At 71.0% G+C, this 50,518-nt stretch carries 46 protein-coding genes and 1 pseudogene (2 of these 47 running past the window's edge); 33 read left to right on the top strand and 14 right to left on the bottom strand.

The window, feature by feature from the left end:
- Positions 1-315: 315 nt before the first annotated feature.
- From FLX08_RS05570 to FLX08_RS05560, 3 genes are read right to left on the bottom strand one after another with little or no spacing between them, the layout of a single operon-like run.
- Positions 316-1,524 carry a ketosynthase chain-length factor gene (locus FLX08_RS05570; RefSeq protein WP_142617085.1) on the bottom strand — a complete coding sequence of 403 codons (1,209 nt, stop codon included), beginning with the start codon at positions 1,522-1,524 and terminating at the stop codon, positions 316-318.
- Between the two features lie 4 nt (positions 1,525-1,528).
- Positions 1,529-2,788, bottom strand: coding sequence for a beta-ketoacyl-[acyl-carrier-protein] synthase family protein (locus FLX08_RS05565; RefSeq protein WP_142617084.1), 1,260 nt, complete (start codon positions 2,786-2,788; stop codon positions 1,529-1,531).
- Positions 2,785-3,222 (bottom strand): cupin domain-containing protein, encoded by a 438-nt coding sequence (locus FLX08_RS05560; RefSeq protein ID WP_142617083.1) that lies wholly within the window; start codon positions 3,220-3,222, stop codon positions 2,785-2,787. The genes FLX08_RS05565 and FLX08_RS05560 overlap by 4 nt, the downstream gene beginning before the upstream one ends.
- 167 nt (positions 3,223-3,389) lie before the next feature.
- Between FLX08_RS05560 and FLX08_RS05555 the strand changes: the two genes are divergently transcribed.
- Together FLX08_RS05555 and FLX08_RS05550 are read left to right on the top strand one after the other, a co-directional pair.
- Positions 3,390-4,550, top strand: a complete 1,161-nt coding sequence (locus FLX08_RS05555) for a sensor histidine kinase (protein WP_142617082.1) — start codon at positions 3,390-3,392, stop codon at positions 4,548-4,550.
- On the top strand, positions 4,547-5,212 hold the full coding sequence (locus FLX08_RS05550) for a response regulator (RefSeq protein ID WP_142617081.1): 666 nt from the start codon (positions 4,547-4,549) through the stop codon (positions 5,210-5,212). The genes FLX08_RS05555 and FLX08_RS05550 overlap by 4 nt, the downstream gene beginning before the upstream one ends.
- A gap of 2 nt (positions 5,213-5,214) precedes the next feature.
- Here FLX08_RS05550 and FLX08_RS05545 read toward each other — a convergent pair whose 3' ends face one another.
- Positions 5,215-6,426, bottom strand: coding sequence for a cytochrome P450 (locus FLX08_RS05545; RefSeq protein ID WP_142617080.1), 1,212 nt, complete (start codon positions 6,424-6,426; stop codon positions 5,215-5,217).
- Positions 6,427-6,592: 166 nt separating this feature from the next.
- Here FLX08_RS05545 and FLX08_RS05540 point away from each other — a divergent pair, with 166 nt between their 5' ends.
- The 8 genes from FLX08_RS05540 (at position 6,593) to FLX08_RS05510 (ending at position 14,888) form a co-directional block, all read left to right on the top strand.
- Positions 6,593-8,086, top strand: coding sequence for a peptide MFS transporter (locus FLX08_RS05540; RefSeq protein WP_167530282.1), 1,494 nt, complete (start codon positions 6,593-6,595; stop codon positions 8,084-8,086).
- Positions 8,083-9,111, top strand: a complete 1,029-nt coding sequence (locus FLX08_RS05535) for a methyltransferase (RefSeq protein ID WP_208761274.1) — start codon at positions 8,083-8,085, stop codon at positions 9,109-9,111. Before FLX08_RS05540 ends, FLX08_RS05535 begins: the two co-directional genes overlap by 4 nt.
- A complete protein-coding gene (locus FLX08_RS05530; protein ID WP_142617078.1) occupies positions 9,108-10,694 on the top strand; it encodes an FAD-dependent monooxygenase in 1,587 nt (528 codons plus the stop codon). The genes FLX08_RS05535 and FLX08_RS05530 overlap by 4 nt, the downstream gene beginning before the upstream one ends.
- Positions 10,691-10,822, top strand: a complete 132-nt coding sequence (locus FLX08_RS42885; RefSeq protein ID WP_280117086.1) for a hypothetical protein — start codon at positions 10,691-10,693, stop codon at positions 10,820-10,822. Before FLX08_RS05530 ends, FLX08_RS42885 begins: the two co-directional genes overlap by 4 nt.
- Positions 10,804-12,285: an MFS transporter gene (locus FLX08_RS05525; protein ID WP_142617077.1), complete on the top strand. Its 1,482-nt coding sequence runs from the start codon at positions 10,804-10,806 to the stop codon at positions 12,283-12,285. The genes FLX08_RS42885 and FLX08_RS05525 overlap by 19 nt, the downstream gene beginning before the upstream one ends.
- Positions 12,242-12,499 (top strand): acyl carrier protein, encoded by a 258-nt coding sequence (locus FLX08_RS05520; RefSeq protein WP_142617076.1) that lies wholly within the window; start codon positions 12,242-12,244, stop codon positions 12,497-12,499. Before FLX08_RS05525 ends, FLX08_RS05520 begins: the two co-directional genes overlap by 44 nt.
- Positions 12,500-12,641: 142 nt before the next feature.
- Complete coding sequence (locus FLX08_RS05515) at positions 12,642-13,901, top strand: cytochrome ubiquinol oxidase subunit I (protein ID WP_244312432.1); 1,260 nt, start codon at positions 12,642-12,644, stop codon at positions 13,899-13,901.
- 24 nt (positions 13,902-13,925) lie between these two features.
- Positions 13,926-14,888 carry a cytochrome d ubiquinol oxidase subunit II gene (locus FLX08_RS05510; RefSeq protein ID WP_142617075.1) on the top strand — a complete coding sequence of 321 codons (963 nt, stop codon included), beginning with the start codon at positions 13,926-13,928 and terminating at the stop codon, positions 14,886-14,888.
- Positions 14,889-14,897: 9 nt separating this feature from the next.
- Here FLX08_RS05510 and mppR read toward each other — a convergent pair whose 3' ends face one another.
- A complete protein-coding gene (mppR, locus tag FLX08_RS05505; RefSeq protein ID WP_142617074.1) occupies positions 14,898-15,698 on the bottom strand; it encodes an enduracididine biosynthesis enzyme MppR in 801 nt (266 codons plus the stop codon).
- 91 nt (positions 15,699-15,789) lie between these two features.
- On the opposite strand from mppR, the gene FLX08_RS05500 reads away from it, so the two are divergent.
- Positions 15,790-17,079, top strand: coding sequence for a sensor histidine kinase (locus tag FLX08_RS05500; protein WP_208761273.1), 1,290 nt, complete (start codon positions 15,790-15,792; stop codon positions 17,077-17,079).
- Positions 17,067-17,723 carry a response regulator transcription factor gene (locus FLX08_RS05495; RefSeq protein ID WP_208761272.1) on the top strand — a complete coding sequence of 219 codons (657 nt, stop codon included), beginning with the start codon at positions 17,067-17,069 and terminating at the stop codon, positions 17,721-17,723. Before FLX08_RS05500 ends, FLX08_RS05495 begins: the two co-directional genes overlap by 13 nt.
- On the opposite strand, the gene FLX08_RS05490 is transcribed toward FLX08_RS05495, so the two are convergent.
- Positions 17,699-19,594, bottom strand: coding sequence for an ABC transporter permease (locus FLX08_RS05490; RefSeq protein WP_142617073.1), 1,896 nt, complete (start codon positions 19,592-19,594; stop codon positions 17,699-17,701). The two genes, FLX08_RS05495 and FLX08_RS05490, sit on opposite strands and share 25 nt — an antisense overlap.
- Positions 19,591-20,352, bottom strand: coding sequence for an ABC transporter ATP-binding protein (locus FLX08_RS05485; RefSeq protein WP_142617072.1), 762 nt, complete (start codon positions 20,350-20,352; stop codon positions 19,591-19,593). Before FLX08_RS05485 ends, FLX08_RS05490 begins: the two co-directional genes overlap by 4 nt.
- 240 nt (positions 20,353-20,592) lie before the next feature.
- Here FLX08_RS05485 and asnB point away from each other — a divergent pair, with 240 nt between their 5' ends.
- The 12 genes and pseudogenes from asnB to FLX08_RS05425 all read left to right on the top strand — a co-directional run bounded on the left by asnB (position 20,593) and on the right by FLX08_RS05425 (position 30,885).
- Positions 20,593-22,431 (top strand): asparagine synthase (glutamine-hydrolyzing), encoded by a 1,839-nt coding sequence (asnB, locus tag FLX08_RS05480; RefSeq protein WP_208761271.1) that lies wholly within the window; start codon positions 20,593-20,595, stop codon positions 22,429-22,431.
- Between the two features lie 24 nt (positions 22,432-22,455).
- Entirely contained in the window at positions 22,456-23,577 is a 1,122-nt protein-coding gene (gene mppP, locus FLX08_RS05475) for an enduracididine biosynthesis enzyme MppP (protein ID WP_142617071.1), read from the top strand.
- A gap of 54 nt (positions 23,578-23,631) precedes the next feature.
- Positions 23,632-24,732: an aminotransferase-like domain-containing protein gene (locus FLX08_RS05470; RefSeq protein ID WP_167530281.1), complete on the top strand. Its 1,101-nt coding sequence runs from the start codon at positions 23,632-23,634 to the stop codon at positions 24,730-24,732.
- A gap of 13 nt (positions 24,733-24,745) precedes the next feature.
- On the top strand, positions 24,746-25,066 hold the full coding sequence (locus FLX08_RS05465; protein WP_142617069.1) for a TcmI family type II polyketide cyclase: 321 nt from the start codon (positions 24,746-24,748) through the stop codon (positions 25,064-25,066).
- A 2-nt stretch (positions 25,067-25,068) separates the two neighbouring features.
- Positions 25,069-25,527: an SRPBCC family protein gene (locus FLX08_RS05460; protein ID WP_142617068.1), complete on the top strand. Its 459-nt coding sequence runs from the start codon at positions 25,069-25,071 to the stop codon at positions 25,525-25,527.
- A 3-nt stretch (positions 25,528-25,530) separates the two neighbouring features.
- Positions 25,531-25,995 (top strand): anthrone oxygenase family protein, encoded by a 465-nt coding sequence (locus FLX08_RS05455; protein WP_142617067.1) that lies wholly within the window; start codon positions 25,531-25,533, stop codon positions 25,993-25,995.
- Positions 25,992-26,318 carry an antibiotic biosynthesis monooxygenase family protein gene (locus FLX08_RS05450; RefSeq protein WP_142617066.1) on the top strand — a complete coding sequence of 109 codons (327 nt, stop codon included), beginning with the start codon at positions 25,992-25,994 and terminating at the stop codon, positions 26,316-26,318. The genes FLX08_RS05455 and FLX08_RS05450 overlap by 4 nt, the downstream gene beginning before the upstream one ends.
- On the top strand, positions 26,315-26,620 hold the full coding sequence (locus FLX08_RS05445; RefSeq protein WP_142617065.1) for an antibiotic biosynthesis monooxygenase family protein: 306 nt from the start codon (positions 26,315-26,317) through the stop codon (positions 26,618-26,620). The genes FLX08_RS05450 and FLX08_RS05445 overlap by 4 nt, the downstream gene beginning before the upstream one ends.
- A 13-nt stretch (positions 26,621-26,633) precedes the next feature.
- Positions 26,634-28,301, top strand: a pseudogene (locus FLX08_RS05440) (acetyl-CoA carboxylase carboxyltransferase subunit alpha); the annotation flags it as partial.
- A complete protein-coding gene (gene accB, locus FLX08_RS05435; protein WP_244312431.1) occupies positions 28,298-28,843 on the top strand; it encodes an acetyl-CoA carboxylase biotin carboxyl carrier protein in 546 nt (181 codons plus the stop codon). The pseudogene FLX08_RS05440 and the gene accB, both read left to right, overlap by 4 nt.
- On the top strand, positions 28,843-30,201 hold the full coding sequence (locus FLX08_RS05430) for an acetyl-CoA carboxylase biotin carboxylase subunit (RefSeq protein ID WP_142617063.1): 1,359 nt from the start codon (positions 28,843-28,845) through the stop codon (positions 30,199-30,201). Before accB ends, FLX08_RS05430 begins: the two co-directional genes overlap by 1 nt.
- A gap of 33 nt (positions 30,202-30,234) precedes the next feature.
- Entirely contained in the window at positions 30,235-30,885 is a 651-nt protein-coding gene (locus FLX08_RS05425; RefSeq protein WP_244312430.1) for a class I SAM-dependent methyltransferase, read from the top strand.
- A gap of 12 nt (positions 30,886-30,897) precedes the next feature.
- Here FLX08_RS05425 and FLX08_RS05420 read toward each other — a convergent pair whose 3' ends face one another.
- Entirely contained in the window at positions 30,898-31,779 is an 882-nt protein-coding gene (locus FLX08_RS05420) for a methyltransferase domain-containing protein (protein WP_142617061.1), read from the bottom strand.
- 145 nt (positions 31,780-31,924) lie between these two features.
- On the opposite strand from FLX08_RS05420, the gene FLX08_RS05415 reads away from it, so the two are divergent.
- From FLX08_RS05415 to FLX08_RS05380, 8 genes are read left to right on the top strand one after another with little or no spacing between them, the layout of a single operon-like run.
- The gene (locus tag FLX08_RS05415) at positions 31,925-33,337 is read left to right on the top strand and encodes an acyl-CoA dehydrogenase family protein (protein ID WP_167530280.1); all 1,413 of its coding nucleotides are present in this window, start codon (positions 31,925-31,927) and stop codon (positions 33,335-33,337) included.
- A complete protein-coding gene (locus FLX08_RS05410) occupies positions 33,334-33,774 on the top strand; it encodes a hypothetical protein (protein WP_142617059.1) in 441 nt (146 codons plus the stop codon). The genes FLX08_RS05415 and FLX08_RS05410 overlap by 4 nt, the downstream gene beginning before the upstream one ends.
- Complete coding sequence (gene ubiG / locus FLX08_RS05405; RefSeq protein ID WP_142617058.1) at positions 33,774-34,559, top strand: bifunctional 2-polyprenyl-6-hydroxyphenol methylase/3-demethylubiquinol 3-O-methyltransferase UbiG; 786 nt, start codon at positions 33,774-33,776, stop codon at positions 34,557-34,559. The genes FLX08_RS05410 and ubiG overlap by 1 nt, the downstream gene beginning before the upstream one ends.
- 3 nt (positions 34,560-34,562) lie before the next feature.
- Positions 34,563-35,042: an SRPBCC family protein gene (locus FLX08_RS05400; RefSeq protein ID WP_142617057.1), complete on the top strand. Its 480-nt coding sequence runs from the start codon at positions 34,563-34,565 to the stop codon at positions 35,040-35,042.
- Positions 35,039-36,091: a type III polyketide synthase gene (locus FLX08_RS05395; RefSeq protein WP_142617056.1), complete on the top strand. Its 1,053-nt coding sequence runs from the start codon at positions 35,039-35,041 to the stop codon at positions 36,089-36,091. Before FLX08_RS05400 ends, FLX08_RS05395 begins: the two co-directional genes overlap by 4 nt.
- A gap of 22 nt (positions 36,092-36,113) precedes the next feature.
- A complete protein-coding gene (locus FLX08_RS05390) occupies positions 36,114-37,568 on the top strand; it encodes an aminotransferase class III-fold pyridoxal phosphate-dependent enzyme (protein WP_142617055.1) in 1,455 nt (484 codons plus the stop codon).
- A gap of 27 nt (positions 37,569-37,595) precedes the next feature.
- Positions 37,596-39,062, top strand: a complete 1,467-nt coding sequence (locus FLX08_RS05385) for an aminotransferase class III-fold pyridoxal phosphate-dependent enzyme (RefSeq protein ID WP_142617054.1) — start codon at positions 37,596-37,598, stop codon at positions 39,060-39,062.
- A complete protein-coding gene (locus FLX08_RS05380) occupies positions 39,059-40,786 on the top strand; it encodes an AMP-binding protein (RefSeq protein ID WP_142617053.1) in 1,728 nt (575 codons plus the stop codon). Before FLX08_RS05385 ends, FLX08_RS05380 begins: the two co-directional genes overlap by 4 nt.
- Here FLX08_RS05380 and FLX08_RS05375 read toward each other — a convergent pair.
- The 5 genes from FLX08_RS05375 to FLX08_RS05355 form a co-directional block, all read right to left on the bottom strand.
- Positions 40,740-42,968, bottom strand: a complete 2,229-nt coding sequence (locus FLX08_RS05375; RefSeq protein ID WP_142617052.1) for an MMPL family transporter — start codon at positions 42,966-42,968, stop codon at positions 40,740-40,742. The genes FLX08_RS05380 and FLX08_RS05375 overlap by 47 nt on opposite strands.
- Before the next feature lie 122 nt (positions 42,969-43,090).
- The gene (gene atzF / locus FLX08_RS05370) at positions 43,091-44,764 is read right to left on the bottom strand and encodes an allophanate hydrolase (protein WP_142617051.1); all 1,674 of its coding nucleotides are present in this window, start codon (positions 44,762-44,764) and stop codon (positions 43,091-43,093) included.
- Positions 44,757-48,287, bottom strand: coding sequence for a 5-oxoprolinase/urea amidolyase family protein (locus tag FLX08_RS05365; RefSeq protein ID WP_142617050.1), 3,531 nt, complete (start codon positions 48,285-48,287; stop codon positions 44,757-44,759). The genes atzF and FLX08_RS05365 overlap by 8 nt, the downstream gene beginning before the upstream one ends.
- Complete coding sequence (locus tag FLX08_RS05360; protein WP_142617049.1) at positions 48,284-48,895, bottom strand: urea amidolyase associated protein UAAP2; 612 nt, start codon at positions 48,893-48,895, stop codon at positions 48,284-48,286. Before FLX08_RS05360 ends, FLX08_RS05365 begins: the two co-directional genes overlap by 4 nt.
- Entirely contained in the window at positions 48,892-49,707 is an 816-nt protein-coding gene (locus FLX08_RS05355) for an urea amidolyase associated protein UAAP1 (protein ID WP_142617048.1), read from the bottom strand. Before FLX08_RS05355 ends, FLX08_RS05360 begins: the two co-directional genes overlap by 4 nt.
- 161 nt (positions 49,708-49,868) lie before the next feature.
- Here FLX08_RS05355 and FLX08_RS42880 point away from each other — a divergent pair, with 161 nt between their 5' ends.
- A protein-coding gene (locus tag FLX08_RS42880) for a TetR/AcrR family transcriptional regulator (RefSeq protein ID WP_142617047.1) crosses the window boundary here: on the top strand, positions 49,869-50,518 show its 5' portion. The gene runs 31 nt beyond the window's last position; the window shows 650 of its 681 coding nt (coding positions 1-650); the start codon lies at positions 49,869-49,871; the stop codon falls past the right edge of the window.
- Positions 50,481-50,518: the end of an amino acid permease gene (locus FLX08_RS05345; RefSeq protein ID WP_142617046.1), read on the bottom strand. Its footprint extends 1,510 nt past the window's final position; only the last 38 of its 1,548 coding nucleotides appear in the window; the start codon falls outside the window, past its right edge; it ends in the stop codon at positions 50,481-50,483. The genes FLX08_RS42880 and FLX08_RS05345 overlap by 69 nt on opposite strands.

Raw genomic sequence — 50,518 nt, 5'->3', positions numbered from 1 at the left:
CCTCGATCAGCGTCTCGACTGGCACGACGCGGTTGGCTCTAAGCAGGAGAACAGCCAGGACCCGGAGAACTTTTGGTGGTGTCGGTGTGCAATGGCGACCATCCTGGAGCACTTCGAGCGTGCCGAGCACCTTGAACTTGAGCATACCTCACCTATCTCAGGAAGGGTGTTCGAAGCGGGCTTTATAGTTTGTCCACCTTTCAACAAGAGGGGATTACCTAATTGTAAGGGGGACATAAGAGGGCACGGAAGTGATATATGTTGTTTGGACAAAAATACATCTTAATGCAACCTATGTCCCGTTTTGCGTATGTGTTACCGCCCCAGGACGAGTGCGGAGTTGAACCCCCCGTGGCCCCGGGCGACCACCAGCGCAGTGCGCAGGCGCAATTCCCGTGGTTCGTCGCCGACCAGATCGAGACCGAGAGTTCGATCGAGTTCGACCACTCCCGCCGTCGGCGGGATCACCCCGTCACGCAGCGCCAGCAGAGCCGTGACCAGGTCGAGCGCGGCTCCTCCCGCGTACAGCCGCCCGGTCAACGTCTTTGGCGCCGTCACCGGGACGGCACGCGGTCCGAAGACCGCGCACAGGGCCTCGGCCTCCATGCGGTCCGCGGCCGGCACGCCCATGGCGTCGGCGAATACGACGTCTATCTCGCCTGGGCGCAACCCCGCGTCGGCCAGCGCGAGTTCGATCGCCCGCCGCAATCCCGGCGGCCTGCCCCGGCCCGGCGCAGGGTCGAAGGTCGCCGCATACCCGAGGACCTCTCCGTACCGATCGGCAGTACGCGCGCCGTCCTTCCCGTGCTCCATCACGAACATGGCTCCGCCCTCGCCGGGCACGTAGCCGCACGCGGACACGTCGAAAGGGATGTAGGCGCGCGCGGGGTCGGACACCGTGCTGAGTGCTCTGCTGGACAGCTGCGCGACCAGTCCGTAGGGGCACAGCGAGGCGTCCGTGCCGCCAACCAGGGCGAGCCTCGCCCCCGCCCGCAGCGTCCGCCTGGCCTGCCCGACCGCGTCCAGCCCGCCGGCCTGCTCCGTGGCGAGCGCGGCGCAGGGTCCGCGCATGCCGTGCCGGATGGAGATCTGCCCGGTCGTGGCCGCGTAGAACCAGGCGATGGACTGGTAGGCGCCGACGTGCTCGGGGCCCAGGCTCCACAACCCGGTCATCTCCCGCTGGCCGAACTCGGTGCCGCCCGACGAACTGGCTGTCACGACCGCCATCTCGTATTCGGGCAGCTCAGCCGGCACTGTCCCGGCGTCGGCCAGTGCGCTTTCCGCGGCGACAAGCCCCATGTGGGTCCAGTGATCCGTCTGCGTGGTCAGCCGACTGGACAGATGCTCCGTGGCGGCGAAGCCCTTCACCTCCCCCGCGATCCGCACCGGGTAGGCGGCCGGGTCGAACCTGGTGATGGGGCCGAGGCCGCTGCGGCCCTCCAGCGTCGCCGCCCAGTGTTCGTCGGCGGTGGTGCCGGTCGGCGCGACGACGCCGATCCCGGTCACGACAAGCGACTCCCGCATTCCTTCAGCTCCCCGCACGCGTCAAGATCATGGCGGTCTGGAAGCCGCCGAAGCCGCTACCGACGCTCAACACGGCGTCCATCGCATGGTCCCGTGCGGTCAGAGGCACGTAGTCGAGGTCACATTCGGGGTCGGGCGTGTGCAGGTTCGCCGTAGGCGGGACGACCCCGTGCTCCAGTGCCAGGGCGGAGGCCGCGACCTCGATCGCGCCGATGGCCCCCAAAGAGTGCCCGATCATCGATTTTATCGAGCTGACCGGGACCTCATAGGCCCGCGCACCGAGGCTGCGCTTGAAGGCCGCCGTCTCGTGTCGGTCGTTCTGCTTGGTGCCGGAGCCGTGCGCGTTGATGTAGTCCACGTCGCCGGGCTCGAGCCGCGCCTGGTCCAGCGCGGCCCTGATGGCCTCGGCCATCTCCCGGCCGTCCGGCTTCAGGCCGGTCATGTGGTAGGCGTTGCCCCGCGCGGCGTAACCCGCGATCTCGGCGTAGATGTGCGCGCCGCGCGCCCTGGCGGCGTCCAGGCCCTCCAGGACCAGCACGGCCGCGCCCTCGCCCAGCACGAAGCCGTCACGGTCGCGGTCGAACGGCCGTGAGGCGTGCTCGGGGTCGGCGACGTTGGGGCTGGTCGCCTTGATCGCGTCGAAGCACGCCACCGTGATCGGGGAGATCGGTGCGTCGGTCGCGCCGGCGACGGCCACGTCGACGGTTCCCTCGGCCACAAGCTGGGCACCGTATCCGACGGCGTCCAGGCCCGAGGTGCAGCCGTTGGACACGAGCTGAACCGGGCCCTCCGCCCCGCTCTCCCAGGCGACCTCGCAGGCGAGCGTGCTCGGAACCATGAATCCGTACAGATGCGGCATGCCGTACTCGTGGTCGACGAGCCACTGACGGCCGCTGTCGCTGAGCACTACATACTCCCGTTCCAGGGCCACGGTGCAGCCGACGGCGCTGCCCAGACTCACGCCGATGCGGGCCGGGTCCACCGCGTCGGTCTCCAGGCCGCTGTCCGCGAGCGCCTCCCTGGCCGAGACGACTGCGAACTGCGCGGCCCGGTCCATCCGCCGGACCTGCCGGGCGGTCAGTCCGGCGAGAGCCGGGTCGAAATCGACTTCGGCGGCGATGGGCGAGCGGTAGGCGCTCGCGTCGAAGGCCTGGATGAGCCGGGTGGCCGTGCGGCCCGCGGTGAGCTGCTCCCAGAAGTCCTTGGTTCCGATCCCGCCCGGGGTGACCACGCCTATCCCTGTGATGACGACCCGCCTGTTCACCGGCTGTTCCCGCCTACCTGCGGGCTCGGCGCTCCGGCCTGCGGCGGCTCCTCTGTGTCCACATGCCCGAGCTCCGGCCGGGGCGCCAGCGGTGCAAGGTGGAAGACGACCAGAGCCTCTTCGTCACTGGTGTTGACCAGCCTGTGCCTGGCCCCGATCGGTACGGCCAGCGCGTCGTCCGGTTCCAGGTCGACGACGTCCGTCTCCACCCGCATGGTCAGCCGGCCCCGCACCACGTAGAGGAACTCCTCGGAGTACGGGTGGTAGTGCTCCGAGACGTGCTCACCGGGTGCGAGGGTGAGGACACCCATGAATCCACTGGTCGTTCCCACCGTCTTCGGACTGAGCAGGACACGGATGTCTCCGCCCCTGCGCCGGTTCGGGCTGACCCCGGCTGCCGCGACCTTGGTGACGCGGACCTGCTCCACAGCCATCGGACTCCCCTCGTTGAACCTGGCTGATGTGCGCAGAACCAGGTTGGACATGCCGATTCGCACGAGACTGGTCGGCTCGTTGAGACGATGTCAGCTCCGGATCGAGAAGCTGTCCACGCCTCTTGGTCTCCTCCTCAAGAGACGCTGAGGTTCGTAGACTGACTGTCATGCCGCGCGCACTGTCCAAAGCAGCCGGTGACGATCTCGTGCTCGCGGCAGCGGTCGCCGCGGTGACCGTGGGGGCGACGGCCGCCATCGCGTGGTCCTCCCCCGCGGGGCGGCTACCCGACTGGGCCGCGTACCTGATCCTGATCGCCATGGCGGTGCCGTTGCCGGCCCGGCGCCGGGCGCCGGTGACCACGATGGTCGCCGTGCTGGCCGGTTCGCTGTGCTACCAGGCGTTCGACCTGCCGGGTGGGGCCTTCACGATTCCGCCGGCTGTCGCGCTGTTCACCGCGGTCAGCGCGGGACGCCGGATGGCGGCGGTGACCGCCATGGTGATTTGGGCCCTGGCCACGTACCTGCTCGGCACGCTCTGGGGACGCACCCCGGACGTGCAGGGGCTGGTGTGGCTCACGACCTGGCTCGGGCTCATCCTGGTCGGAGGAGAGGTCTCCCGCGACCGTCGCGAACGCCTGCTGGCTGAGCGGGAGCGCGCGGCGCAGGCCGAGCGGACCCGGGAGGAGGCGGCCTGGCGCAGGATCACGGAGGAACGACTGCGCATCGCGAGGGAACTGCACGACGTCCTCGCGCACAGCATCTCCGTCATCAACCTGCAGGCGGGAGTCTCCGAGCATTTGATCGAGCGCGACCCGGAGCAGGCCAGGGTCGCGCTCGGGGCCATCCGCAGGGCGAGCAAGGACGCCCTGGTCGAACTGCGCGGCATGCTCGGCGTGCTGCGGGGTGTGGACGACGAGGGGCGGCCGCTCCCGCCGGCCCCCGGCCTGAACCGCCTGAACGAGCTGGTCGATCGGGCGCGTGAAGCGCGGCTGGAGGTCTCGATGAGCCTGCCGGAGGAACAGCGTGAGCTGCCCGGCGGGGTCGATCTGACCGTCTACCGCATCGTCCAGGAATCGCTCACGAACGTGATACGCCACGCCCGCGCGCGGCGGGCCTGTGTGACGATCGACTTCGACGACCGCGACATCGTGGTGGAGGTCGTGGACGACGGCGCAGGCGTGCCCGCCGGTACGCCGATCAGCGAGGGCAACGGGATGGTGGGGATGAGGGAGCGGGTGTTGATCGCCGGCGGGGAGTTCTGCGCCGGACCGGCGGAGGGCAGGGGGTTCCGGGTGCGGGCGAGGATCCCGGCGGGGAGTGCGGCGTGATCAGGGTGTTGCTGGCGGACGATCAGCCGCTCATCAGGGCGGGCGTGCGTGCGTTGCTCGATTCCGAGCCGGACATCGAGGTCGTGGGTGAGGCCGTGGACGGCGACCAGGCCGTGGCCATGGCCGTCGAGCTGCGGCCCGATGTCGTGTTCATGGACGTCAGAATGCCGGAACTCGACGGCATCGAGGCCACCCGCAGGATCGCCGCCGATCCCCGGCTCGACGCCGTCCACGTGGTCATCCTGACGATGTTCGAGCTGGACGAGTACGTTTTCCGCGGGCTGCGCGCCGGAGCCTCCGGCTTCCTGGTCAAGGACACCGAACCGGCCCAGCTCCTCCAGGCCGTACGGGTGGTCGCGGCGGGCGACTCTTTGCTCAGCCCGAGTGTGACGCGGCGTCTGATCAGGGAGTACGCCGGCAGGACAGTGGACGGTCCGCCCCCTCCCGAGCTGAGCGTGCTGACCGAACGCGAGCGGGAGGTGGTCTCGCTGGTGGCGGCGGGACTGTCGAACGGGGAGATCGCCGAGCGGATGACGGTGAGCCCGGCGACGGCCAAGACCCACGTGAGCCGGGCCATGGTCAAGCTCTCGGCCCGCGACCGGGCCCAGCTCGTGGTCTTCGCGTTCGAGTCGGGCCTGGTGCGTCCGCGCCCCCGGTCCTGACCTCACCAGGTGACCGGCAACTCCGGAAGCCCGCGTATGAGGTGACCGCCCTGCGGGCGCAACTCGGTCAGGGGCACGGACAACCGCAGCCCCGGCAGGCGCCGCAGCGTCACGTCGAGCGCCACCTCAAGCTCGATCCGGGCCAGGCGCGCGCCGAGGCAGTAGTGGATGCCCAAGCCGAAGGTGAGATGTGGGCCGCCCTCGCGGCTCACGTCGAACCGGTGCGGATCGTCGAACACGTCGGGGTCGCGGTTCGCGGCCGAGATGGCCGGGAGCACCCCCTCGCCTGCCTTGATCGTGACCTCGCCCAGCCGCACGTCCTCGGTGGCCACACGGATGAGACCGCCGCCGGTCGTCAGCGCGTTGTAGCGCAGGAGTTCGTCCACGGCGGATGACAGCAGGCCGGGGCGTGCGCGTAGCAGCGAGAGCTGATCCGGGTGACGCAGCAGGCAGAGGAACGACAGGGCGATCTCGCTCGCCGTGCTCAAGAAGCCGCCCGTGAGCACGGTGGCGCCCATCATCACCAATTCCTCCTCGCTGAGGAGGCCGGCGGCGTCGCGGGCCTCGATGAGCTCGCTGAACAGGTCGTCGGACGGCTTGTCCCGCTTGACCGCGATGAGTTCCGCGAGGTAGCGCTTGAGGTCGGCCCGAGCCTGGGCGACCTGACTCGGTTCGAAGGTCGTCAGGCTCAGCAGCACGTCGACCCACCCGGCGATCCGCTCACGGTCCCCGGCCGGCACGCCGAGGAGTTCGCATATGACGGTGATCGGCAGCCGCCTCGCGAAGCCCGACACCAGATCCGCCGGCGGGCCCGTCTCGACCATCCGGTCGACGAGCAGATCCACCTCGCGCTCGATCACGGGTCGTAGCGCGGCCATGCGCCGGCTGCCGAAAGCCGGGGACACCAGCCGGCGCAGCCGGGTGTGCTCGGGCGGGTCCATGCTGAACACCGAGTTCGGATCGGGAGGGATCGGTTGCAGCCGCGGTGCGCCGGGACGCGTCGTCAACGCCCGGCTGAACCGGGCGTCGCTCAGCACCGTCCGATTGTCCGCATGGCGGGTTACCAGCCACGCCACGTCCCCGGTGGGGAGCGTAACCTGCGTCACCGGGCGGCCGGCCCGCAGCCGGTCGAATTCGGGCGCCGGCTCCCCCGGGCACGGGGAGGCGAACGGAAACCGCAGCCCCTTCGCCTGTTCGGTCTCTTGAGCGGTCATTGCTGACACTCCTGCGTGTAGGCGGAGCCTCAGCGTCGCCATCACCGATCGCGTCGCCGTCGAGATGTGCTCGAGAACGGACGAGGCGCACCAGCGGAACACGAATCAGACGCGAGATCCGGCTGCCAGCATCACCGCCGACGGCCGACCTCGGGAGTTGGATGAGATGTCACCACCGCTGGAGCTCTGGCCATGGCGCCAGCCACGCTGGTTCAGCACGCTGTTCCTGACCGACCTGTGGGAGCGGTTCAGCTTCTTCGGAATGATGGCGATCCTCTTCTTGTACGCCACCGCGCCCGCGCACACCGGCGGGCTCGGCATGCAGGCGGGCAGCGCGGGAGCTCTCGTCGGGCTCTACGTCTCGGCGACGTTCGTCGCCTCGGTACCCGGCGGCTGGCTCGGCGATCGCGTCTTCGGCGCGCAGCGGGCCGTGGTGTACGGAGGCGTACTCATCGCCGCCGGCCACCTCTGTCTGGCGCTGCCGCTTGTCGCCGCCTTCTATCCGGGCATCGCGCTCATCGCCGCGGGAACGGGGCTGCTCAAGCCGAACCTGACGGCGCTCCTCGGGTCCTTCTATCCCCCACGGGCGTCGGCGCAGCGAGAGGCGGGATTCTCACTCTTCTTCGTCAGCATCCAGATGGGCGCTCTGGCGGCACCGATCGTTACCGGTTTCCTCGGGGAACGGGTCGGATGGCACCTGGGCTTCGGCGCCGCCGCCGCGGGCATGGCCGTCGGTCTGACCACCTTCCTGCGCAACCTGCGGCACTTCGGCGACATCGGCCGATACCCACCGCAGCCCGCGGACCGGCGCACACTGCGGCGCGTCTGCGGATGGACCGCGCTGGGCGCCGGCCTGGTGGCGGTTCTCATCGTGCTCGACGTGCTGACGGGGCGCGCCGGGATAGAGCATTTCGTCGCGGGGCTCGGGCTGCTGGTCCTCCTGGCGCCGATTCCGTACGTGCGGTCCATCCTGCGAGGTCCTGCGGTGAGCCGGGACGACGCCCGGCGACTGCGCTCCTACGGCTGGATCTTCCTCGCGACGGCCGTGTTCTTCCTGCTGGCCAGTCAGGCCAACTCGGTCTTCAACCAGTTCGCGGCAGAGTCGACCGACCGCGGCCTGTTCGGCTTCATCCTTCCCGCGAGCTGGTTCCAGACGTTGCACCCGCTGTTCGTGCTCCTCGCCGCCCCGGCCGTGGCCCGCTTCTGGACGGGCGCCGGCCGCAGGCTCGATGTGCCGGTCAAGCTCGCGCTCGGACTGTCACTGGGGGCCGTCGGCCTCCTGCTGATGACGCTCGCGGCGAGCCTGGCCGCGGCGGGCCCGGTCTCGCCGCTCTGGCTCACCGCGGTCTACCTGGTGCTGGCCTGTGCCGAGCTCGTCGTGGGCGCCGCCGGGCTGGGCGCCACCGCGCAGGTGGCGCCGGCCGGAACGGCCGGCCAGTTCATGGGGCTCTGGTGGCTGGCGGGAGCGGTCGGCGCCGTCGTCGCGGGCCAGTTCGCCCGCGCCGCGATGTCCGGCGGGTCGAGCCCCGCTCCCCTCTACTTTCTCGGACTCGCGATCCTCGCGGCCACCGTCGCGGCGATCCTCGCGGTCGGCCACAGGCGGATCAACAACCGGCTCGGGCTGGACATTCCGGCCCTCTCCCTTATGGAGGTTTCGTGACCACCCACGTGCACTCACCGGCGAGCGACGCGGTCAGCGCCGAGCCCCTGTGGCGGCTCGGAACCGCCTACTTCAGCCGCAAGACCATCCTCACCGCGGCGGAACTGGGCGTCTTCACCAGCCTTTCCGCAGCTCCCGGCACCGCGGCGGAGCTCGGTGAACGCCTGGGCCTGCACCCGCGCGGTACCGCGGACTTCCTTGACGCCCTCGTGGCGCTGGGGATGCTGGAGCGCGAGGGCGACGCCTACCGCAACACGCCGATAGCGGAGCACTACCTCAATGCCGACCGGCCGTCGTATGTCGGGGCCTTCCTCAGCAAGGCCGACGCACGGTGGGACCGGCTTGTCGACGCGCTCCGCACGGGCGACCCGCAGAACCGCTGGGGCTCCGGTCCGGAGATGTTCACCGAGCAGTACCGCACGACGGCGGCCTGGCGGAACTTCACCGCCGGGATGGACTACCTCAACGGGATGATCGGCCCGGCGCTGGCCGAGGCGTTCGACTGGTCGACGGTGGACTCCGTGGTCGACATCGGCGGCGCACGGGGCAACCTGGCCGCCGCGATCCTGCGCCGCCACCCCCATCTGCGGGTCGGCGTGCAGGACCTGCCCGGGGTGGAGCCGGTGTTCCACGAACACATGACCCAGCTCCAGCTCACCGGCAAGGTGACCTTCCATCCGGGCAACTTCTTCGAAGACCCCATGCCGTCCGCACAGGCGCTGGTCATGAGCCACGTCCTGCACGACTGGGGAGTCGACGAGCGGCGCCTGCTCGTCGGCGCGGCGCACCGGGCCCTGCCTCCGGGCGGCGTGCTGCTGATCTGCGACCCTATGATCGACGACGATCGCCGGGGGCCGGCCGGCGCCCTCCTCACGAGCCTCAACATGCTCATGGTGACGCCGCACGGGTCGGAGTACACGGTCGGGGAGTGCAGATCCTGGCTCACGGAGGCCGAATTCACCGACATCGGCTCGTCCTCGATCGGCGCCCACAACACGCTGGTCGTCGCCCGCCGTCCGCGATGAGCGCCCGGAGAGAGTCGACCGCCGTTCTCGTCGTCGGAGGGGGCGTCGCGGGGCTGTCGGCGGCCGCCTTCCTTGCCTGGCACGGCGTGCCGTGCCAGGTCCTGGAGCGGCGGTCCCGGCTGTCCGCTCACCCACGCGCCAGGGGGTTCAACCCCCGGGCCGTGGAACTGCTGCGGCAGATCGGCCTGGAGCCCGCCGTACGGAAGGCAGGCGAGGGTTTCGCCGACCACACCATGCGGGCCCGGGTCGAGAGCCTGGCCGGGCGGGAAGTGTTCCGCGCGGACCTTCCCACGGCCGGCGATCTTGAGGGGATCAGCCCGTCATCCTGGGCGCTGTGCAGCCAGGATCGCCTGGAGCCGCTGATACGGTCGCGTGCGGAGGACCTCGGCGCGGTCGTGAGATTCGGCTGCGAGATGGAGTCCTTCTCGCAGGACGACGACGGTGTGACGGTGACCCTGCGCGACGGCGGCCGGATGCGAGCGCGGTACCTGGTCGCCGCCGACGGTGCCCGCAGCCCCATGCGCAAGCGGCTCGGCATCGAGCTCAAGGGAACACGAGCGCTGGCGCACCAGCTCAGCATCGTGTTCGAAGCCGATCTGCGCGGACCGCTGGGCGACCGGCGGTTCGCCATCTGCCAGGTGCGCAACGAGCAGGTGGACGGGCTGCTTGTGCACGATGACACGCTCCGGCAGGGCATCCTCTACATCCAGCATCCCGAGCCGCTGCCCGAGTATCCCGAGGACCGCTGCGTGACGCTGGTACGGGCCGCCGTGGGCGTGCCCGGCCTGCCGGTACGCATCCTCGACAGGCAGTCGTGGGAGTTGTCGGCGCTGACCGCGACGCGGTACCGGGAGGGACAGGTGTTCCTGGCCGGCGACGCGGCCCACGTGATGCCTCCGGTGGGCGGCTTCGGTGCGAGCACCGGCATCCAGGACGCGCACAACCTGGCCTGGAAGCTCGCCCATGTACTGCGAGGCGTGGCGGGCGACGCGCTGCTCGACAGCTACGAGGCGGAGCGCGGTCCGGTGGCCGAGCTGACGGTGGACCAGTGCCTGCGACGGGTGAGGACCCACGTGGGATTCGGCCGCCCGGGGGGCGGGGACGGGCTGATCGACGATCTTTCCCTGACCTTCGGCTACCGGTATCCGGCGGGAGCGCTGGTGGAGCCCGACCCACGGGCGCCGCACGTCGTCGATCCGAAAACCAATGGCGCTGAGATCGGCGTCCGCGCACCGCATCTGGAGCTTCATCCGGGCGGCCGCTCGACCCTTGACCTGTTCGGCCGGGGCTTCACCCTCATGGCCGGGCCGGCAGGCCGGAGCTGGGTTGTGGCGGCCGGCCGGGTGGCCGCCGACCTCGGCGTGGACATCGCCGCACACCTGATGACCGACGACCTCGTCGCCGCCGGTGCGGCCGAGTGGTGTCGGCGTCACGGCGTCGGCGCGGGCGGGGCCGTCCTGATCCGCCCTGACGGGATCGTCGGATGGCGGCGCGGGGAGGCGGTCGAGCACCCACAGGACGATGTGAGGGCGGCGCTGCGCTGCCTGCTGAGCGCCGGCGGCCTGGAGGGACGGGCGCCATGAGACACCGGCTGGTCGAGTCGCTCCTGCGGTTCCTCCACCTTCTCGGCTCGGTGCAGGTCTTCTGGTGCGTTCCGTGGGAGCAGGAACCCGGCGGCGGAGAGGATGACCCGTGGCGAGTCCCCAGCTAGCCGCGCCGGCCACCGGCCCGCGCTCGCTGGCCCCGCTGACCGCGGCGTTGCTGGCCCAGGTGCTCGCCGTGGTCGACCTGAACATCACGGCGACGGCGCTGCCGGCGATCGTGACGGAGTTCGGCCGGCTGGACCTGTTCGCCTGGGTCACCACGGGAGCCGTGCTGGCGTCCACGGTGGCGACGCCCCTCTACGGCAGGTTCGGCGACATCTTCGGGCGCAAGGCGGTTCTCGTGACGGCCCTGGCCCTGCTGTCCGCGGGCTCGGTGCTCTGCGGTCTCGCCGGGTCGATGACGCAGTTGGTGGTCTTCCGCGTCGTCCAGGGCGTGGGGGCAGGCGGTCTCATGGTCTCCGCGGTCGCCGTTTACGCGGAACTGCTCGACTCGCGCCGGCGGGTGCGCTACCAGGTGTTCTTCGCCACGGCCGTGAACGTGTCCAGCGCGGTCAGCCCGTTCCTCGGCGGTCTCGTCACCGACGCGCTGGGCTGGCGCTGGACGTTCTTCCTGTCCGTGCCTTTCGGGCTCGCCGCGCTCGTCCTCATCGCCACGACCCGGCGGTTGGCCCGGTCCGAGGGCGAGACGGCGGTGGACTACCCCGGCGCGGCGCTGCTCGCGGCCGCGTGCGTGTGCCTGGTGCTGCTGTCGAGCTGGGCGGGCACCGTTCACTCATGGACCTCGCCGGTCGTCGCCGGGCTGGGCGTGGGCGCCGTCGTCCTGTTCGTGCTGTGGGTGCGGGTGGAGCGGCGAGCCCGGCGGCCGATCGTGCCGCTCCGCCTGTTCGGCAACCGCGTCCTCGTCGCCGCGTACGTGCAGGGGTTCATGACCGGCCTCGCCATGTTCGCCGCCATCACATTCCTGCCTCTGCTGATGGTCGCCTCAGGCATGAACGCGACCGGCGCCGGGGCGTCCCTGTTTCCGATCACGGCGGGCACGCTCGTCGTGTCGCTTGCGGGAAGCCCGCTCATGGCCCGGTGGGGGCACCCCCAGATGTTCGGCGTTGCGGGAGCGGGCCTTCTCCTGGCCGGGTTGGCGGGCCTCGCCGTACAAGCGGACGCCGGCGTCTCGCCGGCCGGGATCGCGGCCACGGTCTGTCTCGGGATCGGCCTGGGCCTGCTGTTCCAGGTCTACTCGGTCGCGGTCATGAACCACGCGCCCCGGCCCGATCTGGGCTCGGCGCTCGCCGTGCAGTCGCTCAGCCGCCAGCTGGGCGGTCTGCTCGGGCTCGCGACGCTCAGCGGCGTCTACCGGCTCGAACTCGCCCGTACCGATGATCAAGGCTCCGCAACGGCGATCGTGTTCACGATCGCGGCTCTGTGTGCGGTGGCCGGACTCGCGGCGGCGCTCGCCCTGCGCATCCCCGGCACTCCGCCCCGCCCCGGCGATGCCGAAGGCGGCAACCCGATGAGGAGAGGAATCAGCGATGAGTCAGTTCACCATCCAGGACCTGCGCCGGATCATGCGTGAAGCGGCGGGCGAGGACGCGAGCGTGGATCTCGACGGGGAGATCCACGACACCTCCTTCGAAGACCTACGCTACGACTCGCTGGCGGTCTTGGAGATCACCGTACGAGTGGAACGGGAGCTCGGGATCAAACTCGGCGACGGCGAGACCGACAAGACGCAGACTCCGCGCGAGTTCCTCGCCATGGTCGACGCCCGGCTCACTCAGGCCGCATGACTACGCCCCGGGCGGTAGGCGCGATCGCGGGCTGCTCCCCCTGTGGCAGCCGGATCAGCCTCCCGTGATCCGACGACAGACGTTCGCCGCCGTGACAGGCTGATCACCGATCCGGCCTGTCCGGCGGCGAACACTCGGAGCGATGATGGACACTCTTCTCCTCGCACGGTTGCAGTTCGCCACCACGACGTCCTTCCATTTCCTCTTCGTGACCCTGTCGCTGGGACTCGTCGTGCTCGTCGCGGCCATGCAGACCGTCTACACGATCACAGGAAAGAGCGTGTACGCCCGGATGACGAAGTTCTGGGGAACGCTCTACGTAATCAACTACGCCCTGGGAATCGTCACGGGCCTGGTGATGGAGTTCCAGTTCGGCATGAACTGGAGTGGGCTCACGCAGGCTGCCGGCAACGTCTTCGGGGCGCCGCTGGCGTTGGAGACACTGGTCGCCTTCTTCGTGGAGGCGACCTTCCTGGGCATGTGGATCTTCGGCTGGAACCGGCTGCCCAAATGGGTGCACCTGGCCCTGATCTGGCTGGTTGCGGTCGCCGCCTACGTCTCGGCGCTGTGGATCCTGGCCGCGAACGCGTTCCTGCAGCACCCGGTCGGTTACGCGGCCCGCGACGGCGTCGTGGTCCTGACCGACCTGAAAGCGTTGCTGGCCAACATCAGCCTCACCGACGCCTTCCTTCACGTCGCTTCGGCGGCGGCGTTGGCCGGCGGTATGTTCCTGGCGGGCATCAGCTCCTGGCACCTGATCAAGCGCACCTCGGAGACCGAGGTGTTCCGCCGCTCGCTGCGGTGGGGCGTGGTCGCCGCCCCGGCGGGCGGATACTCGATCATCCACTTCGGCTTCCTCCAGGAGGTCGCCATCGAGCAGTACCAGCCGATGAAGCTCGCCGTCATGTACCAGGACCCGCATCGGCTGGAGCTGGCGCGGCAGGCGATGCTCCAGCGATTCGGGCAGGGCGACTTCGCGCCGCCCTCCTGGATCGCCGTGCCGTACCAGGTCATGATGAACGGCGCCTTCGTCCTCACACTCACCACATCGGTCTGTCTGCTGCTGCTGTTCCGGAACTGGATCGCGCGGCTCCGCGTGCCCCTGTACGTACTGCTGGCGATGGCGCCGCTGCCGCTGGTGCTGGTCGTCATGGGATGGATCGTGCGCGAGGTGGGCCGGCAGCCGTGGGCCGTCTACGGCCTGCTGACCACGGAACAGGCCGCGTCACCCATCCCGCCCGTTCTCGTGCTCGCGTCATACATCGGCTTCACTCTGGTGCTCGGGGCGCTGGTGGTCCTCGACTACTGGCTGATCGTCAAATTCGCCCGGCGGGGGCCCCGGCACACGCCCTTGGGGACCACGGTGGCCGAGCCCGCCAGGGACCGTCTGATGGCCTTCTGACCCAGGCCCATACCGGAGGATCTCATGGATGTCGTATGGGTGGTCCTGCTGGGGCTGCTGCTCGGTGGCTACTTCGTGGTGGACGGCTTCGACATCGGCACCGGCGTCCTGCTGCGCCGGCTCGGCCGTGGCGAGGGCGAGCGCCGCATGCTCATCACCGCGATCGGTCCGTTCTTCCTGGGCAACGAGGTGTGGCTGGTGGCCGTCGGGGGTGTGCTCAGCGGCGCGTTCCCACTCGTCGAGGATCGAGTTCTGGGCGGCCTGTACCCGCTCGTCGCGGCCGGCCTGCTGATCTGGGTGCTGCGGGACGCGGCCGTCTGGTTCCGCAGCCGGCAGCCGTCCCTGCGCTGGCGGGCCGGCTGGGATCGGCTGCTGGTCGCGGCCAGCACGGCCTTCGCCGCCTTCTGGGGGATGGTCGTGGGGGCCGCTCTCGCCGGGCTCCCCGAGCCCGGCACGACGGCCGGCGCCTGGCAGCTGACCGGGCCGTACGCGCTGCTGTGGGCGGCCGTCCTGGTCACACTGTTCGCCGCGCACGGCGCGATCTTCCTCGTGGCGCGGCTGCGGGACGACATGGCCACGAGGGCGCGGGAGAGGGCCGCCCGCCTGCTGCGGCCCGCCGCGGCGCTGCTCGTGCTCGCCGTCGGCGCCGGTGCCGTCTTCGTCCTGCCGAGGGAGTGGAGCGTCGTGCTCCCTGTCACCGGGGTGGGGGCCCTGGCCGCTGGGGCGCTGTGGGCCGCGGACACGGCGGTGCGAGCGGACAGGCACGCAAGGGCGCTGGTGCTCAGCTCCGCCGCCGTCGCGAGCCCCGTTCTGATGGTGCTTCTAAGGCTGGCCGCGCAACTGCCCGAGGGCACCGCGGACGCGGAGACCCTGCGTACGCTGGGCGGCCTCGCGCTTGCCGCCCTCCCGTTGGCGGCTGCCGCGCAGGCGTGGATGTGGCGGGCGTTCCGGCGGCCGGTGGACGCCGGAACGGTGGTCTTCTTCTAGCGACGCCCGTCAGCCGAGCCTGCGGCCGCCGTGCAGGGTCTCCGCATAGGAGAAGATGTAGCCCGAACCGATCTCGATGGGCGCGAGCAGAGCCAGGTCGGGGTCGTGCACCGGATCGAGCGGGAAGCTCAGCTCCCCGCGGCCGGTCCACACCTCGCCGAACTCGACGTCCGTGACCCGGGAGGCGACCAGGTCGGGTGACGTCTCCTCCCCCGGAATCCAGGATGGGAAGAACCTGCTGTGGACGAGGGGCACCGTGTGCAGCCCCGGTGGCCGGGAGGGGCCGGAGAGCGTCACAGCGGCGGTGGCCAGCGTGCGGCCGTGCACGCTGAGGGTGCCCGCGAAGTGTCCACCGGCGGCTCGCCGCGGGCCCGCGCGGCCCACGGAGACGGGACGGGTCTGGTGAATGGCGCCGTGCTGCTTGGGCATCCCCTGTATCCACCCCCGTACCAGCGGCACCGCCTGGTCCACCCAGGCGTAGGGACAGCGCGCCATCGGCTCGCCCCGATGCTCGCACGACAGCAGGACGAGGAACTCGGCGAAGCGGCAACGAGCCGGATCGGCGAGCTCCTCTCCGGAGCCCGAGCACCACTGCCACTCAGCGAAGACGGCGGCCGCACTGCCGGGGTCGGGGCCCGGCTCCAGGCCAGGCGGGAGGAAGCGCACGGCCGCTGCCGGATCCACCCGGTAGTCGACCATCATCACCTCCCCGGAGAAATGCCAGGGTGGTGGTGTGATCATCGACGATGTGCCGGAGGGGGAGAGCGGGAGAGAGTAGCCGACGGGTCCCGTTTGCTGCGCGACGGTCATGGGCGCAGCGTAAGTACGGGCATCGAGCCGGACAACGGCGGTCGAGCCGGCCTGGACCACCGCTGGACGAAGGCTCTATCCAGGGGAGCATATGGAGAGTGACCCGGGGCCGTGGCGCACCCTGTCCGGAATGCTGTGGCGGGTGCCGCTGTCCTCGCTGCCCTGGCGGTCGGCGGCGTACCTGCTGTCGGGTCCGGTCGTGGCGGTCGCCTGGCTGGCGGGGACCGTGGTCCTGCTGGTCGCCGGCGCGGTGACGGCGCCCCTGATCGTCGGGGTGCGGCTGCTGCGATCCGTGTCCCACTGGACGGATCTGCTGGGCCGGGCCGAGCGCGCCCGGCTGCGCTTGGTGGATCACCGTCCGATCCCGGCGGTGCTCCCGCGCGGCGCGGAACCGCCGACCGGCTCCATGGTGTGGCGCGAGGCCGGGCACGGCCTGCTGCTGTGCCTGCTGGCCCCGGTCAACCTGGCGGGCCTGCTGCTCGTCGCGGCCACGGCGCTGATGCCCCTCGCCGCGCCGTTCTGGAACTCGCTGCCGGGAACGCCGCATGCGAACGCCTCCTGGCAGGCCGTGGTGGCCCGGCCGGAGCTGGCCTGGACGGCGGCGGCCGGCGGACTGCTGGCCGCGGTGCTCGCCGCCTATCTGATCTGCGCCGCGGCCGCGGCCGAGGCGATGCTGGCCCGGATCCTGCTCGCGCCCGACGACGGCGACCTGCGGCTGCAGCTCATCGAGGTGGACCGGTCCCGCGCCCGGCTGGCCGACGTCTTCGACAGCGAGCGGCGGCGGCTGGAGCGCGACCTGCACGACGGCACCCAGCAACGGCTCACCGGGCTGCTCATCACACTTGGCCTGGCGAAGATGGAGCTGTCCGGGGCGGCGGTGGAAGCCGGGGAACTGGCCGAAGCCGGGGAACTGGTGAACCGTGCCTATCGGGAGGCGCAGGAGACACTGGACGAGCTGCGCGACCTGGTGCGCGGGATGCGTCCTGCGATCCTGGCCGACCGCGGCCTGGGTGCGGCGCTGACGGAGGCCGCCAAGCGGTGCCCGGTGCCGGTCACCGTGCGCGTCGGAGGCGCGCGTGCGCCGGACGCGGTAGAGGCGGCGCTGTACTTCGCCGCCTGCGAGGCGCTGACCAATCTCGCCAAGCACAGCGGGGCGCGCAGGGGCGAGTTGCTCCTCGCCTCCGAACCGTGCGCCACGCCCGGGTGCGGCAGACTGGTCCTGCAGGTACGGGACGAGGGGCGGGGCGGCGCCGATCCCGGTCTGGGCAGCGGCCTCACGGGTCTGGCGGACCGGGTCGCGGCGGTGGGCGGCACCGTCGGCCTGTCGAGTCCGCCCGGAGGGCCCACCGTGGTGCGGGTGGAGGTCGAGTGGACGTCGTGATCGCCGACGACGCGGTGCTGCTGCGCGAGGGCCTGCGGCACATCCTGGAGCGGTTCGGCCATCGCGTCGTCGCCTCGGTAGGCAACGCCGGCGACCTGCTCGAGGCGGTCGCCGGGCACCGGCCCGACGTGGCCGTGGTGGATGTGCGCATGCCACCGGGTTACCGCGACGAGGGGCTGCGCGCCGCGTTGCGCATCCGCACCGGGCACCCGGGGACGGCGGTGCTGGTGCTCTCCCAATACGTGGAGCGCTCGTACGCCCTGGAACTGCTGGAGTCCGGCGCCGGCAGGGGTCTCGGCTATCTGCTGAAGAACCGGGTCGGCGAGGTCGAGGAGTTCTTGGACGCGGTGACGAGGGTGGCGGGAGGCGGCACGGTCATCGACCCCGAGGTGGTGGTGCGGCTGCTGGAGGACCGCAGGGACCAGTCCGCCCTTGCCCGGCTCACACCACGCGAGCGAGAGGTGCTGGCCCTGATGGCGGAGGGCAAGTCGAACAGCGCGATCGCGAGGAGGCTCGGTGTGACGGACGCGGCGGTGCTCAAACACGTCGGGAACATCTTCGGCAAGCTGCTCCTCGAACCGACGGACGAGGAGCATCGCCGCGTCATGGCGGTGCTGCACTATCTGCGCGAGGAGGGGCCCTGACGGCGCACGAGCAGGGCGGCCGGCATCAGGCCCGACAGCGTCACCACCGCGACGCACGCGCAGGCGACCGAGCCGATCTGCGCCCACGGGAGGTCCGGCACCACCGTCACCCCGAGCCCGCGCAGAACCTCGCGTAGCCCCAGCACCGCCACGGCGGTCACCGCGCCGCCCAGAAGCACCCCAATGGCCGACACGGACAGCGACTCCCACAGCACCATCCGCAGCACCTGCACCCTTCGAGCGCCCAGCCGCAGCAGCCGGGCGAACTCCGCCCCGCGGGCGCCGAACGCCATCACGGACGTGTTGGCCACCGCGATGAGCGTGTAGGCCACGGCGAACGCCGCCAGGGCCAGGGCGCCGATGCGCATGCCCCCCAGTCGCGCGCCGCTCGCCGCGCTCGCCGACTCCGCCGTCGAGGCGGCATGTATGCCGGTCCATCGCCGCTCGATGGCCGCGGCCACCGTGCCGGCGGCCGCTTCGGGAGCGACGGCCACGTGTACGGAGACCGGGCCCGGGAGGAAGTCGCGCGGAAGCAGCAGTGTTCCGCCGAACGGGGACCCGTCGAAGACCGCGGTCAGCCGTAGCACGGCCGGCTTCCCGCCGGGCAGGGTCAGCCGGACCGGCCCGCCGAGCCTCCACCCGAACGTCTCGGCCTGCCTCCGGTCGGCGGCCGCACCGTCATACCGCAGTCCGGCCAGGTCGCCGGCGACGTTGGACAGGTTCATGACCCGCTCGAGGCCCTCTGGGCGCACTCCGAACGCGTCGACCCTGCGCTCGGTCCGGTTCGCCGCGACCACGACCTCCCCCCTGGTGACCCGCACCGCGGCGACCACCCCCCGTACGGTCCCCACCTCGGCGGCTCCGGGCCCCGACACCACGAGATCGGAGCGCCAGGCCTGCCGGAAGTCCGCCGCAATCGCCTGGCCGAGCAGGGCCGTGCCGCCCAGCAGCGAACCCGTCAGTCCAACCGTGACGAGCACCGGAGCGGCGGTGGAGGCCGTCCTGCGTACGGCCTGCCGGACGTTCTCCCTGGCCAGCAGGCCCGTCGCCGAGGTCACCCGGACCAGGGGGGTGGCCACAGCGGCCCCCGCCCATCCGGCGAAGGCGGGGGCGAGCAGGGTGAACCCGAGCACCAGCGGCAGGGACACGAACATCGTGAGCGGCATGCGGCCGTCCGGGGGCGCCACCGGCACCAGCGCGAGCATGCCCCCGCCACAGGCCAGGAAGGCCAGCGCGCCCAGCCAGCGACCACGTCCGATCGGCCGGTCGGCCAGCGCCGAGTCGCGCAGCGCCTCGGCGGGCCGTACCCGTGCGGCGCGTCCGGCCGAGGCGGCGGCGGCCAGCACCCCGATGACCACCCCCGCGGCGAAGGCGCCCGCCAGCGCCCCGAGCGAGACGCGGGACTCGAACCCGGCGGGCAGCAGCCGCTGCCACCGTAGCAGCGAAGTCATGACCCCGGTGAGGGGGAAGGCGAGCACGATGCCGACCGCGGAGGCCAGCAGGGCCGCCAGCCAGGCCTCGGCGATGACCATGCCCCGGACCTGGCGCGGTGTCGCGCCGACGGCTCTGAGCAGGGCGAGCTCGCGCCGCCGCTGCGCCACCACGAAGGCGAACGTGCCGGCGACGACGTGAATCGTCACGAAGGCACCGATCACCGCCAGCATCACGAGGAGGGACCCCGACTCCTGCGCGGCCTGCCGTACGGACAGCGGCGTGCCGGCGGGCAGCGCCGCTCCGGTGGCGAGCACCGAGACGGCGGCCCCGCTGTAGCCCACCCCGAGCGCGAGGGCCACGATCGCGCCCGCGAAACCGGGCAGGCGGCCGCGCAGCGTCATCCAGGCCACGCGAAGCAGGGTCGTCGTCCCCTTCACGGCACGTCCTCGTAAGCCGTGTCCTCCAGCGCCGCAAGGCGGGCGGCGACGGTCGCCGGGGACGGCGACCACAGCTCCCCCACGAGCGCCCCGTCGGACAGGAACAGCACCCGGTCGGCGTGAGAAGCGGCAAGCGGGTCGTGGGTCACCATCACGACGGTGTCGCCCCGCTCGTCGACCAGCTGCCTGAGCAGACGCAGCACCTCCCTGCCGGTGCGGCTGTCCAGCGCGCCCGTGGGTTCATCTGCGAAGAGCACCTCGGGCCGGGTGACGAGGGCCCTGGCGATGGCCACGCGCTGCTGCTGCCCGCCGGACAGCTCCGCCGGACGGTGCCGTGCCCGGTCGGCGAGTCCCACCGTCCGCAGGAGCTCCTCGACATGCCCGGGCGCCGGCCTGTGGCCGGACAGAAGCACCGGCAGCGAGATGTTCTGCGCCGCGTTCAGGCTCTCGACCAGGTTGAAGGACTGGAAGACGAACCCGACGCGATCACGGCGCAGCTCCGTCAGCCGTCGTTCACTCAGCCCGCCCAGGTCCACCCCGCCTATCACGACCTGCCCGCCGTCGGGCCGGTCCAGGCCGGACGCGCACTGCAGGAGAGTGGACTTGCCCGAGCCGGAGGGCCCCATGATCGCCGTGAAGGAGCCGGTGGGGAACACCGCGCTCACCCCGCGCAGTGCCGTCACGACATGCGCTCCCGAGCCGTACACGCGGCGCACCTCGCTCAGCCGCACCGCCTCGGAGGAAGACGTCCGATCCATGGTCCCAACCAACCAGAGCGGACGCCCGCCGTCACGGGTGATCACAGGAGTCCCGGAGGTAGTGCGGACGCTACCCCGCCCGGGCGGGAGCCCGCCCATCTCGTGAAGGACGTTCTCGCCCGTTCCGCCCTTGGTTGGTGCTCGATCACGGCTTGAACGCGCGCCGATCCCGCCCTGCCAGCATCCTCGGCAGGTGCCGCTGCGGCACTCACCTCAACGACCATGCGGAGGAGCTCGCGGATGGGTGGCATCGCTGGATGGGTGGACTTCCACCGCAATCTCGTACCGGACCGCAACATCGTGCTCGCCCAGCTCGGCACGCTCGCCTGGCGTGGCGGGGACGGTGAGGAAATCTTCACCTCTCCCCACGCGGTCATCGGCCACCGCCGCAGGGCCGCCGTCGACCTCGATGGCGGGCGGCAGCCGATGTCGGAGGAGACCACGGTGCTGGCCTTCGACGGCCAGATCTACAACCACCGCGAGCTGCGCCATGAGCTGGGCCTGCGGGGCCACCGCTTCCGGACCCGCAGCGACACCGAGGTGATCCTCCGCGCCTATCTCGAATGGGGTGAGGAGAGTGCCGCCCGTCTGAACGGCATGTTCGCGTTCGCCCTGTGGGACAGCGGGGCCGAGCGACTCCTGCTCGCGCGGGACCGGTTCGGCGTCAAACCGCTGTACTACCACCCCACCGACACCGGCGTGGTCTTCGGATCGGAGCCCAAGGCGGTGCTCGCCCATCCGCTCGTGGACCCCGTGGCCGACGCCGGCGGACTGCGTGAGCTGCTCGCCTTCACGAGCACGCCGGGCCGCACCCCCATCAGCGGCATGCGACGGGTGCGGCCCGGCGAGATCGTCGTCATCGACGAGAAGGGCACGGACGAACGGCTCTACTGGCGTCTGGTCGCGGCGCCGCATACCGACGACGGCGAGACGACCGTACGGCGTGTACGCGAGCTGCTGGAGGCCTCGGTCGCCCGCCGGCTCGCGGCGGACGTCCCCGTCGGCGTCCTGCTCTCGGGCGGTGTCGACTCCAGCACGGTGGCGGCCCTGGCAGCCCTGGTGCTGCGCCGGAACGGCGGGGATCGGTTGCGCACCTTCACCGTCAGCTATAAGGGCGGGCAGGCATCCGGCCCGGGGCCGATGCGCAGCAGCGAGGACGCGCCGTACGCGCGAGCGGTGGCCGAGCACATCGGCTCCGAGCACGAGCTGATCGAGCTCGACAGCGGCGACATGGTGGATCCGGTGCTCCGGCGTACGGCCGTGCGGGCGCAGCAGGACATGCCGGTGGCGGCCCCGCAGTTCCCCGCGTCGTTGCGCGCGCTGTGCCGGCGGATCGGGGAACGGATCGGGGTGGTTCTCGCGGGGGAACAGGCGGACACGGTCTTCGCCTCCTTCATGGGCATGGACGACCCGGCCGTGATCGCGGCGCCGACCTATCCCTGGATCGCGGCGACCGCGCACCACCTGCCGCCGCAGGGCCTGGGCACCGGCCTTTTCAGCCCGGATCTGCTCACCCGGCTCGACATCCCGGGTTACTGCGCCGACGCCTACCGGGCCGACCTGGCGCGGGTGCCCCATCTGGAGGGGGAGGACCCGCGGGATCGCCGGATGCGCGAGATCTACTTCCTCCACCTGCAGGGGTGGCAGGAGTTCGGCTGTGCGCTGGACGACGGCGCGAGCCTCGCCGGCGGCGTCGAGGTGCGCTGGCCGTACTGCGACCACGAACTCGTGCAGTACCTGTTCAACGTTCCCATGGAGATGAAGACCTCCGGCGGTCCGAAGGGCCTGCTCCGCGCGGCCGCCGCCGATCTGCTGCCGGCCTCGGTCCTGCACCGGGCGCCCAGCCAGTTCCCTACCGGCCGCGACCCCGCCTACGCCCCGATGCTCAAGGCGGAGCTGCGGCGCGTTCTCGCGGACCCGGCGTCTCCGGTGCTCCCGCTGCTCGACCTGGCCGCAGTGAACGCGCTGCTGGCCGGGCCGGGCGAGCCGCGGCGGGCATGGCGGGACCTCACCGACATGGAGATGGTCCTGCAGATCAACCAGTGGCTCGACCAGTACCGCATCCGCATCGCTCTCTGAACGGCTCCAGGACGGGGTACAGACATGATCGAACCAGCACTTCAGCTCAGCTCGGCCAACCTGACCGAGCTGGAGTACCTGGCGCTCAACAGCGAGTTGAACGTGGCCGACGGTCACGCCCGCCAGGAACTCAGCGAAGCCCAGCAGCGGATCGTCGAGGAGTTGCCCACGCTCTTCGAGAAAGCCGCGGCGCAGCCGGTGGAGGACCTGGAACGGGCCGCGCACGGAGCCTTCCTCCACCTGTTCGGACAGCACTGCTATCCGAGCGGCCGCGTGCTGAGCTGCTACGCGTCCTCGGTGGCGATGGAGATCCTCGCCAGGTCGCTCGTGACGGAGACCGACGCGGTGGCGCTGATACACCCGACCTTCGACAACATTCCCGACATCCTGCGCGGCGTCGGCCTGAGGCTGGTGCCGGTGGAGGAGGATGCGCTGCACAGCGGGGAGCCCATCCCGAAGGGCGTGGGCTGCGTCTTCGTCACCACCCCGAACAATCCCACCGGCCGCGTGCTGTCCGCGGAGCGACTGGCCGCTCTGGCGGACGAGTGCCGCAGCAGGGACGTGGTGCTCGCGCTCGACACCTCATTCCGTGGCTTCGACACCCGCGCGCACTACGACCACTACGCCATCCTGGAGAGCAGCGGCTGCCGCTGGGTCGTGATCGAGGACACCGGGAAGCTGTGGCCGACGCTGGACCTGAAGGTCGGGCTGCTGCTCTACAGCGAGAACGTGGGACTGCCGATCCCGAGGATCTACTCCGACATCCTGCTCGGCGTCTCGCCGTTCATACTCGCGCTCGTCGAGCGCTTCGCGGAGGAAGCGGCCGGAGGCGGTCTGGCCGACCTGCACGCGTTCATCGCCGGGGGCCGGCGGCTCGTGCGCGAAGCGCTCGCGGACCTGCCGGGCGTCACCTTCCTCGACCCGAGCAGCCGGGTCAGCGTGGAGCGGGTGGACCTGGGCGACCGGCGCTGCGCGGACATCTGGCCGGAGCTGTACGAGCGTCAGGTGCACGCGCTGCCGTGCACCCAGTTCTACTGGGCCGATCCCTCCCGGGGAGAGCACTCGCTGCGCATCGCGCTGGCCCGGCCGTACACCGCGCTGGGCGCGGCCGTCCGCGAGCTGCGGTCCGTCCTGACGGAGCACTGAGCGATGGTTCCGGGCGGACCTCGTCCTCACCGGCGCCGGTGGATCGCGGGCATCGTGCAGGCGGTCGCCGAGGACGGGGTCGCCGACCTCGGGCCGGGTTACCTCGATCCGGACCTGCTGCCGACCGGCCTGATCGCGTCCGCCTACGAAGAAGCTTTGGCGGAGTACGGCGCCGCCGCCCTCAGCTACGGGGAGAACCAGGGGGTGCTGCCGCTGCGGCGGGCTCTCGCCGCGCGGGCCGCGACGGGCGGACCGTCATGCGGGCCCGAACACGTGCTCGTCACCGCCGGGACGTCACAAGCCCTGCACCTGCTGACGACGACGCTGGCCGAACCGGGCGACGTGGTTCTCTGCGAGCCGCTGAGCTACGACCTCGGCCTGCGGATCCTCGCCGATCGCGGACTGCTGCTCCGCCCCATCGCGTCCGACGTCGAGGGCCCCGACCCACAGGCGATGGCCGAGGCAGCGCGGGCGCACCGGAGGGCGGGGCGGCGCATCGCCTTCGCCTATCTCATGCCGACCTTCCACAACCCCACGGGGCTGCTCGTCGGTGAGCGCCGCCGCCGGGAGCTGGTGGCGGTGGCCAGAGAGAACGACATACCGATCGTCGAGGACGACGCCTACACGGAGTTGCGCCTGGACCCGGTGGCCATGCCGCCTTCACTCGCGGAACTGGCGGAGTACGACGGCGTGATCCGGCTGTGCACCTTCAGCAAGACCCTTGGGCCGGGGCTTCGGCTCGGCTGGATGCTGGCCGACCCGGCGCTCACTGGCAGGCTCGCCGCCGGCGGTTTGCTGACCAGCGGAGGCGGGCTCAACCATCTTGCCTCGCTCGCCGTGACCGCGCTCGTCACGAGCGGGCGCTACGACCACAGGCTGGTCCGGCTGCGGAGGGAGCTGCGGGTGCGACGCGACGCGCTGGTCTCCGGGCTCGGCGGCGGGGTCGACGTACCATCCGGCGGTTTCTTCCTGTGGGTGCCCGGTCTGTGTCCCGAAGCGGCGGAACGAACCGGAGTACGCGTGGCCGACGGTTCCCGGTTCGGCCGGACGCCGGGACCGGCCGTCCGGCTGAGCTACAGCTTCAACCCCCCGGGAGAGCTGGCCGCGGCGGGACGGCGGCTCTCACCGATGATCCCCCATCGAACAACCGTCTGAGAAAGGACGTCACGTGCATCGAACGCTCATAGTGGCCCGGATGCGCCCCTCGGAGGCGGACTCGGTCGCCGAGATCTTCGCCGAGTCGGACGCGACGGAACTGCCTCGCATGGTCGGGGTCTCCCAGCGGACCCTCTTCCGCTTCCACGACCTGTACTTCCACCTGGTCGAGGCGGACGACGACATCTCCGACCGGCTCTACCAAGCACGCGGCACCGACCTCTACCAGGACGTCAACACCAAGCTGGCACGGCACATCTCGCCGTATGACCCCGCGTGGAAGGAGCCCAAGGACGCCATGGCCGTCCCCTTCTATCAGTGGCGGGCGGTGTGATCATGGCGGGACACACCGACAACGCGGTCGTGATCGATGCTCCCGCCGACGCCGTCTGGGAGATGACCAACGACGTCGAGTCGTGGCCGCGGCTGTTCAGCGAGTACGCGGCGGCCGAGGTGCTCGCCAAGGACGGCGACACCGTCAGGTTTCGGCTGACCATGCATCCGGACGCCGACGGCAACCAGTGGAGCTGGGTGTCGGAGCGCACCGCTGACGCCGGAACCAGGACGGTGCGGGCGCGGCGAATCGAGACCGGCTGGTTCAAGTACATGAACCTCTTCTGGGAGTACACCGAGGCCGACGGCGGCGGGGTGCGGATGCGCTGGGTCCAGGACTTCGAGATGTGGCCCCAGGCGCCGGTGGACGACCAGGCCATGACCGAAAGGCTCAACCGCAACACCGAGATCCAGATGAAGCGGATCAAGGAAATCATCGAGCGCGAGGCGGCGGGGGGCTGAGCCGTGGGCGTGCTGCTCTCCCAGATCTCCATCGTGCTGAGCGGGCTGGTCGCCGGCATGCTCCTGTGGTCGGCGATCGGCGGTGTGCCATGGATGCGGCGGCTTCCCGCCGGCGAGTACGTGCGGCTGCACCAGTACTGGTCGCCGCGCTTCGACCCACTCGCTCCGCTCATGGTCGCCGGCACCCTCGCCTGCGACGTGGCGCTGCTCTTCCTCTCCCCTACCCGCGACTCGAAGTTCCTGCTCACGTTCCTCATCGTCGCGCTGGTGGCGATCATGGTGGTCTCCGCGACCAGGAACGCCAGGCTGAAGCGTACGGTCATGGACCTCGATCCCAGCACCTTGCCGGCCGACTGGAAGCAGCGCGATCCACGCCCGGCCTTCGGCAGGTGGAATCTCGTACGCACGGTCATCGCGATCCTCGTCTTCCTCGGCAACGTCGAGGCGATGGCGGTGTGGACCGTATGACCGAGACCGCGGCGTTCCGCGTGATGCTGGACATGCGCGTGCGGCCGGGAACCGAGGCCGATTTCGAGCGGGCCTGGCTGGAAGTGGCCAGGGGCGTCGCCCGGCATCCGGCGAACCGAGGACAGTGGCTGTCGCGCTCTCCCGGCGACGAGAGCGAGGGGACCACCTACTACGTGGTCACCGACTGGACGGACGAGCCCAGTTTCCGGGAGTTCGAACTGAGCCTGGAGCACGTGCGTAATCGTGCGCTGCTGCAGCCGTACAGGAACGGAGGCTCGATGCGAACGATGCACGTCGTCTACGAACTGGTGGAGGAACGATGAACGAGCAGGTACGAGTGATCCTCTGGTACCGGGTGCCGAAGGAGGACGTGCAGCCGCTTGCCGACACCTACCGGCAGGTCAGCGAGCAACTCGTCGGCACCCCTGGGATGCTCGGCAACGAACTGCTGCGTTCCCAGGTGAACGAGACCACGCTCATGGTCACGAGTCACTGGGAGAGCCAGTGGCACTTGGACAGGTGGGTGCACAGCAGCAGCCACCGCCACACCAGTCCGCTCCGGCCCTACCTCGACACCGGCAGGCAGCATCCCTACGAGACCTTCAACGTGATCTCCGCCTTCTAGGACACGACCGGAGAAGAGGCAACCAATGTCGGACGGACGATGGATCCGCTGCCGGCGATGTCAGGCGATGATCCACCATCGCCGCTTCGCCCGGAGCCTCGGAGTCTGCTCCGAGTGCGGCCACCACCATCCGGTCACCGCCGCCGACCGGGTGGAGCAGCTGCTCGACCGGGGCTCGGCCACCCCCGTGGAAACGCCGAAGGTGCTGCCCGACCCGCTCTCCTTCGTGGACAGCGTCCCCTATGCCGAACGCCTCGCGAGCGCACGGGAGACCACGGGCCTCGCCGAGGCCGCCGTGTGCGTGCGCGGCCTGCTGCACGGACGGCCGGTCGTGCTGGTGGTCATGGACTTCCGCTTCCTCGGCGGAAGTCTGGGATCGGCGGTGGGCGAGCTGGTGACCGTGGCAGCCGAGATCGCGGAGCGGGAGCGGCGTCCGCTCATCACCGTGACCGCCTCCGGCGGCGCACGGATGCAGGAGGGCGTGCTCTCACTGATGCAGATGGCCAAGACCAGCCAGGCGTTCGCCGCGCTGGACGAGGCGGGCGTCATGTCCGTCTCCGTGGTCGCGGATCCGACCTTCGGCGGGGTGGCCGCCTCTTTCGCGACCCTTGCCGACGTCATCCTCATCGAACCCGGCGCGAGGATGGGCTTCGCCGGCCCACGGGTCATCCGGCAGACGATCAGGGAGGAACTGCCCGAGGGCTTCCAGACCGCCGAGTTCCTGCTGGAGCACGGCATGGTGGACGCGGTGGTCCCCCGGCACGAGCTGCGCGGTGTGCTGAGCAGGCTGGTGGGCGGGGAGGATCACCGGCCACCGCCGCGGCCCCCGGCGTACGTCCCCCGGAAGCGGGACGCGTGGGAGGTGGTTCGGCTGGCCCGCGACACGCGCCGGCCGACTACGGCCGACTATGCGGGACTGCTGCTGGAGGACTTCCAAGAGCTGCGCGGCGACCGCGTGTTCGGCGACTCGCGGTCGGTTTTCGCGGGTATGGGGCGCCTCGGCGGCGTCCCCCTGATGCTCATCGGCCATCAGAAGGGGCACAACACGGCCGAACTGGTGGCCAGTAATTTCGGCATGCCGCAGCCCGAGGGATATCGCAAGGCCGCCCGGCTCATGCGCCTGGCGGAGAAACTCCGCCTGCCCGTGGTCACACTGGTCGACACTCCGGGCGCCTATCCGGGTGTGACGGCCGAGGAACGGGGTCAGGCCACGGCCATCGCCGAGAGCCAGCGGCTCATGGCCCGGCTGACGGTTCCTGTCGTCAGCGTGGTCACCGGTGAGGGCGGCAGCGGCGGCGCGCTCGCTCTCGCCGTGGCCAACCGGGTGCTGATCTGCGCCAACGCGTGGTACTCGGTGATCAGCCCGGAGGGCTGCGCGTCGATTCTGTGGAAGACCCCGGCCGCCGCACCCGAGGCCGCCCGCGCTCTGCGACTGGAAGCCGAGGAGTTGCTGCGTCTGGGGGTCGTGGATGGCGTGGTGCCGGAACCCGAAGGCGGCGCGCACACCGATCCCGTCCTGGCCGCCCGCATGCTGGGCGCCGCGATCCACGCCGCCCTCGCGGAACTGCTTCCGCTCTCTCCCACCGAACTGATCCGTCAGCGCTACGGCCGGTTCCGGCATTTCGGCCTGCCGGTTACACGTGCTCCCCTGGCCGTCGCCCTTGGAGGTGATCGAGCGTGAACCCGCCCCCTCCCCATGACGAACTCGACCGGCTCTGCCAGGCCGCCGCGAGACTCGTCTCGCTCCTGCCGCGCCCGCCGGTCACGCTCAAGATCCGGCACGGCACGGTCAGCGCCGAGATGACGTGGGAGGCCGTGGCCCCGGCCGGCCCTGTCGCACCCTCAGGCGCGGCCGCGGACGAACGGCCCGGCCGCGGAGCGGCGTATCCGGCCGCACCGGACTCCCCGCCCGGCCAGATACGAGCTCCGCTGGTCGGGACCTTCTACCGCGCGGCAGAGCCGGGGGCGGCGCCGTTCGTCTCCGTGGGCGACATCGTCGAGGCGGGCCAGCAGGTCGCGATCGTGGAGTCGATGAAGCTGATGAATCCGATCGAGACGGAGACCGCCGGGCAGGTGGTCGAAATCCTGGTGCAGGACGGCGCCCCCGTCGAGTACGACCAGCCCCTCATGGTGATCTCTCCGTCCGGGGACGCGGGATGCGCCGCGCTCTTCCCGGGCGCTTCCACCCCCCAGGAGGAGCCTCTCGTGGGAGGGGGACGCTGATGTTCACCACGGTACTGATCGCCAACCGCGGTGAGATCGCTCTCAGGGTCGCCCGCACCTGCGCGGAGATGGGCATACGCACCGTGTCGGTGCACTCCACCGCCGACCGCGACTCGGCGGTGTCACGGATCGCCGGCCAGTCGGTGCAGATCGGGCCGTCCGCGCCTCGGCGCAGCTATCTCGACGCGGCGGCTCTGATGGAGGTGGCCCTGCGCACCGGTGCCGACGCGGTGCATCCCGGGTACGGCTTCCTGTCGGAGGATCCCGAGTTCGCCAGGATCTGCGCGGAGAACGGGCTGACCTTCATCGGACCACCGCCCGACGTCATGGAGACGCTCGGGGACAAGGCGGCGGCACGGGCCGCGATGAGCGCGGCCGGGCTGCCCGTGCTGCCGGGCAGCCTGGAGCCGGTGCGGGAGGATGACGCGGCCGCGCTCTCCGACGAGATCGGTTATCCCGTCATCGTCAAGGCGGTGGCGGGGGGCGGCGGACGCGGGATGAGCGTGATATCCGATCGGGATGCGTTCTCCGCGGCCTTCCGCCGGACCAGGGCCGAAGCGCAGATGCTCTTCGGCGACGACCGCCTTTGTCTCGAGCGCTACCTGCCGGTGGCGCACCACGTCGAGGTCCAGGTGCTGTGCGACAGCCACGGAAACGCGATCCACCTCGGGGAACGGGATTGCTCGGCGCAGCGGCGCCGGCAGAAGCTGGTGGAGGAGACCCCGTCGCCCGCGATCGGCCCCGAACTGGCCCGCCGGATGGCCGAGGCGGCTCTCGAAGGCGCGCGCGCGATCGGCTACCGGGGCCTGGGCACGTTCGAGTTCCTGGTGGACCACGGGACCGGCGAGTTCTACTTCATCGAGACCAACTGCCGCATCCAGGTGGAGCACCCGGTGACCGAGATGGTCACCGGCGTCGACCTGGTGCGCGAGCAGCTCACAGTCGCCGCCGGGCGGCCCCTGTCCCTCCGCCAGGATGACGTCGTGCGCCGCGGGGTGGCGGTCGAGTGCCGGGTGAACGCCGAGGACCCGTCCCGGGACTTTGCCCCGACCGCCGGGCTGCTCGCCGAGTTCGTCCCGCCGGGCGGACCGTTCGTACGGGTCGACACCCACGCGTACGCCGGGATGCGGGTGCCCCCGGACTACGACCCGCTCCTGGCGAAGGTGATCGCCTGGGGCGTCGACCGGGACCAGGCGCTCGACCGGCTCGACCGAGCGCTGACCGAGCTGGTGGCCGACGGCCCCGGTTTGTCCACGAATGTGGGCTTCCTGCGCGAGGTCCTGGCCAACCCGAGCTTCCGCAAGGGCACGCACACGACCGGGCTGGTCGGCCGGATGCTCGCCCCCCGGCGCGGCTGATCCGCGAACCACGAGCACATGGAGGAGACGACGATGCAGGTTCCCGACATCGCCCTGGTCCGGGGCGGCAACGGCGACGTGACGCTGTACATCGACGAGGTGCAAGCGATGCAGGGCTGGGAACGAGCGCTCATGTGGCGTTCGGCCGACCTGCTCTGCGAGCGGGGCGGGGAGTTCCTGGAGGTGGGGCTGGGTCTGGGTTACTCGGCGCTGCGCATCGCGGAGCGCGCCGACACCTATCGGCACACCGTGGTCGAGAAATACCCCAAGGTCATCGAGCTGTTCCGGGAGGAACACCCGGCGCCGCCCCCCACACTGACAATCATTCAGGCGGATTTCTTCGATTATGTCGACAAACTGGAGCCCGGCAGCTTCGACGGGATCTTCTTCGACCCCGAGCTGCCCAAGGAGCTCTTCGAGGATCGCGACCTGCTGGACGAGTTCATGCCGAAGCTGGTTCGCGCGCTGCGGTCCGGCGGCACGTTCGTGCCCATGTTCTCCCTTGACGGCGCGGTCCCCGACGCGGCCACCTGCACCGCGACCCCCGCCGTGATGCTCGACCGGTACCTGCGTTTCTTCGACCGCGTCCTGGTCGAACGGCACAGGTACCGCGCCTACCCCGACACCGCCTACACCCCCGCCCGGCAGGGCGACGCGTTCATCCTCTGCTTCACCAAGGAGTGACCGCCTCGACGGTCAGGCCGGCTTGGTGGCGCAGAAGACGCCGTAGTGCATCACGTCCCGATCGTAGGCCTTCTTCATCAGCGGCACCGAGTTGACGAAGCGGAAGACGTCGAGGCCCTTGGCCCGGATCAGCTTCCACACGAAGAAGGGATCCCTGGCCAGGGGCCTGGCGATGTCCGCGGACAGTTTCCAGGTGGTGCGGACGTGCTCGGTCCAGTCCGCGGTGGCGACGTCGACAAGGAGTGCCTCCTCGCACAACTTCCGGTAGCGGTCCAGTGGAAGCACGTGGGAAACCGCGAAGTCCCGGTACAGCCGCCGCAGCAGGCGAACCTCCGAAGGATCGAGCCGGTCGTCTCGGGAGCACCAGGTCGCGACGACCAGCTTTCCCCCCGGCTTGAGCACCCGGGCGCACTCGGCGAGATAGGCCCGCTTGTCCGGCATGAGCTCGCAGCTCTCCAGCGACCACACCACGTCGAAGGTGTCGTCCGGGTAGGTCGAGCGCATAGCGTCCATGAGCAGGAACCTGGTCTGGCCGGACACTCCGGCCTCGGCGGCCTTCTCCGTGGCCCGCCGTACCTGCTCGCGGCTCAGCGTGATGCCGTCCACGTCGCAGCCGAGATCGCGGGCCAGGATGATCGAGGAGGCGCCGACGCCGCAGCCGCTGTCGAGGACCCGGGCCCCCCGGGGGACGCCCGCGAACGCGATCAGCTCGTTCACCGTACGCCGCTGTGCCTCGTGCCGCGAGACGCCGAGATCGTCCAGATCCCAGTAACCGTGGTGGATGTGCTCGCCCCACATCTGCTCGTACAGGTCGATGAGTTTGTCGTAGTGGTCACGCACCGCCCGGTGCAGGTCCTCGACCCTGCCTTCGAAGGTCAGCCCGGTGTCGCTCATATCGCGTCCTTTCGTCCGGTGATGCGCTCATGCTCCACAGCGGCCCTGGTGCGTGGCTCGAATACAACTCAAGGCTGCTGCGACGGTGGTCGGCCATGCTGCATCCCGGCGGCTCGTCCGCGGTTACATCAGGAGGCGGATCAATGTGATCACAGCAAGCCCACCCGAGCTGTCCACCCTGGTGGAACACCTCGTCGCGGTTAAACCGGACCTGCGTCCCCAGGAGATAGGGCCGCGAACATCGCTCACCCGTGACCTCGGGTTCGACTCGTTGGACCTCGTACGGCTGGCGGCCCGCATCCACGAGCAGCACCCCGAGGCCGACCTGACGCCGTGGCTGGCGGGCGCCTGCCAGGCCGGGGCGGACAGCGTCGGGTCGATGGCCGATCATCTGGCGAGGGCCCGGCGCCGGGACTACGTCGCGCTCGCCCGTGAGCTGGCCCCGGCCTTCGCCGAGCGGGCCGCCCGCCACGACGCGGACGGCGGTTTCCCTCACGAGAACCTGGCCGAGCTGGTGCGCACCGGATACACCGCGATGACGATCCCGCGGGAGTATGGCGGCGACGGCGCCGGCCTGGGCGAACTGTGCGAGGCGCAGCAGGTGCTCGCCGGCGCCTGCGCGTCCACGGCGTTCTCCGTGAACATGCACGTCCACGGCCTGGCCATGATCGCCCAGCTGGGCGGCCAGGACGCGGAATGGGTCTGCCGCGCGGTCTCCGAGGGCGCCGTGATCGCCGGTGGGTTCAGCGAGCCGGGAGTCGGCGGGAACTGGTGGCACCCGACGACCAAGGCCGAGCGCGTGGACGGCGGTTACGTGCTCAACGGGCGCAAGGGGTTCTTCACCGGCTTCCCCGGGGCGACCCATCTGTTCCTGTCCGCGGCGACGAAGGACGACCGGGGCCTGCCACAGCCGATGGCGTTCCTTGTGCCCAAGCCGGACGAGGGCATCCGGGTCATCGAGGAATGGGATGCCGCGGGGATGCGCGCCACCGGCAGTCACACTCTGGCCATCGAGGACTTCTTCGTGGAGGACCGGTGGTCCGTCGGCGAGCCGGGCAAGCTGCCGTTGCTGTTCATGACCGGGGTCCACTGGGCCTGGTGCAGCTTCGCCTCCGTCTTCGTCGGCATCGCCCGGGCGGCCTTGGAGCACGTCACGGCCACGCAGCGGCGGCGGGTGCTCAGCGTGATCGGCAAGCCCAACGCGCACCTGCCCGGTGTTCAGTTCCGGGTCGCCGAGATGGCCACCCGGCTCGCCGCGGCGCGGGCGCACCTCGAGGCGGCCGTGCACGCCGACCATGACACGGCCGGCCCGATCGCCCATTACCTGGACATGAGCCTGATGAAAATGCAGGTCACCCGGCTCGCCCACGAGGTGGTGACGCTCGGGATGCAGGTGCAGGGAGGATCCTCCCTGGTCTCCGCCTCCCCCCTCCAGCGGATGTACCGCGACGTCATCGCCGGCCTGCTGGTGCCTCCGGCCGCCGACGTGGTCCTGGAGTGGGCGGGCAAGCACGCCCTGGACGTGCCGATCTTCGCCGAACCGAGGTGGGCCGAATGAACGAGACGACCCGGCCGGCGGTGCCGGCCGGCGCCGGGGGGCCCGGCGAACGCTATGCCGGGACCATGTTCGGCCTGGCCGAGCAGGCGTACGAACTCGCGGTGCGCGACGTCAAAGGCGACGCGAAACGGTCCCGGCTGCCCGGCGGCCAGTTCACGACGGCACGGATGAGAGCGAGCCTGGCCACCATGAGGGCGCTTATGGCCCGGCACGACCCCGGCGACCCCGTCGTCGCCCACTACGTCGCCGAGGCGGCCCAGGAGGTCGTGTCCAAGGCGTTCGAACTCGTCACCGACCCCCTGGCCGCCGAGGAGATGAGCCGGATCTGGCGCAGCCTGAAGGCCACCGCCCCGCCGCTGTCCCCCGACCACGCCCGCGAGCGGATCGGCAAGGCGGCGCTCCTCATCGACCCGGACGCGACACCGAGGTGGCTGTGATGGCATCGGCACCCGGCAGGCTCACCGCACTCGATCCGGGCACGGTCCGGATCGACAACGACTACTACTCGTCGGTGGGGGACGCCTGGTGGGATCGGCGTGGCCCGCTCCGCGCGCTGCACGACATGAACCCGGCGCGAGTCGGCTACTTCGACGAGGTGGGCGTCCGGCTCGGCGACCGGGCGGGCCTGCGCGTGCTGGACGTGGGCTGCGGCGGCGGCCTGGTCGCGGAACAGCTGGCCGCCCTCGGCTATCGGGTGACCGGGGTGGACCTGTCGGAGGGTGCCGTCGACGCCGCGCGCAGGCACGCCCGCGCCTCGGGAGTCGAGGTCGGCTACCACGTGGGTTCGGCCTATCAACTGCCGGTCGCCCCGGCCTCGATCGACATGGTCGTGGTCTCGGACGTTTTGGAGCACCTGCACGATCTGCCGGGCGCGGTGGCCGAGATATCCCGCGTGCTCCGCCCGGGGGGCGTACTCGTCTTCGACACGATCAACCGGACTCTGGCGTCCTACCTGGTGGCGATCCTGGCCGCGGAGCGGCTCGCGAAGATCGTTCATCCCGGTACGCACAACTGGCGGATGTTCATCCGCCCCCGGGAACTCGCCGAGACGCTCGCCCGCCACGGCCTGCGGCCGGCCGAGATCCGCGGACTGGCACCCGCCGCCTCCGCCCACCGGCTGCTCGCGGCGGTGCTGCGGGGACGATCGCTCGGTGGTTTTCAGCTGACCCGCTCGGTCGCGGTCAGCTACATCGGACATGCCGTCAAGACTTCGGAGTGCTGAGACATGGCATGGATCAGGTCAGCGACCAATCGCAGCGTCCTCATCCGTACCGGCAGGGAGCGGCTGCGCGCGCTGCTCGCCGACGTGGTCGGCTGCGGGCGCCTGATGCCGGGAGTCGAGGAGCTGGAACGGATCGGCGACGACCTCTACCACTACCGGCTGGCGCAGGTTTCCAACGGCGCCATCGCCTTCACCCCTGACTACGTCGCCCGGTTCGACACCGGCGAGCCCGACGCGATCGCCTGGGAGCCGCACGGCGAGCACAACTTCCGCTCCTGGGGCAGGTTCCTCATCGAGGACGGTCCGACCCCGGAGGAAACGAGGCTGCGGATCGACACGCGGTCGGAGGCCTGGGTGGACGTCGCCCCCGTCGTGCTGGTGCTGATCGAGCCGTTCGCGCAGAAGGAGATGGACGAGGTCACCGAGGGATTCCTCACGGCCGTGAAAGAGGTCGCCGAGACTCGCATACTGGAGCGTACGTGAAACCCGCGACGGCGCGGATAGTGGCGCTGCGGCCCGCGGCGGCAGGCCCGGCCGTTTCCCAGGACGAGTTGTTCGCCTCCTTCTACAAACGGTTGTACGCCGGCGTACCCGACGCCGAGAAGGTCTTCACCAGCACCCAGGTGCGGCAGCGCCGGCTGGCGTGGACACCGCAGTCGCACTACGCCGACGGTTTCCCCGGCATGCGGGATCGGATCGACGCCTGGGAGCGGCACGCGCTGGCGATGGGCCGTGAGTCGGTGGGCGCCGTGCTTGAGGGCGTGGACCGCGACGCCGTCGGCACGTACGTCTTCGTGAGCTGCACCGGCTACGCCGGTCCTACCCCTGAGATGCTGCTCGCCGAGGAGTTCGGGCTGCGCCGGGACCTGCGGCGGACGTTCGTCGGGCACATGGGTTGCTACGCAGCGTTCAACGGGCTGAAGGTGGCGCTCGACGCGCTCGCCGCCCGTCCGGAGGAGCTGGCGATGGTCACCTGCGCCGAGGTGTGCTCGGTGCACCTGCGTCCGGAGGTCACCAAGGAGCAGGTCGTCGTCAACGGCCTGTTCGGCGACGCGGCGGCGACGATCCTGCTGGCGTCCGCCCAGGAGCACCGGGACGGGCCGGTCGTGATGGCCACTCATACCGAGACGCATGGCGCCACGGCAGGCGCCATGACCTGGCGGGTGATGGACGACGCGTTCCGGATGACGCTGTCGCCATACGTCCCCTTGTACCTCTCGGAAGCCATCGTTCCCTTTGTGACCCGGCTGCTCGAACCGCATGGCCTGCGGATCGGCGACATCGCGCACTGGGGGATCCATCCCGGCGGACCGAAGATCATCGATTTCGTCGGTGATCGTCTCCGGCTTCCGGAGACGATGCTGGAGCCGTCCCGCAGAATCTTGTCCTCCTGGGGAAACTGTTCCTCCCCGACGGTCCTGTTGATTCTCGACCACATCATGCGCGAGGTGCGTCCCGCCCAAGGCGAGTACGGCGTGCTCCTGGCCTTCGGGCCGGGCCTGACCCTGGAGTCGGCCCTGATCAGGTTCTGAACCTGCCCTTCGAAGGAGACCCATGACAATCGAGGACCTGGTCGCCGACCTGCTCACGCGGCAGTGGGTGACAGATCTGTTCACCGAACTGTCCGAACGACAGCGAGAGTCGGCTGCGATCTCCGCCCGGGTGCGCGGGCGGTCCGTCGGCAACCACAACTTCTGGCCCTTCCATGCGCCGCAGTTCCCGCTGGTCACGACCGGGGCCGAGGGCAGCAGGATCGAGGACGCCGACGGCAACTCCTACCTGGACTGTCACCTGGGCTTCGGCGCTCAAGCCCTGTTCGGGCACAATCCACCGCCGGTGGTCGAGTTCGTCCGCGCCCGGCTCGGCACCGGCACGGGGAACGGATATCTCCATCCGATCGAGGCGGAACTCGCCGAACTGCTCGGCGAGTTCGTCCCGCACTGCGACAAGTTCGCCTTCCTCAACTCCGGCACCGACGCCACGAACGCGGCGATCAGGCTGGCCCGGGCACACACCGGACGGCGGCTGGTGGCCAAGTTCGAAGGCGCCCTCCACGGGGTCCACGACCTGGCCGCGCACAACACCGCGTTCTGGTACCACGGTCATCCCGTGCAGCCCTTTCCCGAGATCGGCGCGGAAGGTGTGGAGCCGCTGCCCGCCCTGACGGGGGTCGCGACGGCCACGCCGGCCGAACTGCTCGTGCTGCCCAACGACACGTCGGCCGCCCTTGAGCTGCTCGAGCGGCACCGTGACGACTTGGCCTGCGTCATCGGCGACGCCGTGTCGTCCTCCTTCCCCTTCGCCGAGCACACGGTTCCCATGATCAAGGCGGTGTCGGAGCGGTGCGCGCAGCTCGGGGTGCCGTTCATCCTGGACGAGGTGCTCACCGGATTCCGCTTCGGCCCCGCGGGCGCGGCCGGTCACTTCGGCATCCGCGCCGACCTGTACACGTACGGCAAGGTCGTCTCCGGGCTCGGAATACCGCTGTCGGCGGTGGGCGGCCGCGCCGAGCTGCTCGACCACATGCAGACCACCGGGCTTCCCCTGACCGACATCGGGCGCAAGACCTGCGTGCAGACGACGCACGCGGGCAACCATCTCGCGCTGGCGGCCTCGTACGCGTCCCTGAGCCTGCTGAGGGAGGCCGGCGACGCCTACTACGAACGCACCCGGGCCAAGGTCGCCAAGATCCAGGAGCACCTGGCCGCCTTCCGCGAGGAGACCCGCATCCCGCTGCGCCTGCTCGGCTTCGGCGACTTCATCGGCTCTTTCGGGTTCATCGCCGAGGACTCCTACGACGACTACCGCCGCTTCGCCTCGGCCGTGAACCCCATCGGGCTGTTCCTGCTCACACTGATGCTGCGCCGCCGCGGCGTCTACACCCTCAGCCTGCCGATGTTCTTCACGGGCGACGCGCACAGCGACGCCGACATCGACGAGCTGTGCCGGGCGGTCACCGACTCCGCCCTCGAACTGGACAAGCACGGATTTCCTTTCATCCTGCCCTGACCTTCGTCTCCTGTGAGAGGAGCACGCATGTCCTCACCCTCTGCGCCGGCCGCGCAACAACTCGTCGACGACATTCTCGGCCAGCCGTGGGTGGCCGACCTCGTCATGGAGCTCGCGGAACGGCAGCGGCGCTCCACCGAACTGGCCGCCCAGGTGCGCGAACTGTCCGTCACCAACGACGTCTTCCTGCCCTTCCACGCCCCGCCGTTCCCGCTCGTGGTCGCCGAGGCCCGCGGCAGCCGCCTGCTCGACGTCGACGGGAACTCCTACCTCGACCTCCATCTCGGCTTCGGCGGCCAGTCCCTCTGGGGGCACAACCCTCCCCGGGTGGTCGAGTTCGTCCGGGAGCAGCTCGCCGTCAGCACGGGCAATGGATATCTCAATCCCATCGAGCTCGACCTCGTCCGGCTCATGCGAGAACTGGTGCCCCACTGCGAGAAGTTCGCCTTCCTCAACTCCGGCACCGACGCCACGAACGCGGCGATCAGGCTGGCCCGGGCGCACACAGGCCGGCGGCTGGTGGCCAAGTTCGAGGGCTGCTGGCACGGCGTCCATGACGTCGCCGCGCACAACACCGCGTTCATGGCACACGGTCATCCGCTGATCCAGCCCTTCCCCGAGATCGGAGAGAACGGCATTCCCAGGATGCCCGCCTTCGCCGGGGTCGCTCCGGGCGAGGTGCTCGTCCTCCCTCACCGGATCGAGGCCGCCGTCGATCTCATCGACCGGAATCGCGACGAGCTGGCCTGTGTGATCGCCGACCCCGTCTGCCAGTCCTATCCGTTCCTGGACCAGACCATCCCCGAGGTCAAGGCGGTGTCGGAGCGGTGCGCGCAGCTCGGAGTGCCGTTCATCCTGGACGAGGTGCTCACCGGATTCCGCTTCGGCCCCGCGGGCGCGGCCGGTCACTTCGGCATCCGCGCCGACCTGTACACGTACGGCAAGGTCGTCTCCGGGCTCGGAATACCGCTGTCGGCGGTGGGCGGCCGCGCCGAGCTGCTCGACCACATGCAGACCACCGGGCTTCCCCTGACCGACATCGGGCGCAAGACCTGCGTGCAGACGACGCACGCGGGCAACCATCTCGCGCTGGCGGCCTCGTACGCGTCCCTGAGCCTGCTGAGGGAGGCCGGCGACGCCTACTACGAACGCACCCGGGCCAAGGTCGCCAAGATCCAGGAGCACCTGGCCGCCTTCCGCGAGGAGACCCGCATCCCGCTGCGCCTGCTCGGCTTCGGCGACTTCATCGGCTCTTTCGGGTTCATCGCCGAGGACTCCTACGACGACTACCGCCGCTTCGCCTCGGCCGTGAACCCCATCGGGCTGTTCCTGCTCACACTGATGCTGCGCCGCCGCGGCGTCTACACCCTCAGCCTGCCGATGTTCTTCACGGGCGACGCGCACAGCGACGCCGACATCGACGAGCTGTGCCGGGCGGTCACCGACTCCGCCCTCGAACTGGACAAGCACGGATTCCCCTTCATCCTGCCATGAAAGCCGACCTTCACCACGAGCGCGGAGGCGAGGGATCCCCCGCCGGCGTGCTCGCCGCACCGTGTGGTGGGGACACTCTGGCCGGTGTCCTCGCCGCGCGAGCGGCGCGCGAGCCGTCGGCGGTCGCCTACCACTTACCCGAGTCTCACGGCGAGACGCGCCTGACCGTGAGGGCGCTCTACGACCGTGCCCGGACCGCCGCCGCCACTTTGGCCCGCGCCGGGCTCCGCCCGGGCGGCAGGGCTTGCCTGTGTCTCGACACCTCGCCCGATCTGCTGGCCGCACTGTACGGAACCATGCTGCTTGGGGGCGTGCCCATGCTGGTCGAGCCTCCGATGAGCTTCGCCCGGCGGCGTGCGTGGGCGGACCGGGCCAGGCAGATCGTCAACGTGGCCGAGCCGGCGGTGTTCGTGTGCGATTCCGGAGTGCGTCCGCTCGCGGAGGAGATCCTGGGGAGCGCGGGCGCGGTCGTGTGCCCGCCGTTCCGGGAACGTGCCATCGAAGCGGAGGTCGTGACGGTTGCTCCGGACGCTCCCGCGCTGATCCAGTTCAGTTCGGGCACCACCGCCGCGCCGAAGGGCATCGTGCTGAGCCACCGTGCCCTCTTCGCCGCGATGAAGGCGATCGGCGGGGCCACTCCACTGCACCGCGACGACGTAGCGGTGAGCTGGCTGCCGCTCTACCACGACATGGGCATGGTGGGCGCCACACTGACGACGCTCCTGTTCGGCGTGCCCGCGGTGCTCGTCAGTCCGCTCTCCTTCGCAGCGCGCCCGAAGATATGGCTCGATCTGATGCACAGATATGGGGGCACCGTCTCGGCGGCACCCAACTTCGCCTACCGGCTGGTCGCGTCACTGGCCGACCGCCTGCCACTGGACGGGCTCGACCTGAGCGGCTGGCGTGTGGCCTTCAACGGGGCCGAAGTGGTCGACGCCGCCACGCTCCGGCTGTGGCAACGCACGCTGGGCCCGTACGGCTTCCGCCCGGAGGCCATGCGGACCTGCTACGGCCTGGCCGAGATCGGCTTGGCGGCGTCGTTCTCACGGTCCGGCGCCACTCCTCGGGTCGAGGCGCTGTCCGCCGCCGCGCTGGCGGGCAGAGGCGTCGCCCTGCCGCCTTCCTCCGCCCAGGACACACGAGAACTGGTCTCGTCGGGCCTGCCGGTGCCCGGCGTCGGCATCCGGATCGTCGACGACGCGGGCGGCGAACTGCCGGACGGCATCGTCGGCCGCGTGCTCATGACGGGGGATTCGATGATGACCGGCTACCTCTCCGAGAACGGCATCGAGACGTACGACGGCTCGCTCGACACCGGGGATCTGGGATTCACACTGGACGGGGAACTGTTCGTCACGGGCAGGCACAAAGATCTGATCATCATTGCCGGGCGCAACTACCAGCCGCAGCCGTTCGAACAGGCCGCCGCTACGGTGAACGGTGTCAGAGCCGTGGGGGTGGCCGCGCTCGGCCTGCCCGATGCCGGCAGCGGCACCGAGCGGTTGGTGATCGTGGTCGAGACCCCGCTGCACCGCGACGCCGCGCGGAGCGAGCGGCTCCGGCAGGAGGTGGAGCGGGCCGTCGTGGGCGAGACTGGAGTGCGCCCCGGCAGGGTGGCGGTGGTACGGCCGGGAACCCTGCCGAGGACGTCGAGCGGGAAGCTGCGCCGGCCGTTCCTCACGGCGATGATGACTGCGGAGTCTCCTCCTGAAGACCCCCGTTGAAAGAGGCCGGGCTCGCCGGGGAGACCCGGCCCCAGATCCGCGGGCCGAACAGGTGCAGCATGGCCGGCATGACCAGCAACCGGACGATCAGCGCGTCCAGCACCACGGCGATGGCCAAGCCCAGCCCCAACTGCTGGACGACGCTGATCTTCGCGGCGAGGAACGACACGAAGACCGCGACCATGATGAGGGCGGCGCTGTTCACCAGGGCGGCGGTGCGGCGCATGCCCACGTCGATCGCCTCGACGTGGTTCCGCCGCACAAGGTACACCTCCCGCATCCGGGAGATCATGATCACCAGGTAGTCCATGCTGAGGCCGAACATCACCGCGAAGACCAGGGCCGGCGTGGTGCTGTCGATCCGCTGCCCCAGCCACTTCTGGCTGATCAAGGTCAGCAGGCCGAGGCTCGCCGCGACCACGGTCGCGTTGAGGACCAGGGCCGGCAGCGGCAGCAACCATGAGCGGAAGGCCGAGGCCAGGAGCACCAGTGTGATCAGCGCGGCGGCGCCGAGGATCGCCGGCATGGAACCGACGAGAACATCGTCGTAGTCGACCCCCTGGGCGGTGGCGCCTGTCACCTGCACGCTCACACCCGGCCGGACCGCCGTCGGCAGGCGGTCGCGCAGATCCCGCACCAGATCATGGGTGAGGTCGCTGTCCGGCCCTTCGGCGGGGACGATCACCACCCTGGTGACGTATCTGCCCGCGTTCTCACTCCACAACTGGGCGAATGCGGCCCTCGCCTCGGCCGGCAGCGCGGCGGTGTCACCGCCCACCGCCGCGTCCAGCGCGACGGACGGCAGGCCGATCCTCGTCACCGACTGAGACGACACCACCCGCCCACTTGTCCCCGCCTGATCCATGACGGCCCGTACGCTCTCGACCAACGGCGCCGGACCGTTCTGGCGCGGCGTGGTCAGTACCACCTGCAGCGGGAACAGATCCCTGGGCTCCAGGGCCTCCTGCAGCAGCGCGACACCCTGCCGCGAGTCGGCATCGGGGGGCAGGATCTCGGGGCTCGCCACGGGCGCCTGAAGCCTGATCCATCCGATGGGCCAGGCCATCAGTGCGAACATCACGGCCAGGGCCAGCAGCAGCGGCACGGGGCGCCGGTGCAGCCGGGCGAGCAGCGCGGTGAACGGTGCGCGCCCGGTGCCGCCACGGGTCCTGCGGATTCGGATCGGCAGCCAGTCGATGCGCCTGCCCATGAGACACAACACGGCGGGCAACAGCGTCATGGACATGGCCAGCGCGACCAGTGTCACGATGATGCCGGCCAGTGCGATGCTGGTGAACACCATCAGCCGGGGGATCAGCAGGGCGAGCAGGGCCGCCACCACGGCCAGTCCGCTGAACAGCACGGCGTGCCCCGCGGTGCGCATCGCGGTGTTCAAGGCCGTGATGGTGTCCTTCCCGCCGGCGAGTTCCTCCCGGTGGCGCCGGATGATGAAGAGTGAATAGTCGACCGCCACGGCCAGACCGATGATCGAGACGGCGTTGTTGAACAGGATGGACACGTCGCTGACGCGGGCGACCAGATAGCCGATCGCCATGGCGCAGACGAGGGCCATGCCGGCCAGCACGACCGGCACCAACATCGCCGCCACCGACCGGAACACCAGGAGCAGCACGATGACGAGGAGCGGAAAGGCGATCATCTCGGCGGTGCCGGCGTCCTGCTCGGACTGGACGCTGAGGTCGTAGTCGAGCGCCTGCGCACCGGTCACATGCGCCTCCACGCCCTGGTCACCCAGCCCGGCGGTCATCCGGTGCCGCAGGTCACCGATGAGGTTCTGCACTGTCGTGGGATCGGCCCGGAAGCCGAGCCTCAGGAATGTGGTGTGCCGGTCGGCCGACAACCAGCGGGGATTCTGGCGGTAGTCCTCCACCGAGGCAACGTGGGGGAAGTTCTTCGCCAGCGCGGCCGCACGGCCGACGGCATGGGTGACGTCTCCCGCGGCCGTGTGCAGGACGACCTGAAGCTCCTGTGGCGCCTCGTGAAATGTGCGCTCCAGGACGTGCTGCGCCTTGACACTCTCCCCTCGGGGGTTTTCGAAACCCCCCGCCTTGAGCGCGCCGGGCAGGTGCAGCATCAGCGGCACGGCGGCGGCGGCCAGAACCAGCCATATCGCGACCACTGTACGGGGTCGCTCCAGCGCGAGACGGGTGAGGGCAGGCAAGAGCGGCTCCTCGGTCGGATGCGAAGTGACGACGGGGAACCGGACGAGCCACGGCTCCCACGCGTGTTTACCGCAGCCGGCTAGAGGATCGCTCGAGCCTCTCCTTCCCGGCCCGGCTTCTCTCACCCGGTCATCGGCCGCGCGCCATGGACCGCCAGCGACCGGAGGTAGGCGCGCCACCCCCCGTGCCCGGTGATGTCGGCCGCGCCCCGCAGCCCTTCGGGCGCGCAGAGGAAGCCCGGCACGTTCGCGCCGTCGGCCAGCTCGACCTGCCCGAACGTCATCGGACGGGGAAGGGCCGCGAGCAGGTCGCCCAGCCCTTCGGCGGGCAGCTCCCACACCTCGCACTCGACGGCCGCGCCGCCCTCGGCGACCCGTACGAGCCCGGGTTTGGGCGGGTCGGTGGCCAGGGCGTGCAGCCGATAACGCGCGGCGGTCGTGGAGGCGGCCACCAGGCGGGCGCCGCGCGTGGTGAGCTCGTGGTTGAGCGGCTGGCCCGACAGGTGCGCGCCGACCACCGCCAGCCGTACGGCCGGCTGGAGCAGCCGGGCGATGGCCGCCAGGTCGTCGTCGGCGTGGGCCCGGCCGACGAGCATGATGCCGTACGGCAGGCCGTCCACCTGCCCGGCCGGTATGGCCAGCGCGCACATGTCGAAGAGGTTGACGAAGTTGGTGAAGCGGCCGAGGTCGCCGTTGACGCCGACGGGGTCGGCCGCGACCTGCGCCGGCGTGGGATGGCGCGGGGTGACCGGCAGGAGCAGGGCGTCGTGGTCGCCCAGCAGGGAGAAAGCCCGCTCCCGCAGCTCCGCCAGCCGTTCCCGGTCGGCGAACAGGCGGTGGGCGGGCAGGTCACGGGCGGCGGTGATGATGGAGGCGACGACGGGATCCAGGTCGGGGCCGCCCTTCTCGACGAACGCGCCGACGGCGGTGTAGCGCTCGGCGACGAACGCCCCCTGGTAGAGCAGCGCGGCGGCCTCCAGGAACGGGCCGGGGTCGATCGGACCGGTCTCCACGCCCGCCCAGGCCAGCCGGTCGGCCGTCGCCTCGAACGCCTCGGCCCACCCCGGGGCCAGCGGGCCGAGATCGGCGGTGGCGGGCACGGCCACCCGCCACGGCCCGGTACGGCGGGCCGGACGGGACGCGGGCCGTGCGGAAGGGCGGGTCATCAGGGCCAGGGCCCGCTGGGCCTCGGGGAGCGTGCGGGCGAAGACGCTGACGCAGTCGAGGCTCCGGCAGGCGGGCACCACGCCGTCCGCGGGGATCAGGCCGCGGGTCGGCTTTATCCCCACGATGCCGTTGAAGGCGGCCGGGACCCGGCCCGAGCCCGCGGTGTCGGTGCCGAGCGCGAGGTCGGCCAGGCCGAGCGCGACGGCGACCGCCGAACCCGAGCTGGATCCCCCGGAGATCCGGGCCAGGTCGGTGGCGGCGCGCACCGCGCCGTACGGGCTGCGGGTGCCGACGAGCCCGGTGGCGAACTGGTCCAGGTTGGTGGTGCCGAGCACGATCGCGCCGGCCGCGCGGAGGGCGGCCACGGCGGGGGCGTCGGCGTCCGGAAGGTAGGCGTAGGAGGGGCAGCCGGCGGTGGTCGGCAGTCCGGCCACGTCGATGTTGCCCTTCACCGCCAGCAGGCGCCCCGCGAGGGGAAGGCGTTCGCCGCGCGCCACCCGGGCGTCCACGGCGGCGGCCTCGTCCTCCACGTCGGCCTGGGGCCGCAGGTCGATCCAGACCTCCGGACGATCCGTCTCGGCGATCCGCGCGTAGGCCCTGCGGACCCGGTCCAGTGCCGTCTCAGCCACGATCACTCCTCAGCACCACCATCGGGACGCCCGCCTCCACCTGCTCGCCGGGCCTGACCAGGACGCGTTCGACCACGCCGTCCTCCGGGGCCAGGACGGCGGACTCCATCTTCATCGCCTCCAGGACGATCAGCGGCTCCCCCGCGGCGATCCGCCGGCCGGGTGTGACGCCGATCTGCCAGACGCTCGCGGCGAACTCCGCCTCCACCACGCGGCAGCCCGGCGGGACGTCCAGCTCGGTCTCGTCCGGGCCCGGCGGCGGTTCCGCGCGGTCGAACTCGCCCGCCGCCTGCCAGGCCGCGCGTTCGGCCGCGAAGGCGGCGGCCTGCCGTTCGCGGAACGCCGCGATGGAGCCGGCGTGCTCGTCGAGGAAGCGACGGTAGTCGGCGAGCCGGAACACGCCTTCTTCGATCTTGGGCTCGAGGCGCCCGGCCGCCAGGTCGGCGCGGAGTTCGAGCAGCTCTTCGGCCGTCACCGGATACCAGCGGATCCGGTCGAAGAAGCGCAGCAGCCAGGGCGAGCCGGGCTGGAACGCGCCGCGCTGCTGCCAGCTCGACCACACCTGCGTGGTGCGGCCGACGAACTGGTAGCCGCCCGGTCCCTCCATCCCGTAGATGCACAGGTACGCGCCGCCGATGCCGACGGAGTTCTCGGCGGTCCAGGTGCGGGCGGGGTTGTACTTGGTCGTGACCAGGCGGTGCCGGGGATCGAGCGGGGTGGCCACGGGCGCGCCGAGATAGACGTCGCCGAGCCCGAGGACGAGATATTCGGCGTCGAAGACGATGCGATGGACCTCTGCCTCGTCCTCCAGGCCGTTCACCCTCCGGATGAACTCGATGTTCGACGGGCACCAGGGCGCGTCGTCGCGCACTCCCGCCATGTAGCGGGCGATGGCCTCCCGGGTGGCGGGGTCGTCCCACGACAGGGGCAGGTGGACGACGCGGCTGGGCACCTCCAGCTCCCCGGTGGGCGGCAGACCGGCCTCGATGTGGAGCAGCTCGACCAGCAGGTCGCGCTGCGAGAGCACGGCCGGGTCGAGGTGGACCTGAAGCGACCGGATGCCGGGGGTGAGGTCGGCGACACCGGGCAGGTCGCGGGCGGCGAGCGCCTCCGACAACGCGTGCACCCGCATGCGCAGGCCCAGGTCGAGCTCCATCGCGCCGTATTCGACGAGGATGTTGTCGTCGCCGCTGCGCCGGTAGGTGACGGCGGGCCGCTCGCCGGTCTCGGGAAGACGGTGCAGCACGCCGCCGTCGCCGGGGGCGCCGACCGCGGGCGGCACGGGGACGAAGGTGACGGTGTCTCCCGGCCGGAGCTGGCCGAGTTTCCAGCGTTCGGAGGTGACGACGGTGGCCGGGCAGACGAACCCGCCGAGCGAGGGGCCGTCGGGGCCGAGCACGACCGGCATGTCACCGGTGTAGTCCACGGCGCCCACCGAATAGGGGGTGTCGTGGATGTTGGACGGGTGCAGTCCCGCCTCTCCCCCGTCGAGGCGGGCCCAGCGCGGTTTGGGGCCGACCAGGCGGACGCCGGTGCGCGCGGAGTTGTGGTGGACCTTCCACTGGGCGGCGTAGAAGTCGCGGATGTCGTCGTCGGTGAAGAACTCGGGGTTGGCGTGCGGGCCCTCGACCACGCCGATCCGCCAGGCGTGCCCGAACTCGGGCCGCTCCCCTGTCTCGGCTCCCCCGTCCGCGCCCCCGTCATAGAGGCGGCCCCCGTGAAGGACGTCGCCGGCGCGCAGGGCCCGGCCGCCGTGGCCGCCGAACCCGCCGAGCGTGAACGTCGCGGCGCTGCCCAGGTAGGCGGGAACGTCGAACCCGCCCGCGACGAGCAGGTAGACCCGCAGCCCCGGCCCTTCGGCGGCGCCGATGTCCAGCACGCCGCCGGCGGGCACGGTGACCGGCTCCCACCGCGGCACCGGCGCGCCGTCCACGGTGACGGGCGCGGGCGCGCCGGTGACGCAGACGGTGACGGCGTGGCTGAACCGCAGCGCCGGGCCGCGCAGCGTGCACTCCAGGCCGGGCGCGCCGGGGTCGTTGCCGAGGACGGCGTTGCCATACCTGAAGGAGCGGTCGTCCATCGGCCCGGACGGCGGCACGCCCACCTGCCAGTAGCCGGTGCGTCCCGGCCAGTCCTGCACGGTCGTGAGGATGCCGGGCCGCACCACCTCGACGCGCCGGGAGCCGTCGGCGAGCCCGGCCAGGGTGGCGGTGCCGTGCGTGGCCGCCCGTACGGAGGGGTCGTCCGCGGCGGCACGCAGCAGCCCGAGGTTGGTCTCGACGCCGTCGATCCCGGTCTCGGCCAGCGCCGTGGCCAGCCGGTCGAGGGCCTGTTGCCGGTCGGCGCCGTGCGCGATCACCTTGGCGAGCAGCGGGTCGTAGGAGCTGCTCACCTGGGTGCCCGTCTCCACCCAGCCGTCGACCCGTACGCCCGAGGGGAACGCGACGCGGGTGAGCAGGCCCGCGCTGGGCCGGTGGTCGCGGCTCGGGTCCTCGGCGTAGACCCGGGCCTCGACGGCGTGGCCGACGGCTACGGGCGGGGTGCGCAGGGCGGCGTGCACGTGCCCGGCGTCGCCCTGGGCGAGACGCAGCATCCACTCGACCAGGTCGACGCCGTAGATCGCCTCGGTGACCGGGTGCTCCACCTGGAGGCGGGTGTTGACCTCCAGGAAGTACGGCTCGGCGCGCACCGGGTCGTAGATGAACTCTACGGTGCCCGCCGACCGGTAGCGCACGGAGGCGCACAGGCCGGCGGCGCTGTCGGCGAGCCTGGCCCGCACCAGCGGCGGCAGGCCGGGCGCGGGGGCCTCCTCCAGCACCTTCTGGTGGCGTCGCTGCAGGGAGCAGTCGCGGTCGCCGAGCGTGACGACGTTGCCCATGCCGTCGCCGAAGACCTGCACCTCCACATGCCGGCCGCCCTCGACCAGGCGCTCCAGGAACAGCCCGGCCGAGGCGAAGCTCGCGGCGGCCGTACGCTCGACGCTCTGCCACGCCTGGGCCAGCTCGCCGGCGTCGCGGCAGGCGCGCATGCCGATGCCGCCGCCTCCGCCGGTGGCCTTGAGCATGACCGGATAGCCGATGTCGCTCGCGGCGCTCAGGGCCGCGTCGAGGCCGGGGAGCAGGCCGGTGCCGGGGAGCAGGGGCACGCCGGCCGCCTCGGCGGCGGCGCGGGCGGTGTGCTTGGCCCCGAACAGGTCGAGCTGCTCGGGGGTGGGACCGACGAAGGCCAGCCCCGCGGCCTCGACCCGGCGCGCGAAGGCGGCGTCCTCCGACAGGAAGCCATAACCGGGGTGCACGGCGTCCGCGCCGCTGTCCAGGGCGGCCCGCAGCACCCGGCCGGCGTCGAGGTAGCTCTCCCGGGCGGGAGCGGGGCCGAGCCGTACGGCGTGGTCGGCCAGACGGACGTGGGCGGCGCCCCGGTCGGCGTCGGAGTAGACGGCTACCGTGCGCAGCCCGAGGCGACGGGCGGTGGCGATGACGCGGACGGCGATCTCGCCCCGGTTGGCGACGAGGAGGGTGTTCATCGCACCGTCATCCGCACGGGCGTGGGGTCGAAGCCGTTGCACGGGTTGTTGATCTGCGGGCAGTTGGAGATCAGCACCAGCACGTCGGTCTCGGCGCGCAGGGTGACCGCGAGGCCGGGGGCGGAGATGCCGTCCACGATGCCGAGCGTGCCGTCGGCCTCGACCGGGACGTTCATGAACCAGTTGATGTTGCTGACCAGGTCGCGCTTGCCGAGCCCGTGGCGGCTGCCCTCGATGAGGAAGTTCTCGACGCAGGCGTGCTGGGAGTAGGTGTGGTGCCCGTAGCGCAGCGTGTTGGACTCCTTGGAGCAGGCGCCGCCGACGGTGTCGTGGCGGCCGCAGGTGTCCGCGACGACGGTCATCAGCGGGGTGTGCTCGTTGGACAGCAGCACGCTGCCGGTGGTGAGGAAGATGTTGCCCTGGGCGTGGATCGTGTCGGGGGCGCTGTAGCGCACGGCCGTGTCGTGCGCGTCGTACAGCAGGCAGTCGACCGCCTGGTTGCCGCCGAGGTCGGTGATGGTCAGCTCCTGCCCGGCGCGGATGATCCCCGACCAGGGGGCGCGGGCGGCGACGGGGACATCGAGCACGGACGTGCCGGTGAGGGTCATCGGGTCACCTCGGCGGTGTTGAGGAAGGCGCGGCGGCCTTCGGGGCTCGCCTGCCACAGGAGGTCGTCGGGTCCGGTGGGCCGGGCGCGCCAGGCCAGGACCTCCAGCGGGGTGCAGGTGTAGGCGGGGCGCGGGTCGACGGGGTGCGCGGTGTTGGCGATGAGCACGACGAGCGGCATCTCGGCGCGCAGGGTGACCGACGCGCCGGGCCCGGCGGAGCCGGTGAAGGTCAGGCCGCCGCCGGGGCCGACCGTGACCCCCTGGAAGAAGGAGATCGACGGGGGCAGGTCCCGGGGCTGCAGGCCGTGCTTGGCGGCGGCCAGCGTGAACAGCTCCCGCCCGGCGGGGGACGCGCCCTGCGGCGAGCCGTCGCCGTACCGCTCCGTGTTGCGCCGCAGGCTGGAGGTCCCGCAGACGGTGTCGTGGCGGCCGGAGGTGTCGGCGACCACCGAGGCCAGCACGCGGCCCTGGTCCGACAGCAGCAGGTGGCCTTCGCCGAGGTAGGCGTTCCACAGCACCTTGACGGTGTCGGCGACGTTGAGCCGTTCCCAGGGGCGGCCCTCGACGTAGAGCAGCAGGTGCGCGCAGGCGTCGCCGGCCAGGTCGGTGAGGCGCAGCTCGGTGCCCCGGGCCAGCACCCTGTGGGTGTAGCCGCCCCCGGCGACGGTCTCGGCCCACACGAGATCGGCGGGGTCGACGCCGTCCGGCGGGGCGGGCCAGTCGGAGGCCGGGAGCACCGGCATCGTGTCGCTCGTGGTGCCTTCCTGTGCTCGGGCGTGCTCGCGCGCGCCGTACGTCGTGCTGGTCGCCATGACGCGTTCTCCTCGGGGGGTGGAAGTTCCGGGGGGCGAATTTCTGTCGCACGACAGAAATTAGGCGGCGCGTGTTTCCTCTCACGCGTCGCGACGTTTCCCGTCCGTTACCGGAAGCGCACAGCGGCGGCGCCCGTCCGGAGGTGTGCGACGATCGTCCGGTGAGTGCCCGTTCCACCGTCAGAAGAGTCGGCAGGCCGCGAGCCGTCGAACGGCCCCGAAGTGAGCTGAGCCCCCGGGAGGAGATCCTGACGGCGGCGGCGGAGTTGTTCACGACGCACGGCTACGCCGCGACCTCGACGCGGGCGATGGCCGAGCGGGCCGGGATCAGGCAGGCGTCGATCTATCACTATTTCGGCGGCAAGGAGGACATCCTCGCCGAACTGCTGGAGAGCACGGTGCGGCCCTCGCTGGAGACCGCCCGCGCTCTCACCGGCGGCACGCCGGAGCAGCGGCTGTGGGAGCTGTGCCACTGCGACGCCAGGCTGCTGTGCTCGGGCCCGCACAACCTGGGCGCGCTCTACCTGCTGCCCGAGGTGCGCACCGAGCGGTTCGCCGCCTTCCGGCGCATGCGCGACGAACTCAAGGACACGTACGGCCGGCTGCTGGCGGAAACCTCCGCCGGCGCGGCGCTGACGCCCGGCGAGCTGGCGCTGCGCACCGATCTGCTGTTCGCGCTGATCGAGGGCGTCATCCTGATCCGCAGGGACGCTCCGGGCGAGATGGCCGCCGACGTCCTGGAGACGCTGGCGGCCGCCACCGCCGACGCGGCGCTACGCCTGGCCGGCGTTCCCGACGGGGATCTGCCCGG

This window comes from Microbispora hainanensis, assembly GCF_006874475.1.
Lineage (GTDB): Bacteria > Actinomycetota > Actinomycetes > Streptosporangiales > Streptosporangiaceae > Microbispora > Microbispora hainanensis.
This window is presented reverse-complemented; position numbering and strand designations above follow the sequence as displayed.

Bases quoted from the DNA above. Each gene is read 5' to 3' on its own strand.
- FLX08_RS05380 (WP_142617053.1), top strand. From the start codon at position 39,059: ATGAAAGCCGACCTTCACCACGAGCGCGGAGGCGAGGGATCCCCCGCC.
- FLX08_RS05450 (WP_142617066.1), top strand. From the start codon at position 25,992: ATGACCGAGACCGCGGCGTTCCGCGTGATGCTGGACATGCGCGTGCGG.
- FLX08_RS05530 (WP_142617078.1), top strand. From the start codon at position 9,108: ATGAGCGCCCGGAGAGAGTCGACCGCCGTTCTCGTCGTCGGAGGGGGC.
- FLX08_RS05420 (WP_142617061.1), bottom strand. From the start codon at position 31,779: ATGAGCGACACCGGGCTGACCTTCGAAGGCAGGGTCGAGGACCTGCAC.
- FLX08_RS05515 (WP_244312432.1), top strand. From the start codon at position 12,642: ATGATGGACACTCTTCTCCTCGCACGGTTGCAGTTCGCCACCACGACG.
- FLX08_RS05365 (WP_142617050.1), bottom strand. From the start codon at position 48,287: ATGAACACCCTCCTCGTCGCCAACCGGGGCGAGATCGCCGTCCGCGTC.
- FLX08_RS05555 (WP_142617082.1), top strand. From the start codon at position 3,390: ATGCCGCGCGCACTGTCCAAAGCAGCCGGTGACGATCTCGTGCTCGCG.
- FLX08_RS05445 (WP_142617065.1), top strand. From the start codon at position 26,315: ATGAACGAGCAGGTACGAGTGATCCTCTGGTACCGGGTGCCGAAGGAG.
- FLX08_RS05360 (WP_142617049.1), bottom strand. From the start codon at position 48,895: ATGACCCTCACCGGCACGTCCGTGCTCGATGTCCCCGTCGCCGCCCGC.
- FLX08_RS05460 (WP_142617068.1), top strand. From the start codon at position 25,069: ATGGCGGGACACACCGACAACGCGGTCGTGATCGATGCTCCCGCCGAC.
- FLX08_RS05500 (WP_208761273.1), top strand. From the start codon at position 15,790: ATGGAGAGTGACCCGGGGCCGTGGCGCACCCTGTCCGGAATGCTGTGG.
- FLX08_RS05545 (WP_142617080.1), bottom strand. From the start codon at position 6,426: ATGACCGCTCAAGAGACCGAACAGGCGAAGGGGCTGCGGTTTCCGTTC.
- mppP (WP_142617071.1), top strand. From the start codon at position 22,456: ATGATCGAACCAGCACTTCAGCTCAGCTCGGCCAACCTGACCGAGCTG.
- FLX08_RS05520 (WP_142617076.1), top strand. From the start codon at position 12,242: ATGAGTCAGTTCACCATCCAGGACCTGCGCCGGATCATGCGTGAAGCG.
- FLX08_RS05540 (WP_167530282.1), top strand. From the start codon at position 6,593: ATGTCACCACCGCTGGAGCTCTGGCCATGGCGCCAGCCACGCTGGTTC.
- asnB (WP_208761271.1), top strand. From the start codon at position 20,593: ATGGGTGGCATCGCTGGATGGGTGGACTTCCACCGCAATCTCGTACCG.
- FLX08_RS05560 (WP_142617083.1), bottom strand. From the start codon at position 3,222: ATGGCTGTGGAGCAGGTCCGCGTCACCAAGGTCGCGGCAGCCGGGGTC.
- FLX08_RS05410 (WP_142617059.1), top strand. From the start codon at position 33,334: ATGAACGAGACGACCCGGCCGGCGGTGCCGGCCGGCGCCGGGGGGCCC.
- FLX08_RS05385 (WP_142617054.1), top strand. From the start codon at position 37,596: ATGTCCTCACCCTCTGCGCCGGCCGCGCAACAACTCGTCGACGACATT.
- FLX08_RS05485 (WP_142617072.1), bottom strand. From the start codon at position 20,352: ATGGATCGGACGTCTTCCTCCGAGGCGGTGCGGCTGAGCGAGGTGCGC.
- FLX08_RS05570 (WP_142617085.1), bottom strand. From the start codon at position 1,524: ATGCGGGAGTCGCTTGTCGTGACCGGGATCGGCGTCGTCGCGCCGACC.
- FLX08_RS05400 (WP_142617057.1), top strand. From the start codon at position 34,563: ATGGCATGGATCAGGTCAGCGACCAATCGCAGCGTCCTCATCCGTACC.
- FLX08_RS05510 (WP_142617075.1), top strand. From the start codon at position 13,926: ATGGATGTCGTATGGGTGGTCCTGCTGGGGCTGCTGCTCGGTGGCTAC.
- ubiG (WP_142617058.1), top strand. From the start codon at position 33,774: ATGGCATCGGCACCCGGCAGGCTCACCGCACTCGATCCGGGCACGGTC.
- mppR (WP_142617074.1), bottom strand. From the start codon at position 15,698: ATGACCGTCGCGCAGCAAACGGGACCCGTCGGCTACTCTCTCCCGCTC.
- FLX08_RS05355 (WP_142617048.1), bottom strand. From the start codon at position 49,707: ATGGCGACCAGCACGACGTACGGCGCGCGCGAGCACGCCCGAGCACAG.
- FLX08_RS05390 (WP_142617055.1), top strand. From the start codon at position 36,114: ATGACAATCGAGGACCTGGTCGCCGACCTGCTCACGCGGCAGTGGGTG.
- FLX08_RS05430 (WP_142617063.1), top strand. From the start codon at position 28,843: ATGTTCACCACGGTACTGATCGCCAACCGCGGTGAGATCGCTCTCAGG.
- FLX08_RS42885 (WP_280117086.1), top strand. From the start codon at position 10,691: ATGAGACACCGGCTGGTCGAGTCGCTCCTGCGGTTCCTCCACCTTCTC.
- FLX08_RS05425 (WP_244312430.1), top strand. From the start codon at position 30,235: ATGCAGGTTCCCGACATCGCCCTGGTCCGGGGCGGCAACGGCGACGTG.